This window comes from Jeotgalicoccus psychrophilus DSM 19085, from assembly GCF_000425845.1.
Lineage (GTDB): Bacteria > Bacillota > Bacilli > Staphylococcales > Salinicoccaceae > Jeotgalicoccus > Jeotgalicoccus psychrophilus.
Window position 1 is genome coordinate 123840 of the sequence record NZ_KE384463.1, and the last position, 57671, is coordinate 181510.

A 57671-nucleotide genomic window follows, 5' to 3' on the forward strand; every position below is an offset into this window, starting at 1 on the left:
CGACATTATATGACCGCATTCCGGACAACCTGTCGATGACATCAACACGACGTATTATGCTCCGTATTGCTGAGAAATTGACAATGCAGATTGGCGGAGAAGCAGTCGTTAACGGTGAGAACTTAGGTCAGGTTGCGTCTCAGACACTGACGAGCATGTTTGCGATAAATGAAGTAACAACACTGCCGGTACTGCGTCCGTTACTCACTTTAGAGAAAAACGATATCGTTAAAATGGCGAAAAATATGGGCACATATGAAACATCAATCCTGCCATTTGAGGACTGCTGTACAATATTTAAACCAAAAGCACCGAAGACCAAACCATCATTAGAATCGGTTAAGAAATTTGAGAAAGCTGTAGATTTTGAACCGATGATTGAAAAAGCGATGGAAAATATTGAAGTCTATATGCCATCTAAAAAAGAAGATAGTAAAGAAGAATTCAGCGATCTGCTGTAGAAATATAATTACCTCCGAGAGTTTAACTTTCGGAGGTTTTATTATATAGTCGGAATTAAGTACGGGGGTAAAGTGGAGGGATTTAATGAAAAGCTTAGGGTTTTTATGTCTGCTTGTTGTCATTCTTTTATTTGTGACACTGGCACTTGATTTACATAATTTTGGTCTGCTGACATACGGTCTGGGATTTAGCTTAACAATATTAAGTATATTTTTCTTTAAAGCATCGGTTGAAGCTGGCCAGAAATAGGTGATATATACTGCTATATGAAGTTGATTCACAACGGTGAACCGCCGTTGTGAACCGAGAGTGCTGGAATGACAACAGGGAACCGCCGTTGTGAACCGAGAGCCTTGGAATGACAACGGGGAACCGCCGTTGTGAACCGGGAGGGCTGGAATGACAACAGGGAACCGCCGTTGTGAACCGAGAGTGCTGGAATGACAACAGGGAACCGCCGTTGTGAACCGAGAGTGCTGGAATGACAACAGGGAACCGCCGTTGTGAACCGGGAGCGCTGGAATGACAACAGGGAACCGCCGTTGTCATTCCAAGCGAGAGAACGCCCAAACTCCACCGCAATAACTCCGTATAAATCAAAAAAGTCAGCCCGGACAATCAAATCCCAGGTCTGACTTTAATTTTTCAGCTATACATCCCAGCGCTCGGGCAGCAGTTCGCTCAATGGAAAGAGTCTGTCACCAGGAAGGTGGACAGCGCAGTCATAATTCTTATTATGAATCTGCACGATAAATTCCCGGCACCTGCCGCACGGCGGAAGTATCCGCCCGTCACGGTGCACCGCGATAATTTCTTTTATCCTTGTTTCCCCTGCTGTAACCATCGCTGCGATTGCTGAGTGTTCTGCGCAGAAACCGATTGAGCATGCAACATCGATAGCGACGCCTGTATAGACATTATCGTCTTTAGTAAGCAGGGCGGATGCAACGTATCCTGCTTTGCCATTTCTCGCAAGCTTTCTCGGCCGCAGCGTATTTTTAGCTATTGTCTGCAAATCATATTTTTCTATCATATTAAACTGCCGCCTTTACAGGAAGTTTCTCTGTGCTTTGTGCCAGAATGTATTGTTGTGGAGTCTGATTGTGTTAATTTTTTTATCGCTTAATTTAACACTGACTTTTTCAGTGTTCTGTACGCTTAATGCTTCGTTATCCATACTCATGATTGGATAGTAATCGTCAGATTGATCGATAACGAGAGTGATTGGACGCTCTTTTGATAACAGAAAACTTGTGCCGAGTGTACGGTGGTTATTATTGTTTACACTGCCGAGTTCAGTGACCTGCATCGCATTGACCAGCGGGTCAACGACAGCACCGCCAAGCGACTTGTTATAGCCCGTGGAGCCGGTCGGTGTTGATATCACAATACCGTCACCGTTAAAGTGTTCGAACAGAAAGTCTTCTATGTAAAGATCCATTTTTATCGTGCGGACTAAACTCGAACGCAGCGTAAATTCATTCAGACAGTAGTTTGGCTGATTGTTATTTACCTTTACTTCAATTACAGGATAGCTGCGTGTTTCGAAGTTATTCAATTTAAAGACCTGTCTGATTTCTAATAGATTATGGTAATTAAAATCTACATACATATAGTTTTTCTCTTTAATACCGATGCCGATATACATGCAGTCGTTTCTGAAATCGTTCTTTCTAACCGCCTGTAAGAAGGCGCCGTCTCCTCCGATGGATGCTACAATACTCGCCTCATTACAGTTTTCAACAGTTTTAATTCCGATATCTGCAAAAAGATTTTCGAGATCACTGACAATCTTTTTTGAATTCTTATTGTTTGGTTCAAAGAAATAAATAGTGTTATTTGTCATATTTAACGTACTCCTATATCAAAATAATTCATTTATACATTTAAATTTTCGAATAATATTGGGAAATAAGTAAATTATTGCTAAAATTAATAGTTCTGTATTCTATTAAAAACTCATTAATATGATTAGTTCAAATTATATACTAGTGAGTCATTTTATGCATGACCGAATGCTGAGTATGTCCAAATATGAAAGGGGGGAGTTCTTGAAGAAAGAGATGAAAATAGCGGTGACTGTTTTTCTGATTATCCTTGCGATTGTCCTGGCGGCAGGTATAATTTACTTTGTTTATACAGACTACGGCAAGACCTCGGGGAATGAACAGGCAGAATCATCAGTTGATCCGGACGGCGAGATTCAGCGTCTGTTGGAAACTGATAAAAAAATCGAGTTTGACGACACTGCAAATTCAGAAGGGGAGCCTTCGGAATGGAACTTCTCTGATGATCTTCATAAAATGACACATCAGAAAGTTAAAGCGGAGATTAAATGGGGCAGTTTGGAAATTACAAAAGAGCGTATTAACAACATGCTTACAACGGCAGAGAAATCTGATTATCAGTACAAAGATTTTTACATAGAAACATTATCAGCCTGGCAGCAGGGTGATTTTACGAATGCTGTGCAGGTACATAACGTCATATGGAAATCACAAGACGGGAGTATCGGTATTGCGACCGGTCTTTTAACAGAAAAAGAAGAAATGGAATATAAGGCGAAACATTTTGATTAAAAAAGACATCTCCGGATGTCTTTTTTAATTTCTAATACATGTTAAGCGGTCATAAAGTTGATATAAACAAATCATGCTGCCAGGCGAAACACATACAAAAAAGTGTTATCATAAAACTGACTTTTAAATAGAGGAGGATGTTTCATGAAAAGAATTATCGCGTTAGTTTCAGCAATAGCGCTGGTCATCCTCGGTCTCGGTGCGTCATTTATGACGTCGCTGTGGGCGAGTGACTGGGAAGATATGTTTAATGAATTTTCAGGTGCAAATGAACCGGTGAGTCAGGTGCTTGAAGAAGGGGACGCCGGCAATAAAATTGCTGTTGTAAACTTTGATGGTGTCATTCAGGATACGGGGACTACCGGCAGCGGAATGTTCGCTACAGAAGGCTATGATCACCAAATGACAATTCAGGCCTTAAAAGATATTGCAGCTGAAGATACATACAGTGCAGTACTGCTCAATGTTAACTCGCCGGGCGGCGGTGTCTTCGAAAGTGCGGAGATACATAAATATCTGATGGAAATTAAAGAAAGCGGCAAGACAATTTACAGCTCGATGGGCAACATGGCAGCGTCAGGCGGCTATTATGTTTCAGCACCGGCTGATCAAATCTTTGCTACAGATGAAACAATCACCGGATCAATCGGTGTCATTATGCAGAGCATGAACTACACTGAGCTCGCTGAAAACGTCGGAATTTCCTACGATGTGTATAAGAGCGGTGAAATGAAAGACATGATGTCTGCTTCACGCGAAGCAACTGAAGAAGAGCAGGATTACCTGCAGAGTATCGTCGATACGATGTTCCAGGATTTCGTTGATGTTGTTGCGGACGGACGCGGCATGTCTGAAGAACAGGTAAGAGAACTTGCTGACGGCAGAATTTATCTCGGCGGCGAAGCAATTGAAAACGGTCTTGTTGACCAGCAGGGTTACTTTGACGATGCGCTTGCTGCATTGAAAGAAGAAGTCGGCGGCACTCCGCAAGTAGTGGAAATCGGCGGCGCACAAACAACATCATTCCCGTTCGGCGTTAAAATCCAAAGCGCAATAGAAAGTATTACAGGCGGCGGAGAAGTGAAAATGGTTCAGGAACTGATAAACAACCGTCAGGGTGTAGAGCCGATGTATCTATATGAATAAGGAGGAATTTCGATGGAAGAGAATAATGGAATTGTAAGAAAAGATACCGATTATATCCAGCAGCTGGATTACATGACGCATGCTTCCTTTTTCCCGAGATTCATCAGCTACATTATAGATATTATCGTGCTGTGGGCAGTGGCCCAGCTGACAATCGTACCGATTTTAACGGTGCTTGAAGTCAGGGACGTCTATTTTGGAATTGAAGCATTGTCGATTGAAAACATTTCGACGACGCTGCTGTACTTCATCTACTTTACACTGATGACTTATTTCCTTAAGCAAACATTAGGTAAAATGATTTTAGGTATCAGTGTTATCTCAGCAAAAGGCACGAAACTGACATTCAGCCAAGTGTTCTTCAGAGAAACTGTAGGCAGAGTCATTTCAAATGCACTGCTGTATTTGCCATATCTTGCAGTATTATTTACCGACTCAAAAATCGGACTGCATGACTTTATCGGTGATACGTATGCGGTTAATAATAAATATAAAGAATACGGCGACGTAATTAAGAGCGAAATGCATCCGGATACCGCTCACAAATTACAAGAAAAAGAAGAAATCAGCCACGTGTCGGACCGAACTTTCCAATAAAGCCGATGTTAAGTGTTTGAAGCGGCGACAGTGATATAATATAATCAAGTTAACTAGGGCTATCCTATTCGGATAGTCCATATTTTGTTTAAAGAGGGATATTTAATGGCCAAAACTACGATGGAACAAGTATATGAAGAACTGATTACCAGAATAGATGAGATTGTCAAAAACGATGAAAAACCAAGATTGGAAGCATTAGCAGAAAGTTTGCTGCAAGTAAATGCAGAAGGTTCGATGAGTGACCTTAGAAAAGCGTTCCAGTTTGCTTACCTCTACCAGGTAAAAGAAGAACCTGTACAAAGCAATCACCAGCTGACGCCGGATGCGATCGGTTACTTAGTCGCTCATATTATCGATTTATTTACTGCAGGAAAAGAAACTGAACTGATGGATGTCGGCAGCGGTACAGGACACCTTGCAATGACAGTGAAAGAAATGGTCGACAATGTAAACCTTTCAGGTGTTGAAGTGGACCCGGCACTCGCAGAAATTAATGCAAACTTATGTGAGTTCTTAAAAGTGCCGATGTACATTCACCCGCAAAACGTTATTGAACCGAGCAGGATTCCGTCAGCAGAAATTGCAATCGGAGACTTACCTGTCGGTTATTACCCGCTCCCGGCTGTGGATTACAAAACAGCATTTTCAGAAGGCCAGAGCTACGCTCACCTGCTTATGCTTGAAGCGGGCATGAACTTAGTGAAAGATGACGGCTTAGGTGTGTTTATCGTACCGTCAAATATGCTTGAAGAAAATAACGAGACGATAAAAAAATATATTTCCGAAGATGCGTCATTGCTGATGTTCTTAAACTTACCGGCAACAATCTTTAAAACGGAAAAACAGCGTAAATCAATTATTGTACTGAAAAAAGGATTCTCGCCGCTTGTGAACAACGAAGTGCTGATCGGCGATGTGCCTGATTTTAAAAATGCCGAGAAAATGCAGGAGTTTTTACGTCAGCTGAACGATTGGTATGAACAATACAGCGGAAAGCAGTGATAACACCATGACAAAAATTATTGCGATCAATGCCGGCAGTTCGTCCTTTAAATTTGAACTGTTCAAAATGCCTGAAGAAACTGAAATTGCCCGCGGTTTAGTCGAGAGAATTGGACTCGGCGGCGGGAAATTCACACTCGCCTATAAGGGCGGACGGGAAACGTTTGAAAGAAACTTTAAAGATCATAAAGAAGCAGTTAACGTCATGCTGGAAGCATTGATAGAAAAGAATATTATTAAATCTATGGATGAGATTGAAGGCACCGGGCACCGTGTCGTGCACGGCGGGGAAACATTTACCGAAGCTGTAGTTATCGATGACGAAGTCATCAGAGAAATAGACAAGCTTGCTGAATTTGCGCCGCTTCACAACCCGGCAAACTTAATGGGTATAGAGGCGATGATGGAACTGCTGCCGTCGGTAACTCACGTGGCAGTATTTGATACATCATTCCATCAGACCATGCCGGAAAGCTCGTACTTATACAGTCTGCCTTACAAATATTATAATGACTACCGTATTCGTAAATTCGGCTTTCACGGTACGAGTCATAAATATGTAACCGGCCGTGCGAGTGAATTGTTAAAACGTCCGATTGAAGAATTAAGACTAATCAGTTGCCACCTAGGCAACGGAGCAAGTATCGCTGCAGTTAAAGCCGGCGAATCATTGGATACATCAATGGGCTTTACCCCATTAGCAGGTGTAACGATGGGAACACGATCAGGAAACATCGATCCGTCTCTCATACCGTATATAATGGAGAAAACCGAGAAAAGTGCGGTTGAAGTACTGAACGTGCTGAACAAAGAATCGGGACTGCTCGGAGTCAGCGGATTTTCAAGTGATTTAAGAGACATTACCGATGAAGCGAGAAAAGGCAACAAACGCGCCGAACTTGCGTTAGAAGTATTCAGCTCGAGCATCCATAAATATATGGGCTCTTACGCCGCACGCATGGGCGGGGTTGATGCGATAATTTTCACCGCAGGTGTCGGGGAAAACTCTGCTTTGATTCGTGAGAAGGTTTTAGACAGCCTTGAATTTATGGGCGTTTATCTGGATAAAAAAACCAATAGCGAAACAGTCGGCATTGAAGCGACAATCAGCCATTCGTATTCACCGGTCAAGGTATTAGTCATTCCGACAGACGAAGAGGTTATGATTGCGAGAGAAGTGTTGAGATTGGCGGAGTAGTTTATCAAGAATTCAAATTAAATTTACCACCTTCATCGAAATAGATGGGGGTGTTTTTTATGTTTCAAGTCATAATTGGTGATATAAATTGATGATCGCAATGTTTTTATATATAGTTGATGAAAGTATTTAAAAAATCTGACTATAAAGGGTGGTTGTATGAAAGAATCGCCAGATAAGATAGCCTTGGAAGAATTTTTGAAGGATATTGAAGTGTTGCAAAAAGTTGAAGACGGGGTATCTACTTTTAATGTGTTTGATATTTTAGGAGTGGTGAATAATGAACTCCGTCACAGTAATATGCTGAGATGGTTAATGACACCGTCAGAAGCTCATGGATTAGATGATTTATTCATGAAAAAGTTAATACAAAAAGCTATTGTTAATGACAAAAACTCAAATCAACTCTACGATATGTTGAGTACTTTACTTAATGAATACAGTGACTTAGTCGTTTATAGAGAAAGAAAAAATATAGATATTCTAGCAGTATCTGAAAACAGTAAATTTGTTTTAGCAATTGAAAATAAAATCTGGTCTGTTGAGTCGAAGTACCAGTTGAAAAAATATGAAAAAATAGTAAGTAATGATTATCCAGATTACTCACAGATATTTATATACCTTTCACCGTATGGAACAAAAGCTAAAAATTCAAATGCATGGATAAATATGAGTTACCGGGATGTCATTGATATTTTAAAATTCATTATAGATCATAGAAAAAATAAAATAGATACTTCAATTATAAATTTTATAGAACAATACATAGAAATTTTAAGGAGGAATATTGTGGGAGATTCAGAACTTAAAAAGATATGCGAAGAAATTTATTTTAAACATAAACGGGCATTGGATTTAATATATGAACATAAGCCAGATTTGAGAACTGAAATCTCTGATGAACTAAAGGAATTTATTAAAGGTGAAAAAACCTTAATTCTAGATGATTCAAATAAACATTTCATAAGGTTCACAACAAACAGGCTCGATGAAATTATTCCAAAAATTTCTGATTGGACCAGCTCGAAACGTTTAATGTTATTTGAAATAGATAATTTGAATCCTTTAAAAATAGCACTGGTACTTGGGAAAGGGGATGATCAGGAAAGAAGAGAATTGTATGAAGTAGCAAGAAGAAATGAATTTAAAGGGATAAGTACATTGGAACGACATTTTCCAAGACTGTACTCCTCTCAATTATATGAATATAAAGAATATGAGAATTATGAAGAAACCCTGGATAAAGTAGTTGAACAGATGCAGTTATTCATTTCCATAAAACTCCCTGAGATAGAAAATACGATTATTAATCAGTATAATAAATAAAAGAATTAGAAAGTTGAAGGATCATATACAGCTTTAAAATGAGGAGAATTTTTAATATGAAAATCAGAGCGCTCGAAGAAACGGATTTGGAGTTCGTACATCAGCTGAACAATGAATATTCGATTATGTCGTACTGGTTTGAAGAACCGTATGAATCGTTAAGTGAATTAAAATATTTATATGAAAAACATATGATGGATGCTGACGAGAGAAGATTTGTGATTGAAGACGACGGTATGCTGGCGGGTATTGTTGAACTGGTTGAGATTAATTATATTCACAGAAACTGTGAAATTCAGATCATCGTCAAACCTGAGTTTAACGGTAGAGGCTATGCGAAATTTGCGTTTGCACAGTGTCTTGCGTATGCATTCAACATTCTGAACATGAATAAAGTTTATCTGTACGTCGATACTGAAAATGACAGAGCTGTTCATATTTACAAGAAGAGCGGATTTGAAATAGAGGGCACTTTAAAAGAGCAGTTTTATACTAAAGGTCAATATCAGGATGCCTATCTGATGGGGCTTTTAAAGCGCAATTGGCATCAAGAAGACTAGCAGCTCATTTGAGCTGCTTTTTTAATACTTAAAAATGGGTATATATAGAATATAAACAATTTAGACAGGATGTGGGAATATGCTTGTAGTAATAGACGTCCAAAATGATACGTTTGATAAAAGAGGTACGAACTTTGCCGAGTGGTCCAAAGTTATTGAAGACGGTATTGCGAGGAGAATTGATGAAGCAATAGAGAATAACGAATCCATTATCTATACGAAAAACTTATATCCCGACTTCGAATATGACGAACGTTCCGCGGAATCAATCCATTTTGATGAAGCGATATATCCTAAATTTTACGAACGTCTTGAGGGTTACGGCGACGAATATACAAAAACCTTTTACGGTATCCCGCCGGAACAAGGAAAAAACATTTACGAAAACTATAAAGATGAAGTCGAGACCAATCAGAAAATCGAATTCATCGGTGTCGAAACAAACGTATGCGTCCTCGCGAATATTATGGTAATTCAGAATATCTTCCCGAAAGCTAACATTACGGTGAATAAAAAACTCGTTGCCGCAGCCAGCGACGATCTGCACGATAAAACACTCGAAGTATTGTCGAACATGAATGTATTTATAGCAGAATAGGAGCTTGGGACATATGAGTGTCCTGAGTTCTTATTTATTTTTGACTTTTTAACGGAGTCGGATAACGTTGTGGCTTTGACATGGTCATCCGGGAGGCTTTGGACTACCATGTAGCTTTGACATGGTAACTCGGGAGACTTTGGACTACCATGTAGCTTTGACATGGTAACCCGGGAGGCTTTGGACTACCATGTAGCTATGACATGGTGACCCGGGAGGCTTTGGACTACCATGTAGCTTTGACATGGTAACTCGGGAGACTTTGGACTACCATGTAGCTTTGACATGGTAACTCGGGAGACTTTGGCCTACCATGTAGCTTTGACATGGTAACCCAAAAAGCTTTGGACTACCATGTTCATTCGACAAGGGCATCCAAACCAAAAAATTACCGCCTTATAATAAAAAAAGAGGGCATTCGCAAATGTCCCCCTCAAAAAATACTATATCTTTCTTTCAGCTTTTATCTTCGCAACTCCGTCTCTGACAAGCGGCGCGACTTTTTCACCAAACAGTTCAATAGTCCTAATGACCTGATTGTGAGGCATTGTACCGACAGGTGTTTGAAGTGTAAAACGCTCAACACCCATGTGTTCGTACAAAGCGATAATTTTTCTTGCGACGGTTTCCGGGCTGCCGACGTATAGTGCGCCCTCCGGATCACACATATTATCAAAGGCTTCCCGTGAATATTCTCCCCAGCCGCGTTCGCGTCCGAGCTTCGTCATCGACGTTGAAATTGATGGGAAGAACAAATCGCGTGCTTCACCGTCTGTATCCCAAACAAATCCATGGGAATTCGTTGCGACTTTTAATTTACTTTCATCGTGTCCTGCAGCTGCACCAATCTGCCGGTAAAAGTCAGCGATTCTCGCAAACTGAAACGGGCTGCCGCCGATAATCGCAAGGACTAAAGGCATTCCGAGCTCTGCTGCGCGTTTAGCAGATTGCGGTGTACCGCCGCTCGCTATCCAGATTGGAATTTCATCCTGCACGGGTTTTGGGAATATTTCAGTATTTTCGAGTGCTGGCCTGTGCGTCCCGGACCAGTTAATTTTTCCGCCTTCTTGCAAAGCCAACAGTAAATCCAATTTCTCATTGAACAGGGTATCGTAATCATTTAAATCGTAGCCGAATAACGGAAACGATTCGATAAACGACCCGCGTCCTGCCATAATTTCAGCACGGCCGTTTGAAATTCCATCCAAAGTAGCAAAGCGTTCGTAAACGCGAACCGGATCATCTGAGGACAGCACAGTTACGCCGCTCGACAGACGGATATTTTTAGAAACTGCAGCGCCGGCCGCAAGTACAACATCCGGGGCACTGACCGCATAGTCATTTCTGTGATGTTCACCAATTGAAAACACATCGAGACCAACGCGGTCAGCGGCTGCGATTTCACGTACAAGTTCCTGCAGGCGTTCTGCATGTGATATTGTTTTCCCAGTCTGGGGGTCAAAGACCGCATCACCAAACGTATTAATTCCAAGTTCCATAAGTAACCTCCGAAAGTAAATTTGAATTCAGTGTAGCTGATATAGTAGAAATAAAAAAGTAATGAGCCCGAAGAGCCCATTACTTTTAAAATTAAAACATTCTTTTAACCATTAGCGGTTTTGTTCCATAAAGTCTTCAGTCGCTACCAGCGGTTCAAAATCCGAAGGTAATGTTTCAGTGCGGACGACTAATACGTCACATTTTGCGTTTCTTACAATCGCTTCTGATACCGAACCGATAATGAATCGCTCAACAGCATTCAGACCGGTAGAACCACAGACGATTACGTCCGCGCCAATTTTTTCCACAGCTTTTTTAGGAATAATTGATTTCGGTGAACCATAGTCGATGATTTTCTCTACATGTTCAACACCTTTGTCTAATGCGACTTTCTCATATCCATCAAGGAGCTTCTGAGCAAACTCGTTTGCACGTGCTGAAATTGAACGGTCATACGCTTCAACAGACGCGAAAGAGCGTGTATCGATAACGTTGATAATAGAAAGTTTCGCATTGTTACGTTTCGCAGCTTCGACTGCTTTCTGGAATGCCCACTCTGCTTCATGTGACCCGTCTACTGCAACTAAGATGTTTTGATATTGTAACATTTAAAATCAACTCCATTTCCTTTTCTTACTTATATTATACCACATGTGTGCGCTTCCAAAACTTTAAATATTAAGATAGTTATAGACCAAATTGCGGATTATTGTGATACAATATATTTGTTTGATTAAAGGGGGATTTGGAAATGATTATTGGTATACCGAAGGAAGTAAAAAACAACGAAAACAGAGTAGGTCTGACACCAGGCGGCGTATACGCTTTTGTGCAGGCAGGACATACTGTTCTCGTAGAAACAAACGCAGGCAGCGGTTCGTATTTTGAGGATTCAGCGTACACAGAAATGGGTGCAAAAATCGTCGGTACAGCAGCGGAAGCCTGGGCTGCTGAAATGGTAGTAAAAGTAAAAGAGCCATTGGCTGAAGAATTCGATCTTATTAAGGAAGATTCAATTCTATTTACATATCTGCACCTTGCGCCGGAAGAAGCCCTGACTCAAGTGCTTGTTGATAAAAAAGTAACTGCAATCGCTTATGAAACGATTCAGCTGCCGGACGGTTCACTGCCGCTTCTTGCACCGATGAGTGAAGTAGCAGGACGCATGGCACCACAAGTCGGCGCTCAGCATCTGATGAGCATCAACGGCGGAAAAGGTATCCTTCTTAGCGGTGTACCTGGTGTTGAAAAAGCTAAAGTAACTATCGTCGGCGGGGGAGCTGCGGGTACGAACGCTGCCAAAATGGCACTCGGCCTTGGCGCAGACGTAACAATTTTAGACTTGAACCCTAAACGTTTAAGAGAGCTGGATGACCTGTTCGGCGCGCGCGTGCAGACTTTAATGTCTACGCCGTTAAATATTAAAATGGCTGTTGAAGCAAGTGATTTAGTTATCGGCGCAGTATTAATTCCAGGAGCGAAAGCACCGAAATTAGTATCTGAAGACATGATTAAAAACATGGCGCCGGGATCAGTTATCGTCGATATTGCAATCGATCAGGGCGGTATTTTTGAAACGACTGATAAGATTACAACACACGACGATCCGACATATGTGAAGCACGGCGTTATTCATTACGCAGTCGCAAACATGCCGGGCGCTGTACCGCGTACATCTACAAACGCACTGACAAACGCGACACTTCAGTACGGATTATTGATTGCGAACAACGGCTATAAAGAAGCACTTGTTAAAAACCCTGTAATTGCAGGCGGATTCAATACATTCCAGGGGCACGTCACTTATGAAGCAGTTGCCGAAGCTCAAAACAGAAAATTCGTAAGTATTCACGACTTATTAGTATAGAACGATAAAAAAACAGCCCTCGTGGCTGTTTTTTTGTTTATGCGGCGGTGTTTATCGTGTAGCTGGGCTTGAGTTATGCATCCGCCGAACGTCTATTGCTCAATTACTGCAACTTCAAAAGGTATGCTCTTCTTTAAATCCTTGAGCTGTTCCGGACGAATCAGCGGGATAATCGACAAACGTTTTTTAACGTGCATTTTTAATTTCGCAAGCGGCTGCAGCTGACTAAAGTTTCTTATATCAATATCTCGGAGGTCATACATTACGCCAGAGACATCATGGTCGATAAATATCTCAGCCAGCCGGCTGTGCAGGAAGTAGGGCACTTTCGTAAATGACGGGCCGATAATAAAATGTTTGTTCCGTATTTCACTCGACAGTGTTTCCAGCAGCACGGTATTCACATCGTGGAAATCGCGCGTAAATATCTGGTCGATGATAAAACCGTCGGCCGCACTTTCCTGTCGTATCGTTTCAATCAGAGTATTTTCAATCATGAAGTCGTTCGTTTCATAAAAGTTATTTATCGTTATATATATTTCACTGTCCGGTGTGAGTTCACGCTGCATTTTAGGCAATATTAAGTTCGGTGTATTAAAGTCAGGATATGAAAATAAAACAGCGTCAGATTCCATGTTGAGTGCATGTGTTAAATAAATGTGTTTCATCGTTTTATCTCCTTATATATAAAATGTCGTTTTAATGATTATTAAAAAGTTTTTCAGGGAATAGATAATTATTAATAATTTAAACAGGAGTGGTAATTTTGACTGTAAAATTTCATGGACATGCGGTACTTTCGCTTAATAACAATGATACAGATGTCATCATCGACCCGTTTATTAATGGCAATGATTTAACGGATTTAACAGTAGATAACGTTAAAGCTGATTATATTATACTAACACACGGTCATAATGACCATGTTGGCGATACGATTGAAATTGCTAAAAATAACAATGCTACGGTAATTGCACCGGTGGAGCTGGCAGCTTATATAGAAAGCCAGGGTGTTGAAAAAACTGTCGGCATGAACGTCGGCGGTGAAGGTGAGTACGATTTCGGTAAAGTAAAATTCGTGCATGCCTTCCACACGTCAAGCTACACTGACAATGATGGTGTTACGCATTATACAGGTGAGCCGATGGGCTTAATTTTAACAATCGGCGAGAAGAAAGTTTACGTGACAGGCGACACCGGGCTGTTCGGCGATATGGAACTGATTGCGAAAAGAAACGGACCGATTGATATTTGCTTTATTCCAATCGGCGACCACTTTACGATGGGAATCGACGACGCGGTTTACGCGGTAAACGAACTGATTAAACCGACAGTTGTTGTGCCGGTGCACTTCGATACGTTCCCGCCAATCAAGCAGAATCCTGAGGAGTTTAAAAAGAAAGTTAATACAGTATGCCAAATACTGAAACCGGGTGAAGCAGCGAAGTTCTCATAACACCAATGATGGAAACTCTCTATGATAGAAGAGTTTCCATTTTCTTTTATACACATCAATCATTCGTGCTATGATAAATTTAACGTGAAATATAGAAATTGGGTGAAGACATGTCTAAACATGAAGATATATTAAAATACATAAGAGGACTCCGGGAAGGCAGCAGTCTGTCAGTGAGACAGATTTCAGGCTTTATGGGCGTGTCGCTCGGCACGAGCTACCGCGCGATTAAGCAGGCGGAGCAGGACGGGCTGGTGAAGACAATTGAACGCGTCGGGACTTTCCGTATCGTACAGCGCGAAGTGAAGAGCCACGGAAAAATTATGTTCCGGGAAGTGAACCGCGTTATCCAGGGGACAGTCCTGACCGGTGATAACTACCTCGATAAAGAAATTTCGAGAATTTTAATCGGGGCTATGCAGACAGAAGATCTCGTAAAATATTTGGAGCCGAGCGGTCTCTTAATAGTAGGGAACCGCGAAAGATCCCAGCGTAAAGCACTCGAAAACGGTGTCGGTTTATTAATTACCGGGGGTTTTGGTACCGGTGAAGAGATACTGAAACTTGCCGAAGAAAAACAGCTGCCAGTTATTTCGACAACGCATGATTCCTTTACATGCGCATCGATTATTCACAGAGAAGTATACAGTTTATCGCTGTCGCAAAATATCGTCACGGCAGGCAGTCTGATGGTGAAACAGGGACAGTATACGATTGACATTAATGAACTTGGCACGGAAATTCATCCCGAAGATAAAAATATGATTCTCTTAGACGGCAACCGTTTCGTCGGTGCCATTCGTTCGAAGTTTCTAAAAGAAATGACGAAGGAAAATTATACGACTTATCTGCTGCCGGATTACAGCGCAGAGGAAGATACGACGCTGCTGTCACTAAGACAGATTATGAGCTGGCATCAGCTGAATATTATTCCGGTCGTAGAGTCCGGTGATTACAGAGGCATCGTGCACCGGAGAGAAGTATTTAAAAATATATCTTCACGCAATTTAAAATCCGGCATGTCGACAGATCAGCTGATCGACAGGGAAATTAAAATTGACAGTAACAAAATTAATATCCGGGTGATGCCGTTTATGGCAGATGAATTCGGGTCATTGTCCCAGGCAAACTTTATGCGCCTTGCAGAGCGGCTGATTCTCGTCGTACTGCAGGAAAATGACATCCACAGCTATCATATCGATACGTATAATATTATGAACTTTAAAATTGTTCAGCTCTATCAGGAAATCGAATTGAGCGGTGAAATTATCGACAGAGGCGAGCAGTTTATCCGCCTGGAGATCGTCCTGAACGTTCAGGGCACAGCATATTCAAAAGCGACCTTTATGATTCAGCATTTCAACGAAAAATAAAAAACATCCCGCTGTATATTTTACAGCCGGGATGTTTTTTATATGTATTACTTTTGTTTTTTGCGTTTAGCTTTATTTTCCTTCATCGCTTCAAACTCTTTCCATGCCTGTTCTTCAATCGGCAGATTTCCTTTAAAGTACTTTCTTGCTTTATTGAAGTAAAACACTTGATAGCCGCCTAAAAGAACGAATATACCGCCGATGATATAAGCGACGAGAGTGTGAAACTGAAGCATTGTGTTCAGCCCGAAAACGACAAGGAACAAGCCGAGCCAGATTCTCGCAATACTATTATAATACGCGCTTCTCACATCGCGGATTGTCCGTATCTTTCTAACTTTGAATACAACAAAAAGTATGAAAGTGGCGACAATCGCTGTGACGAGAAATGACACGGCAAACGTGAATAAGAATTCCATACGTTACAACTCCAATCTCTTATGTAGTATAATTGATTGATGAATGTAAGTAAATTAATATTGAGGAGTTTCGCCATTGTTTAATAAATTAACCGGACATCTGAACGACTTAAAAACGTATGCTTTTGACGTATTGAAACTAATAGAATCACATGATGAGATTGTTATCCTGAGACACCAGAAACCAGATCCCGACGCTTACGGCGCACAGCTCGGACTCCGCGCTTATTTACAAAATAAATATCCCGGCAAAAGTATTAAGGCACTCGGGATGGGCGAGCCGTCACTCAGCTTTTTAGGGGAGATGGATTCACTCTCAACGATTGAACGTCCGCTCGTAATCGTTGTGGATACAGGCAATCAGGAACGCATCGACGGGTCACTCGATTATGCAGAAAAAATTGTTAAAATCGACCATCACCCGAACGTTGAATTGTACGGAGACGTGTCAATTGTTGAAACTGAAGTATCGTCAGCAAGTGAACTGATTTATCTTTTAATTGATATATGGGACAGCTCGGCGATGAATGATGAGGCGGCAACCTTATTCTATATGGGAATTGTTGGAGATACCGGCAGATTTTTATATAACAATACGAGTACTTTAACTCACGCAGTCGCTTCAAAATTAAAAGAATTTAACTTTGATGCAGCAGCTTTAAATAATCAGATGCATAAATCATCGATGAATAAATTTAAATACAAAGGCTATTTAATTAATAATGCAGTATTTACGGATTCAGGCATCGCATATGTTTATGTGCCGAAAGCAATTATGGAAGAATATCATTTAAGTGTCAGCGAAGCGGGGCTTGACGTAAATATATTCAGAGAAATTGAAGATGTAAAAGTGTGGTTTATCGCGCTGGAAGGCGACGGTGAAATCCGCGTCCGTTTACGTTCAAAAGAAGTGGTTATTAACGACGTCGCAGCGATGTTTGACGGCGGCGGGCATCCATTAGCTTCAGGCGTCCGTGTAAAAGATATGGACATGCTGGATGAACTGCTCGTGAAAATTGAAGAAAAACTGTAAGAGTAGGTGTTTCAATGCTTAATTTAAATGTGCACAGTTCATTTGATTTTTTAAATTCAAATATTACATTGGAGCGGTTGTGTGAAAAGCTGACGGCGGACAGCCAGCGTGCAGTTGCGGTAACCGATTTAAACCGCATGCATGCAGTCTACCGGCTGATGGAGCTCGCACCGAAATACGATATTAAACCGGTGCCCGGCATGGAAATTATTGTCGAAGACGGCATGAACGGCGTGCCGCTTGTACTCCTTGCTAAAAATCAGCAGGGCTATCTCGAGCTTGTACGGACAAGTGCAATGCTATCTTACAGAAGTTTGACGAGAACCTCTCTTAAATTTGTGCAGGATAATATTAAAAACTGCATCGCTGTCGGTAAAACATCAGATGCACCGGCAATTCTCGGTGAACTGAATATCGCTGAAGAAGATAAATATACAGCGCACGACGTCGATAGCGATTATAAGAAAGTATTTATAAAAGCGGCGCATTACGTAAACGCTGACGAACGCGGTTCTTTAAAAGTGCTGAATGCGATACGCGATAATCAGAAGCTCAGTATCGACAGCGTGCAGAATCTGTACGGGGATGCATGTATTCAGACTGCTGATATGGTTCCCGCTGATGCACAGATGTATTTAAAAAATAATGAAGATATTATTAATAAGTGCAATGTGCCGATACCATCCGTTCAGCATACACTGCCGAAGTTTAATAATCCAAAAGGCACAAGCTCAAAAGATTATTTATGGCAGCTGCTGCTGGAAAAGTTCCAGCAGAGAGAACCTCAGGCTGGGCAGGATAAATACATGGAACGTCTGGAATATGAATACGGCATTATTACGAGCATGGGCTTTGAAGATTATTTTTTAATCGTTGCCGATCTAGTAAACTATGCCAAATCGAACGGTATCTACGTCGGGCCGGGCAGGGGGTCGTCCAGTGCGAGCTTAGTATCGTACATGCTGAATATTACCGAAGTCGATCCGCTCGAATACAATTTGCTGTTTGAGCGTTTCTTAAATCCGGAACGTGTCAATATGCCGGATATCGATATCGACTTTGAAGATTCGAGACGGGACGAAGTCGTTGCCTATTTAATTAAACAGTACGGTGATATGCAGGTCGCGAACATTATTACATACGGAACGCTGAGCGCCAAAATGGCTGCGCGCGACGTTGGGCGTGTCTTCGGTTTTTCAGACGATGAGCTGAAGCTGCTGTCGAACTTAGTTCCGGATGAGCCGAATGCATCGCTTAAAGATGCATTCACGAGCAAGCGTTTTAACACGCTTTTAGAAGCAGACGACAAGTATAAAACGTTTATGGATATTACTTTGAAAATTGAAGGGCTGCCGAGACATACGTCAACACACGCAGCAGGACTCCTGTTAAGCAGCGAAACGCTCACGAACAGCGTGCCGGTTATTTTCTCAGAAGGGCACGTCATGAGCCAATGGCCCATGAAAGATGTTGAAGCGGCGGGTCTTTTGAAAATAGATTTACTGGGTTTAAAAAACCTCTCTTTAATCCGCTATATGGTGCAGAGCATCCGCCGGACAGAAAAAAGCTTTTCACTGGATGATATTAAAGAAGATAAAAGAGTGTATAAAATGCTTTCAAAAGGACTCACGCTCGGTATCTTTCAGCTCGAATCTGCAGGGATTAGGCGGGTCATTGAAAACTTTAAACCCGAAAGTCTGAAAGATCTGGCTGCAGTGCTGGCATTGTACCGTCCAGGTCCGATGAAAGAAATTGATAACTTTATATACAGAAAAGAACATCCCGAAACAATCGAATATCCGCATGAAGACCTCAGAGGAATTCTAAAAGAAACATTCGGCGTTATCGTCTATCAGGAACAAATTATGCAGATTGCAGGTAAAATTGCCGGATTCAGTTACGGGGAAGCGGATATTCTAAGACGCGCCATGGGGAAAAAAGACCGTGCTGCACTGACTAACGAACGGGAACATTTTATCAGCGGTGCTGTAAAAAGAAATTACACTGCAGCGCTCGCTGAAAACATCTTCGATTTGATTATGGAATTTGCCGACTACGGTTTCGTTAAGAGCCACGCAGTCGCCTACGGCAAAGTTGCTTATACGATGGCTTATATGAAACTCCATTACCCCGAACATTTTTATGCGGTTATTTTAACGCACCACCGCAGCAATGATGAAAAAATCAGCCAGCTCTTAAATGAATTAAAAATGATGCGCATTCCTTTGCATCCGCCGAACATTAATAAATCATTTTGGCAGAATTCAGAGGGAGAAGGTATTCTGCTCGGCTTTTCAATGGTAAGCGGAATATCAAGACCGCTGTTCGAGGCGATCATTACAGCGCGGAAGCACGACGGTCCCTTTAAAGATATATACGACCTTGTATCGCGCACCGACTTTAAATTTAATGAAAAAATCTTAAGGAAACTAATTATCTCAGGTGCACTGGATGAATTTGAAGAGAACAGAAAAACGCTGCTGCAGACGCTGCCGGATATTTTGTCGGCGGGGGGAGACGGTTACCATCACGACTCGTTTTTAAGTTCGCTCGGATTTAATCTTAAAAAAGAATACCGGTATGCTTCAGAAATGGACGGTGCTGAGAAAATTGAAGGCGAGAAAGAAGCGCTCGGATTTTATATTTCAGCGCATCCTGTGCTGTTAAAACATGAGGAACATGAGTTTATTCCGTTTTCGCTGATTCATCACAAGCGTAAATACGGCACATATCTGCTTTATATCGAAGATCACCGCACGATTAAAGTGAAGAAGACCGGGCAGAATATGGCTTTTCTTACATTGACGGACGGTCATTCAAATATTGACGGTGTATTATTTGCAAAAGAGTATTTTAAATATCACCCTATGTTAAAAGAATCGATTGTCGCAGCTGAAGCTACGCTCGGTGAACGCCAGGGCAAACCGCAGCTCGTTATCGACAGATTGTTTCCGGTTGAGGAGTATGTCCGGACTTATATCGAAAAGACGAAGAAGATATATATTAGAGATGTTGAGCCGGAAGAAATTTCAGAACTCCTTGCTGACAGCGGTGTGCCGATTCACGATTTCACTACACAAAAACTCGCCGGGTATATAAAAATCAGCAATATAGAAACATTAATTTCGAAAATACATTTCGAAAATATTCGTTTAATTGTGTAAATCTATTGTAAATTAAAAAATAAAATGATAATATACCGTGGTATGACCACTAATAGGAGGAACTGATTTGTCTTTAAAAAGCGATGCATTAGAACTGCACAAAGTTAACCAAGGAAAGCTTTCCGTAAATTCAAAAGTAGCATTAAAAGATAAAGAGGCGCTCAGCCTTGCATACTCACCAGGAGTAGCTGAGCCATGTAAAGAGATCTATGAAGATGAAAGAAAAATATTTGATTATACGATTAAAGGTAATACTGTAGGTGTTGTCACTGATGGTTCGGCAGTACTCGGACTTGGTAATATCGGTGCAGCAGCAAGTCTGCCTGTTATGGAAGGTAAAAGTGCACTGCTGAAAAGCTTTGCAGGTGTGGATTCATTCCCGATCGCTTTAAAAACAAATGACGTCGATGAAATCGTCAATACAGTCAAACTGATGACTCCTGTTTTCGGCGGAATTAATCTAGAGGATATTTCAGCGCCGAGATGTTTTGAAATCGAAGAAAGACTTAAAAAGGAAACTGATGTTCCTGTCTTTCACGACGACCAGCACGGGACGGCAATCGTTACCCTCGCTGGTTTAATCAACGCGGTAAAATTAACCGGCAAGTCATTTTCCACCGTTAAAGTTGTGCTGAACGGCGCAGGTGCTGCAGGAGTGGCAATTGTTAAACTGCTTCACAGTTTCGGTGTGAAGGATATGATTATGTGTGATTCAAGAGGTGCGATTTATGAAGGCCGCGGGACGGGCATGAATGCGATTAAAGATGAAGTCGCGAAATTTACGAATATCGATAATATCGAGGGTAAACTCGAGGATGTGCTTACAGGTGCTGATGTGTTTATCGGTGTATCGGTTGAAAATGCTGTGACTGCGGACATGGTCCGTTCGATGAACACAGATCCGATTATTTTCGCTATGGCAAACCCGACACCGGAAATTATGCCGGATGTTGCAATTGCAGCCGGTGCCAAAGTAGTAGGCACAGGGCGCAGCGACTTCCCGAACCAGGTGAACAACGTACTTGCGTTTCCGGGAATTTTCAGAGGTGCTTTAGACGTTCAGTCGACGCATATCAATGAAGAAATGAAAAAAGCAGCAGTTCTTGCGATTGCCGAAATCGTTACTGATAAAGAGCTGAGTGCGGATTATGTTATTCCAGACGCCTTCCACCCGGAAGTAGCGCCGACAGTAGCAGAACGCGTCGCAGAAGCGGCAATGAACACAGGCGTGTCACGCAAAAAAGTAGAACCCGGCTACGTTTACAATAGAACGAAAAAACTAATTAGCGAATTGAACTGATAGTCATGGAAAATAAAAAAGGTCTTCAGACGATACTTGAAGGAATTAATAAAATTATCGAGGATCAGAATATTGGCATCGGCGAGAAAATTCCGAGTGAACGCTACTTAAAAGAACGACTGAATGTGAGCCGTCAGAGTGTTAGAGAAGCGCTCCGGGCACTTGAGCTTATTGGTGTTATATACGTAAAGCGCGGTGAGGGAACTTACCTTGCGGATATAGACAGCCACCAGCTCTACACTTTAATAGCGAAATATCTGCTCCGTACGGACAGACAATATGAAGAGTTAATTGAACTAATGCATATGATAGATTATTATTATGAGCATAAATCCAACGGTACAGAGACTGTTGATAATAGTAATAATCAAGTCGTGCAGAGAATTTATAAGCTGCTTAAAAAATATGCTGACGGTTACGAGCATTAACTTCGATGGGGTGTAAAAATGTTAAAAGATATATTTTTTAAACTGAACAAAAAAGCAAGTGATGAAAAAGCGGACGGCAGCACTGAAAAACAGGAAACGATTATGACGAAGTGTCCAAGCTGTAAAAAGATACTTTACTCAAAGGACCTGCACAAACGTTTGAATGTCTGCTCAAATTGTGACCATCACCTGCCGATTATAAGCACGGATCGTATGGATGCACTGCTTGATATCGACAGCGGCACAGAACTGTTCTCAAATATTACGTCGGTTAACCCGCTGAATTTCCCGAATTATGAAGAGAAACTTGCTTCGGATAAAGAAAAAACGGGACTGGAAGAAGCGTTAATCGTCTCTCATGGTAAAATTATGGGCAATGAAGCAGTCGTTGCGATTATGGATCCGCGTTTTCGTATGGGAAGTATGGGTTCTGCACTTGGTGAAAAGCTGGCGCGCAGTTTTAAGTATGCAACAGAACACAGATTGCCTGTCATCGTCTTCACAGCAAGCGGAGGCGCTCGTATGCAGGAAGGGATTTTATCGTTAATGCAAATGGCGAAAGTCAGCGTGGCAATCGAAAGGCATAATAAAGCAGGGCTCTTGTACATTGCCTATATGACTAACCCGACGACGGGCGGAGTTTCCGCATCATTTGCGTCAGTCGGCGATATTAACTTAGCGGAAAAAGGCGCGTTAATCGGTTTTGCCGGACGACGTGTTATTGAAGAAACGATTAAGGAAAAACTGCCGGACGATTTCCAGACGGCGGAGTTTTTACTCAAGCACGGGCAGCTTGATGAAGTCGTCAACAGAGTGAACATGAAACGCTATCTTGGCACGATTTTAAAGATGCATAAAGAGGTTGTGTAATTATGGTATTTGAATTTGAAAAACCAATTGTTGAACTGGAAAACAAAATTAAAGAGCTTGAAAAATATGCCCATAAAAACAAGCTGGATCTGACGACGGAAATCAGCTTTTTGGAGAGAAAAGTGAAGGATAAAAAAGCAGAAGTATACTCACAGCTCACACCGTGGCAGCGCGTAGAAATTGCACGCTACATAAAGCGTCCGACTTCAAAAGAATACATTGCAGCTTTATTTGATGAATTTATCGAGTTTAAAGGTGACCGTGCTTACGCGGATGATAATGCAATTATCGGTGGTATCGCGATGTTCAGAGGCCGTCCTGTCACAGTTATCGGCAACCAGCGCGGTATGGATACGAAAGATAATATCGCCCGCAACTTCGGTATGGCGCATCCCGACGGCTACCGTAAAGCACTCCGTCTGATGAAACAGGCGGAGAAATTTAAACGCCCGGTAATTTGTTTTATCGACACTAAAGGTGCGTATCCCGGTAAAGCTGCTGAAGAACGCGGACAAAGCGAATCAATCGCCCGCAATCTGGTTGAAATGGCTGGACTGACTGTACCGGTAATCAGCATTGTTATCGGTGAAGGCGGCTCAGGCGGTGCACTTGCCTTAGGTGTTTGCAACAAATTGTATATGCTTGAAAATGCAACGTACTCGGTCATTTCACCGGAAGGTGCAGCGAGTATTCTATTTAAAGATGCTTCGCTGAAAGAAATCGCAGCGGAATCGTTAAAAATTACTGCAGCGGACTTATTTGAACTTGGAGTCAGCGATGGCACGATTAAAGAACCGGCCGGCGGTGCCCACCACGATAAAACATTCGTGTTCAATGAAACGGATCAGGTACTGCAAAATGCACTAGCAGAATTAGTGCCGATGGACGGCGATAAGCTTGTTGATCAGCGCTATGACAAGTACATGGCGATCGGCCAGTTTAGTGAATAATATTATATAAAATTTTTAAGCGCACTTGCCCGTATGGAGGCGGGTGCGATTTTTACTTTACTGAGCCAAAGAGAGCCCTTCCTTGGACGGTATCAGAACGGCAGTCAAATACTTATATTTCCCTGTCAAATAGATAGACCGTGAAAGCATAATTATGCTATGTTTAAATGGACTAATAGGTGGGTGATGGACATGAGGAAGATTGCGGTTTTAACAAGCGGCGGCGATGCGCCCGGCATGAATGCTGCGATACGTGCGGTTGTGCGTAAAGCGGTTCATGATGATATGGAAGTTTATGGTGTGAATCACGGTTTTAACGGACTGATTAATAATGATATTTACAAAATGGATGTCGGTGATGTCGGTGATATTATTCACCGGGGCGGTACGTTTTTATATTCTGCACGCTGCGAAGAGTTTAAGACACTTAAAGGCAGACAAAAAGCGGCGGATAATTTAACAGCACTCGGTATTGAAGGGCTTGTAGTTATCGGCGGTGACGGTACGTATATGGGCGCCTCTGAACTTGGCAAGCTCGGCATTAAAACGGTCGGTGTGCCGGCGACAATTGATAACGATATTGCCGGCACCGATGTAACAATCGGCTACGACACTGCATTAAATACCATCGTGGATATGATCGACAGAATCCGTGACACGGCGACAAGTCACGAGCGGACGTTTATCATAGAAGTAATGGGCAGGGATTCAGGTGAGCTTGCGTTAAATGCAGGGCTTGCTGCTGGTGCAGAAACAATTTTTATTCCGGAACGGGATACGAAGATGGAAGATGTTGCCGGGCGTATTCAGGCCGGGCTTGACCGCGGCAAGAAACATTCTCTGATTGTCGTTGCCGAAGGGGTCATGTCTGCAGAATATTGTAGCACTGAACTGGCAAAGTATATTAATATAGAAACTAGGATCAGTGTTCTTGGACATATTCAGCGCGGTGGCAAACCGAGCGCTTCTGACAGAGTGATCGGCTCGAGGCTTGGTGCGTATGCAGTCAGTCTGCTGCAGCACGATCAATCGGGTGTCGGTGCAGGTATTTCCAAAAATGAACTCACAGCCACAGATTTTACGTACGTACAAGTACACGATAAACAATATGACAACAGTATTTATCTGCTTTCAAAAGAGCTTTCAATTTAGGAGGAAAAGAAGAATGAGAAATACAAAGATTGTATGTACAATTGGACCGGCTTCAGAATCTGAAGAGGTATTGGAAAAAGTAATTATGGCGGGTATGAACGTTGCGCGTTTAAACTTTTCACATGGTGACCACGCGGAGCATCAGGCGCGTATCGACACGATTAGAAAAGTTGCGAAGCGTTTAGATAAAACAGTCGGAATTCTTTTAGATACTAAAGGACCGGAAATCAGAACTCACTCTATGGAAAACGGCCAGGTTGAACTTGTCCGCGGACAGCAGATTGAAGTGTCGATGACAGAAGTTCTTGGAAACTCAGAACGTTTCTCTGTATCTTATGAAGGGTTAATCGACGACGTTGTGCCTGGAGACTTTATTCTTCTTGATGACGGTCTGGTTGAACTTGAAATCAGCGAACTGAACAAAGAGACGGGCATCATTACAACGACAGTTAAAAATAACGGTCTCTTAAAAAATAAAAAAGGTGTTAACGTACCGGGTGTCAGCGTTAAACTTCCGGGCTTAACTGATAAAGATAAGTCGGATGTGAAATTCGGCATCGAGCAGGGTGTGGACTTTATCGCAGCAAGTTTTGTGAGACGTGCACAGGATGTGCTTGAAATTAGAGAACTCCTTGAAACTCACGACGGTGAATATATTAAAATCATTCCTAAAATTGAAAACCAGGAAGGAATCGACAATATCGATGAAATCCTGAAAATTTCTGACGGCCTGATGGTTGCGCGCGGTGACCTTGGCGTTGAAATCGCACCGGAAACAGTGCCGATGATACAGAAAGAACTGATAAGAAAATGTAATCTGCTTGGTAAGCCTGTTATTACCGCAACACAGATGCTTGATTCAATGCAGACGAACCCTAGATGTACACGTGCTGAAGCTAGTGATGTGGCCAATGCAATTTACGACGGTTCGGACGCGGTAATGCTGAGCGGTGAAACAGCTGCAGGTGCATATCCGGTTGAAGCGGTACTGACAATGGCTAAAATCGCAGTGTCGGCTGAAGAAGCTCAGGATTATAAAAAGCTATTATCTGACAGAACGAAATCAACACAGACAAATATGGTTACAGCAATTGGTGTATCTGTTGCACATACAGCGCTTAACTTAAGCTGTAAAGCAATCGTTGCGGCAACTGAAAGCGGACATACAGCGAGAATGATCGCGAAATACCGTCCACATGCAAATATTGTAGCGGTTACACCTTACGGACATGTTGCACGCCAGCTGAACTTAGTATGGGGTGTAAACCCGATCGTTAAAGCAGCGGAAAAAGATACGGATGATCTGTTAAATACTTCAGTTATGGCAACGCTTGAAAAAGGCTACGCTAACGAAGGCGACTTAATTATTATTACTGCAGGTGTGCCGGCAGGCCGTGCGGGAACGACTAACTTAATGAAACTTCACGTTGTTGGAGATACGCTGATCAAAGCTCAGGGTATCGGCGATAAAAGTGCGGTAGGCGAAGTTGTTACTGCGAGAAATTATAATGAGCTTGCAGAAAAAGATACAACTGACAAGATTGTCGTGGTCCAGTCGGTCGACGCATTAATGACTCCGCTGTTAATTAAAGCGGCAGGATTAATTACAGTTGAAGGCGGACTGACAAGTCAGGGTGCAATCGTTGGATTGAACTTGGAACTGCCGACAATTGTCGGTGCGACAGAAGCGCTTGAAGTGCTGAAAGACAACATGCTCGTAACAATCGACAGTGAGCAGAGTGTAGTCTACAGCGGACACGCGCATGTGCTATAAAGATTAGAGGTGTATTAGATGAAAAGAACGCTCGCTGCATTATTCGGAAGTATATTAATTTTATCAGCATGTTCAGGCGGGGAAGAAGAACAGCCTGTTGAAGAGAGCACGTCAGAAGAAACTGCAGACCAGGCAGCCGATGAAAATGCTGAAGAAAATACAGAAGAAACAGCCCAGAACAGCTATATAACATCAGCAGAATTAATACAGAATGCGGTTGAAAACAGTGACGGCATTACGAGCTACGAAGCTCGGCAGTCATTTAATATCACAATGCCTGACGAAGAAAGTACGATACGTACGATTATGACTTACGGCGGACAAAATGAATTTAAACTGTCGGTTAATAACAACGGTGACATCGTTACACACTACGTCGTCGAAGGCGATCATTTTATGTACTCCGGCAACGAAGTTATCGATACTGAGGAAACAATGGAAATTGAGGGCAGCGATTATCAGACGATTGTCGCCTCGCTTGAAAACTATCCGGAAGGCGAAGTCAGCGAGCTCGAAGAAGGATATGCACTGACGATTAACGTGACGGACATGTCCGGCTTCAGTAATTTATTAGACGAAGAAACGCTCATGGCAGTTGAAGCGGCAGAAAGTATTAATGGCACGATGCAGCTTTACTTTGATGCGGAATATAAGTTTACCGGCAGCGAACTGACAGCGGATCTTGTTGATGAAGGCGAAAACATTACTATCCATTCGACAGTCGATTACACGAACATCGATAACGTTGATATGATTGAAAAACCGCACAATATGACGGAATAAAATTGTGAATTTGCCCCCGGGGCTGCAGCAAGCTGCGGTTTCGGGGGTTTTTAATATTTTTGGCGTTTATGTTGTGTAAGATAGTTCGGCTGACAACGGCGAGGTGGAGTTATGCTCAGCAAAGCACACGCTTTGTTATAATTAATTTATACTTATGATATAATATAAGTTAATTAACTGATTCTTATTACACGGCGAAAAATCAGTTAATTCATAGCTGAATACAGCAGCATCATGGGTTGTACTCATATTATGTATTCTTATTCACAAAGAACACCAGCAGGTAAGGGTAAACATAATTGTGACAATTTTGTTATACTTGATTTAAAGATTCTGTTACATATTTAGGAGGGGTATTTATGACTGGAAACAGCGGTTTAGAAGGTGTTGTAATTGGTGAATCAAGAATCAGTTCAATTATCGGCACACAGCTGACGTATTGCGGTTATGAAATTGATGATTTAGCAGAAAATGCTGAATTTGAAGAAGTAGTTTATTTATTATGGCACGATCATTTACCAAACAAAGAGGAACTGAAAGCTTTCAGAAAAGAGTTATATGACCATGCATTTTTAACAGAAGATGCGAAAGGTTTCTACAAAACTTTTGTAGATAAATCTGTACATCCTATGAGTGCACTGCGTACTGCAGTATCATTGCTTGCACACACGGATGAGCAGGCTGAAGATCAGTCTGAAGAAGCGACCCTGCGTAAAGGTATTCGCATTCAGGCAAAAATTCCTTCAATCGTCGCGGCAATTGCACGCACACGTGAAGGTAAAGAAGTAATCGACCCGAATCCGGAGTACGGTTACGCGAAAAACTTCCTGTACATGCTTAACGGCGAGGAGCCGACTGATGTTCAGGTTGAAGCGATGAATACGGCACTTGTGCTTCATGCTGATCACGAAATTAACGCATCAACATTTGCTGCACGTGTTATCGTAGCGACATTATCGGATGTATATTCGGGAGTTACTGGAGCGATTGGTGCACTTAAAGGACCGCTTCACGGCGGAGCGAATGAAAAAGTTATGGCAATGCTTGAAGAAATCGGTACTCTTGATAATGTTGACAGCTACATTCAGAAAAAATTCGACAACAAAGAGAAGATTATGGGCATCGGACACAGAGTTTATAAAGAAGGGGACCCGCGTGCGAAGTATCTTGAAGATATGGCACGCCGTCTGACTGAGGAGAACGGTCAGCCTGAACTTTATGAAATGTCTGTGAAAATCGCGAAGATTATTGAAGAAGAGAAAGGCTTACTGCCTAACGTCGATTTCTTCAGTGCATCTGTTTACCATTCACTTGGTATCGCTCATGATTTATTCACGCCGATTTTTGCAGTCAGCAGAGCGTCCGGCTGGATTGCACATATTTTCGAACAGTACGAAAATAACAGACTGATCAGACCGCGTGCGGAGTACAACGGCCGTACGAACATGAAATACGAACCAATTGAAAATAGATAATTTAAAAAATCAACGGGGGTTTTACTAATGGCAGGAGAAAAAATTCAAACTAAAAATGGTGTACTGAACGTACCAAATAATCCGGTTATTCCTTATATTGAAGGAGACGGAATTGGTGCTGATATTTGGGCAGCAGCGAGCAAAGTTATCGATGCGGCTGTAGAAAAAGCTTACAATGGTGAGAAGAAAATTGACTGGCTTGAAGTATACGCAGGACAAAAAGCATTCGATAAAACAGGCGAATGGCTTCCTAAGGATACTCTCGATAAGATCGAAGAGTATCTGATCGCAATTAAAGGACCGTTAACGACTCCAATCGGCGGCGGCTTCCGTTCATTAAACGTGGCACTTCGTCAGGAATTGGATTTATTCGCATGCTTACGTCCTGTAAGACACTACACAGGTGTGCCTTCACCGGTTAAACATCCTGAGCACTGCGATATGCAGATTTTCAGAGAAAACACTGAAGACATCTACGCTGGAATCGAATTTAACGAAGGAACGCCTGAAGTTAAAAAAGTAATCGACTTCCTGCAGGATGAAATGGACGTTAAAAACATCCGTTTCCCAGAGTCTTCCTCAATCGCTATTAAACCTGTATCTAAAGAAGGAACTGAACGTTTAGTGCGCTCTGCAATCAACTATGCAATCGAGCACAGCAAACCATCAGTTACTTTAGTACACAAAGGTAACATCATGAAATTCACTGAAGGCGGATTTAAGAAGTGGGGCTATGAGTTAGCTCGTAATGAATTCGGCGACAAAACTTTCACATGGGCTGAATATGATGAAATCGTTGAGCGTGATGGTAAAGAGAAAGCTGATGCAGCACAGGATAAAGCAGTTGCTGACGGCAAGATCATTATCAAAGACTCTATTGCAGATATCTTCCTGCAGCAGATCCTTACACGTCCTAAAGAGTTCGACGTTGTTGCAACGATGAACTTAAACGGTGACTACATCAGTGATGCACTTGCAGCACAAGTTGGCGGAATCGGTATTGCACCTGGAGCAAACATTAACTACGAAACTGGACACGCTATTTTTGAAGCAACACACGGTACAGCGCCTAAATACGCTGGACAGGATAAAGTGAACCCTTCATCATTATTACTGTCAGGTGTGTTAATGCTTGAACACTTAGGATGGCAGGAAGCTGCTGACCTGGTTAACCAGTCTATTGAAAACACAATAGCTAAAAAAATCGTCACGTATGACTTCGCTCGTCTGATGGACGGCGCTACAGAAGTGAAATGTTCTGAGTTCGGCGATGCATTAATCGAAAATATGCAATAATTCAGATTGTAAAATCTGCAACTAAATATTATAATAGTAAAAGTCGCTCAATTTGAGCGGCTTTTAATTTTGATACATATTGGAGGACGTATAAGCTGTGGACGAGATTAAAAAGAAACAAGGATTTTTTCAAAAGTTTTTAGACTTTGTAGAATGGCTGGGTAACAAACTGCCGCACCCGGTTACGCTTTTTGCTATTTTGGCGGTACTTACTTTAGTTTTATCATCAATTTTCGGAATACTTGGAATTTCAGTCACACATCCAGGTGAAGGTAACGAAGAAGTTGCAGTTAAAAACTTATTAAATGCCGAAGGTATTAGTTATATATTCGAAAGTATGACGGATAACTTCATCAACTTCGCACCGCTTGGCGTTGTACTTTTAACAATGCTCGGTATTGGAGTAGCGGAGCGTTCCGGTTTAATCGGCGCTGCTTTGAAGGCTTTTGTACTTTCGATTCCAAAAAACCTGATTACTGCAGGTCTTGTATTTGCAGGGATTATGTCATCGGTTGCATCCGATGCTGGTTATGTAGTATTACCACCGCTTGGTGCACTTCTGTACTTAGCACTTGGCAGACACCCGCTTGCGGGTCTGGCTGCAGCATTCGCCGGTGTCTCTGCAGGGTTCTCTGCGAACTTACTGCTGAGCGGAACGGACGTAATGCTTGCTGAACTGACAGCAGCGGGCGCAGCGTTAATCGACCCTGCATATGCAGATTCAATTAACGTGGCAATGAACTGGTACTTCATCGCAGTCAGTGTATTCCTGCTGACTTTTGTCGGCTGGTTCGTATCTGCTAAAATTGTTGAACCCCGTTTAGGTTCATTCAAAATGTCGAAGGAACAGGAAGAAGATTTATCAGGTGAAGATGTCGATGGAATTCAGACACTTCAGCCTGTCGAAAAGAAAGGTCTTATCTGGGCTCTAATCTCGGTTATTATTGGTTTGGTACTTGCAGCACTCTTAGTAGTACTGCCGAACTCGCCGATGCGGGGATCCGATGAAATTGGATCTTACATGGATACGATAGTTCAGTCGCCGTTCATGAGTTCACTTGTACCGATTATTGCGATTTTATTCTTTATCCCGGGTGTTGTTTACGGTATCGTAACGAAATCAATTAAAAACGATAAAGATGTCGCAGGACAAATGACTGACACGATGGCATCTATGGGAATGTTTATCGTCTTAGCATTCGCAGCAGGACAGTTCGTAGCTTACTTTACCGAGTCTAATCTCGGTCTTGTGATCGGGGTTTACGGTGCCGAGCTCTTAGACAGTCTGAGCTTGACCGGAGTACCGCTGTTGATCGGCTTTATGCTTGTGACTGCATTGATTAATCTGTTCATCGGCAGTGCGAGTGCCAAGTGGGCATTGATGGCACCGATTTTCGTGCCGATTCTAATGCAGCTTGGATACTCTCCGGAACTGACGACTATGGCTTACCGTGTAGCGGATTCAAGTACGAATATTATTACACCGCTCATGACTTATTTTGCAATCATCATTGCATTCGCACAGAAATACGATAAAAATATCGGTATCGGTACGCTGATTTCAGTTATGCTGCCGTACTCTATTTTCTTCTTTGTTTTCTGGGCAGTAATGCTTGTTGTCTGGACTCTTCTTGGAATTCCATTAGGTCCGGATTCACCAGTTTATTATTAAAGTGTTAAACACCTGACTTCTGATGAAGTCAGGTGTTTTTTTATGTGGAAGAGCTCTCGGTTAACAACGGCGTTCCCGTGTTGTAAATCGAACACGCCTTTATACCAAAAGCCTTTTTTTATTGGCTAATATTCACTGGAACTGTATAATTTAAAGTAAGAATGTATGACTAACTAAGGAGAGTATTATGGCTAAGTTAATTCTCATGGATGGAAACAGTATCGCTTTCCGAGCGTTTTACGGACTGCCTCTGTTAACGAATCAGAGCGGGCTTCACACGAATGCAATTTTCGGTTATGCGAGACTGCTTGAAAAAGTAATAAAAGAAGAACAGCCCGATTATTTTTTAGTGGCGTTTGACGCAGGTAAATCCACGTTCAGACATAAACAGTACACGGAATATAAAGGCGGCAGACAAAAGACCCCGCCGGAGCTCGGCGAACAGTTTGCACCGATCAGAAAATTAATCGATGCATACGGTATTAAACGTTTCGAGCACGAAGACTACGAAGCTGATGATATTATCGGGACGTGGACGAAGCTTGCTGACGAAGAGAAGTTTGAAACAATCGTTATTACAGGCGATAAAGACTTAACGCAGCTCGCTTCAGAATATACGAAAGTATATATTACGAAAAAAGGTGTCTCTGATATTGAAGTGTACACACCCGAACACGTCGCGGAAGTTTACGACGGTTTAGTGCCGATGCAGATTATCGACCTTAAAGGTCTGATGGGCGATAAGTCGGATAATATTCCCGGTGTTCCCGGTGTCGGTGAAAAAACTGCAGTTAAACTATTAAAAGAGTACAGCAGTGTGGAAAATGTTCTCGATAATATAGAGAACATCGGCGGTAAGAAATTAAAAGAAAACTTAACGAATAATAAAGATATTGCTTTAATGAGTAAAGATCTCGCAACAATTTACCGCGATATGACATTCGATTTTGAACTCGAAGAGCTTAAATTTAAGAACGAAGATTCAGCAGTGAAATACGAATTGTTTAAAGAGCTTGAATTTAACTCGCTTTTAGGAAACATGGAAGCAGCTGAAGTAGAAGAAGTGGCATCATTTACAGCTGAACCTACGGACAGTTTAAATGACTTCGGTGACGAGATCAGCATTTATCTTGAAGTTCACGATGACAATTATTTAAAAGCACAGCCTGAATATATCGGTATTGCGGATGCGGATTCTGTTTTAGTAAAAGCTGCGTCTGAATTTGATGCCGATGAGCTCAGCCAGTTTTTAAATACACGCGAGTCTGTAACGACTTACGATTTAAAACGTCAGGTGGCTTTGTTGAATCATCTGAATGTAGAGTTCGATAACTTCACAGAAGACATTATGCTCGGCAGCTTCTTATTAAATCCGTCGAAGAAAATTATCGATGTGGCGGAAACTGCTGCTTTATTCAACGTGTCGATTAACAGCGACGATTTCCATTACGGCAAAGGGCGCAGCAAGAAAGACCCGGATGCTGGTGAAACGAAAGATTTCGTTGCCGATAAAGTCCAGGCGATTGAAAAAGTCAGAGAGCCAATGTCAGCTGAGCTTAAGGCTGATGAAATGTATGACTTATGGCAGGACCTTGAAATTCCATTATCAAAAGTACTCGTACAGATGGAACTTAAAGGCATTAAGATTAAAACCGAACGTCTAAAAGAGATGGAAACAGAATTAAGCGGGCGTCTGCAAGATATCGAAGAAAAAATCTACGGACTTGCCGGGGAAGAATTTAATATTAATTCTCCGAAACAGCTCGGGGTAATTTTATTTGAAAAACTTGAACTGCCTGCAATTAAAAAAACGAAGACGGGCTATTCAACAGCAGTCGATGTTTTAGAGCAGCTCGCGGATAAGCATGAAATTATCGAACATATTTTAACTTACCGTACAATCAGCAAGCTCCAGTCGACATACGTCATCGGACTGCAGGGTGAAGTCACTGAAGATTCCCGTATTCATACACGCTTTAATCAGACGCTCGCACAGACGGGACGTTTATCGAGTGTGGAACCGAACCTGCAAAATATTCCTATCCGTCTTGAAGAAGGCCGTAAAATCCGTCAAGCATTCGTGCCGTCAAAAGAAGGTAATGTACTGCTCGGACTCGACTATTCACAAATCGAACTGCGTGTCTTAGCGGCGATTACGAAAGACGACTCGATGATGGAAGCATTTACGAATGATATCGATATTCACACAAAAACGGCGATGGAAGTGTACGGCGTCGAATTGGATGAAGTCACTTCATTAATGCGCCGTAACGCAAAAGCGGTTAACTTCGGTATCGTTTATGGCATCAGTGATTATGGACTGAGCCAGAACTTAGGCATTACGCGTAAAGAAGCGGGGCAGTTTATCGACACATATCTAGAATCGTTTAAAGAAGTGAAGCAGTTTATGCACGACATTGTGCAGGACGCTAAACGCGACGGTTACGTAACGACTATGCTGCACCGCCGCCGCTATGTGCCGGACGTGAACAGCAGAAACTTTAACGCACGTTCTTTTGCAGAACGTACAGCGATGAACTCGCCGATTCAGGGGAGTGCTGCGGATATTATTAAACTTGCGATGGTGAAGTATGCCAAGAGCGAAGAAGCACAGAAATTTAATGCAGAATTATTATTACAAATCCACGATGAGCTGATCTTTGATATTCCAGAGAATGAAGTAGAAGCCTTTATTCCGGTGATCAAAGATATTATGGAAAATGCTATAGACATCGACGTACCGCTGAAGGTAGATGCGGGGTACGGTACGGATTGGTATGAAGTGAAGTAGGTGGAATAGATGCCGGAATTACCGGAAGTCGAACTCGTTAAGCGGGAACTCACGCCCGTAATCAATTTAAAAATTACGGATGTCTTGTTGTCGGAACATATTTATAACGGGCATAAAAGCAATAAACGTACGATAGTAAAAGACGATCTTGAAACATTTAAAGAGATTGTGACCGGCAAAACGATTACGCATATCGGACGCCGCGGAAAATATTTATATTTTTTAATTAACGATGAGTACAAAACTACACACTTAGTGAGCCATTTAGGCATGTCGGGGGCCTACTTTATCGTGTCGGATTTTGAAGATATTAAAGAACTTAATTTTAAGAAGCACTGGCAGGTTATTTTCTCATTAGATAACGGTCAGAAGCTTGTCTATTCGGATATCCGCCGCTTCGGCGAAATGCATACGCATGACAGTCTGTCGGACTTTCCGCCGTTTGCTCGCATGGCGCCGGAGTATACGGATGCGCTCGGTTTTGATCATTTCATGCAAATGCTGCGCACGAAGAAATACGCAGAGAAGCCGATTAAAGTGGCGATTATGGACGGTGAAGTGATTCCGGGTGTCGGCAATATATACGCGGTTGAAAGCTTGTATCTGTCACACATTCTGCCGACCAGGAAAGTGAAAAATGTATCCGATAAACGGCTTCGTGAACTGTTCGACCGGATCACAGAAGTATTTGAGCTGTCATTATCCAGAGGCGGCTCAACGATTTCCGATTACCGGAGCGTAACCGGCGGCAAGGGTGAAATGCAAAACAGCTTTAGTGTGTATCAGCGGAAAGAATGTCCGCTCGGGCATCCGCTGACGACCCAAGTGATTAGTACGCGCAATACATTTTATTGCACAACATGTCAGAGGTGACCAAGTCTATGTATAAAATAATCGGATTAACAGGCGGTATCGCCAGCGGTAAAACGACGGTGAGCGACTATTTAAAAGAGCGGGGCTATACTGTGCTCGACGCAGATGCATACTCCCGTAAGACGACGGCGAAAAATGGTCCGGCGATTCCGGCGATTAAACAAGCTTTCGGCGATGATATTGTCAATGCCGACGGTGGTCTCGACCGGAAGAAACTGGGCGGTATTATTTTTAATGATGCCGATAAACGCCGCCAACTGAATGGAATTGTACATCCGCTAATCAGAGATATGATGAACAGTGATGAGCAGAAGTTTATCAAAAAAGGGCACGTGTTCTTAGATATTCCGCTGCTGTTTGAAAACGGCTTGAATGAACGCTGTGATTTTGTTGTTACAGTGTTCGTCGACCGTGATACTCAGATTAAACGTTTGACTGCAAGAAACGACTTAACTGTCGAAGAAGCAGAAGCACGGATTAACAGCCAGATGCCGCTGACAGAAAAAGTGCGCAAGAGTGAATACCGGCTCGATAATAACGGAAATCTTGAAGCGTTATATGAACAAATCGACAGATTTACTGAAGAGTTGGAAAGTATGTGAAACCGTGTTCAATGATTACTATAGTTGTGGTATAATATTTATGAAAATGAACTTTCAAAAGGAGCTCTAGTCATGAAAAAAGTTGCCATTAATGGTTTAGGTAGAATTGGAAGAATGGTGTTTCGAATTGTCTCAGAATCAAAAGAACTTGATCTTGTGGCAGTCAACGTAACATCACCTGCGAAAACAATCGCACATTTAATTAATTATGATACTACGCACGGTACATGGGACAAAAAAGTTGAGGTTAAAGGGGACAACATTGTAGTCGACGGTAAAGAAATTACTGTTACAAGTGACCGCAACCCTGCAAACTTACCATGGGCAGACCTCGGAGTCGATGTAGTTATCGAAGCAACAGGTGTGTTTAACCACGGTGATAAAGCCCAGGCTCATATTGACGCCGGTGCTAAAAAAGTATTATTAACAGGACCGTCATCGGGCGGAAATGTGCAGACATTAGTTCGCGGCGTTAACTGTGCAACATTAGACACGTCATCATACGATGTATTCTCAAACGCATCATGTACGACAAACTGTCTTGCACCTGTAGCGAAAGTATTGAACGATGAGTTCGGAATTAAAAATGGTCTTGTAACGACTGTACATGCGTACACGAACGACCAGATGAACCTCGACAACCCGCACAAAGATTTACGCCGTGCGCGCTCAGCTGCAGAAAATATTATTCCAACTTCAACAGGTGCTGCAAAAGCAACAGCTTTAGTACTTCCTGAACTTGAAGGCAAACTGGATGGTATGGCACTTCGCGTACCAGTTTCAAACGTATCATTAGTAGACTTAGTTGTAGATCTTGAAAAAGATGTAACTAAAGAAGAAGTTAATGAAGCGTTCAAGAAATACGAAGCTGACGCAATGAAAGGTATTTTAGGCGTAAGCGATGCACCATTAGTTTCAAGCGACTACAATACAGATCCACGCAGTTCAATCGTTGATGCAGACCTGACAATGGTTATGGCTGACAACAAAGTTAAAGTACTGTCATGGTACGACAACGAGTGGGGTTACTCTGTAAGATGTGTTGAATTAGCTGAAATGATCGCTAAAGATATTTAACAATAAAGTCACAGGAGGGTAGTTGATGCTATCCTCTTTTTTGCTACAATAAAAGTAATAATATGAACGAAGGAGTGCTGGTATGAAATTAGTAAATAACGACGGACAGAACACAGACCTGATTATCGAAGGCGAAACAGCCACATTTAAAGGAGAAGAATACGATATTCTTATCCATGACGGAGAAATCTCTGTTGCAGGACATATTGCAACGAATAACTTTATCGTAAAAGAAGAATATATTGAAGAAATGGTTGAGAGATTTAAAAGCCGTAAAGGCAACGTCGACCAGTACAACGGTTTTGCAGGCTTCATGCTCATTAAAAAAGAGAAGAAAATGTCAGTGCTGACAGGATGGGATTCAATCAAAGACTTCACAGCATGGGTGGAATCGGAAGCATTCCAAAACTCTCACGTTAAAAAAGAACAGCGCGTGAAATCACAAGGCAGCGATTACTTAGAAGCAATGCCTGTACGTGAAAGCTTCAGCGTCGAAGGATAAAGTTTTCTCTTCATAAGCAGTTGTGTCACCTCTGTTGGGGCTGGCGTGGCTGTTTTTATTTTGGATTGAACTTTTAAAAATCGACGATGACGGTATCGGGTGTTTATCCCGTCACTGTGACTTCGACGATGACGGGATTTGGTGTCTATCCCGTCACTGTGACTTCAACGATGACGGGATTTGGTGTCTACCCCGTCACTGTGACTTCGACGATGACGGTATCGGGTGTCTACCCCGTCACTGTGACTTCAACGATGAGGGGATGAAGTGTTTACCCCGTCACTGTCACTTCAACGATGACGGGATGAGGTGTTTATCCCGTCACTGTGACTTCGACGATGACGGGATTGGATGTCTACCCCGTCACTGTGACTTCAACGATGACGGGATTTGGTGTCTACCCCGTCACTGTGACTTCAACGATGACGGGATTTGGTGTCTACCCCGTCACAGCGACAATCTGCTTTCTTTTTTTATGTTTAGTGCTTTCGGTGTTATAATAATTGAAACTAATCTATTATTAACGAGGTGAACATCACATGAGATGTCCAAAGTGTCAGCATACGAATTCGAAAGTTGTGGATTCGCGTCATGCAGATGAGATGAATGCGATTCGCAGACGCCGGGAATGCGATGATTGTCAAACGCGTTTTACGACGTTTGAGCGTATTGAATTGTCACCCCTTGTCGTTATAAAAAAAGATGGGACACGTGAAGTATTCGACAGATCGAAAGTACTGGACGGTCTGTTAAAAGCATGTGAAAAACGGACGATTCCTTATGATGAAATTGAAAAGCGCGCGGATAATGTTGAAGCGGCCTTACGAAATTTAAACAAGGCTGAAATTACTTCCAATGATATTGGCGAGTCTGTTATGCATGAATTAATTACTCTCGATCAGGTGGCTTACGTGCGTTTCGCATCGGTGTACAGAGAGTTTAAAGATATCGATCAGCTGATGGATATCCTCCAAAATTTAGAAAAAGGTAAGGCTTAACATGAAATTTAATGAACGTTTAAAACCGAATACAGAGTTTATCGTTTACCAGCCGGGGACTCTTGCAAACGATGATTACGAAGTCTTAAATGCATTGTATTTACCGGTGATCGGCACAGAGGCCTTTAGTATTTACTTGTATTTATTTGAGTCGACGAAGGTCCACGATACGCTTGCGGTGCGTTTTCACCGTGAGCTCATGGATGAGCTGTCGATTAATTTGTCGAATTTTGAAGCGTCGCTCGATAAGCTGGAAGCGATTGGCCTCGTCAGAACCTATGTGTCGAACAAGGCGCACGATGATTTGTTTGTCTACAGACTGCTGCAGCCGCTGACGCCGGAAATGTATTTCAAAGATCCGATGCTGTCGATGTATTTATATTCACAGGTCGGATCGGCTAAATTTAACGATAAAAAAGAGCGTCTGATCTATCCGGAACTGCCGGCGGATATTACCGAGGTGACGAAGAAATTTACCGAGGTATTTTATCATTCGAGAGACGCTAAATTCCATACGCCGGACGATCACTTTAAACAAGATGATGTGTCCCGGGGGCCGGCGATTGATCTCGATGATTTCGATTTCGAAGTGCTGTTCACCCATTTAAAAGGCACGCGCATCGATAAGCAGTTTTTCTCAAAAGAAGTGAGAAGGCTCGTCGTACAGCTGAGCCAGCTGTTTAAACTGAACGCGTATGATATAAAACAAATTCTGCTTCAGTCGACGAGTCCGCAGTTCGGAATCGATAAAGAACGTTTGAAAACTGAAGCACGCAAGTACTATCAAAAGGAATACGGCGAAGTCATTCCAAGCTTTACGACGGCAGAAGAAGCGCTGAAGCCGTCGAGCGATGAAACGTATTTAGAAAGTCTCGATAAAGTCAGTCCGCTCGACAGAATTAACGATCTTAGAAGTTATAAACCGTCGGAGAATGATTTAAAAGTCGTGACGGAGCTAATTGTGAAAACCGGTCTTGAAAACGGAGTTATCAACGTGCTCCTGGAATATGCGATTCAGATGAAAGACGGTGATCTGCCGCTCAGATACGTCATGACTATCGCGGAAAATTGGGGTAAAGAAGGTTACCGCACAGCAGGCGAGGCGTACCAGTCGATTATGGAATTCCGTGAAGCTCAGGAAGAAAAACGCCAAAAACGCCAGTTTAAATATGCAGGTCCGGGCGAAGAACAGCCGGCTTGGCTGAAAGAAAAAACGACAGCGAAAAAACAGCCTGAAAAACCTGCTGCTGACAAGAGAGATGCTAAGAAGAAAAATAATGAACCGATGAAAACACTGAAAGACGATGAAGATTTCAGTAAACTTATAAATAAATTTAGAGAAAATTAGGTGAGGCGATGGAACCGTTAAGCAGTTTCGTTAAAAATTCTGAGAGGATTACAGAGAATAACGAACGTATTTATAACGAGATTATTAATCATCCGAAGATGAAGGCGTTCATGGATGCGCATGAAGGTGAAGTTACCCGCTCCATGATTCAAAACGATTTGATGATTTTAAAACATTATATTAATCAGCCGACAGAATGTGAATCGGCAGGGGAGGGCAAATGCCTGAGTCACCCGGACGGTTTTATTATTAACCTTGAAATACGCCAGGGTCGTTTTAATATGATTTATTCAAAATGCCCGGTTAAAGCAAAACACGAGGAATTCATTAAACGTGAAAGCCTGATTCAGAGTTTTCATATTCCGCGCGATGTGCGTGAAGCGACATTCGATACGATTTTCCTAAACGATGATCGCCGGGATGTTTTAAAAAATGCGATTGAAAAAGCTGATAAAATTGCGCGCGGCGAAGGTTTCCGCGGACTTTATATACATGGTGAATTCGGTATCGGTAAATCATATATACTCGGCTGTATAGCAAACGAGCTGAAAGAAAAGTCGATTTCATCGATGATGATTTACGTGCCTGAAATACTGCGCGATTTAAAATCCGGCTTTAACGACGGCACGACAAACGAGCGCTACGATGCTATCCGCAGCGCAGAAGTGCTGATACTGGATGATCTCGGAGCGGAAGATGTCACTGCTTGGAGCAGAGACGAAGTGATTACGAGTATTTTAAACTACCGTATGGTCGAACAGCTGCCGACGTTTATCAGTTCAAACTTTGCGATTAATGAATTAAAAGGCCGCTACAGCTACACGAAAACGAATGGCAAAGAAGAGACGAAAGCACTCCGCATGATCGAGAGAATTCGTGCATTGTGTGAAGAAGTTGAGCTCTCAGGCGACAATTTAAGAAACACATAGCTTGATTTTGACAGGGTCATCGTGTACTATATAGCTATATTTCATTAATAATCCAAGGACAATACAATTTTTAAAATGTTTATCAAAGAGAGTGCATGACCTGCTGAGACATGCATATAAACCGCGAATTGTTACTGCCTGAACACGGATGCTTTCTTAATCGAAAGCCGGGTGGACCGTTATCTCCAAGCTGAGACACGGGACATTTCTGTGTAAATCAGGGTGGTACCGCGGTAAAAGTCGCCCCTATTTTCTTAATAGGGACGGCTTTTTTTATTTTTTAAAACTAAATTGGAAACTGAGAGGATGTTTAGCATGGTTGAAAAAATCGAAGTAAGATTCCCCGACGGGAACGTAAAAGAGTTTGATTTCGGTGTAACACCGGAAGAAATTGCCTTTTCAATCAGCCCAGGGCTGAAGAAAGCGGCACTTGCTGCTAAAGTGGACGGCGAATATTACGATTTAACTCGTCCGTTGGAAACAAACAGCGAAGTGGAATTAATTACGAATAAGAGTGAAGAAGGCATTGAAATTCTGCGTCACTCGACTGCGCATTTAATGGCACAAGCGCTGAAACGTCTTTACGGCAACGTTCATTTCGGTGTAGGTCCGGTCATTGAAGAAGGATTCTACTACGACTTTGACATTGATGAAAACATCTCGTCAGAAGATTTCCCTAAAATAGAAAAAGAAATGAAACGCATCGTCGATGAAAACATTGCGATTGAACGCAGAGTCTTGTCACGCGACGAAGCGAAAGAACTCTTCTCGGACGATCCTTATAAACAGGAATTAATCGAAGCAATTCCAGCTGATGAGCAGGTTACTGTATACTCACAGGGCGAATTTACTGATCTCTGCCGCGGTGTACACGTACCGAGAACTGCGAAGATCAAAGTGTTTAAACTGTTATCGACTGCCGGCGCATACTGGCGCGGGAATTCCGACAACAAAATGCTGCAGCGTATATACGGTACAGCATTCTTCGATAAAAAAGAACTGGCTGCTTATATGACATTATTAGAAGAACGCCGCGAGCGTGACCACCGCAAGATCGGTAAAGAGATGAAACTGTTTGAAAACAATCAGCTGATCGGTGCAGGTCTGCCGCTATGGCTGCCGAACGGTGCAACAATCCGCCGCGAAATCGAACGTTATATAGTAGATAAAGAAATTTCACTCGGTTATAACCACGTGTATACACCAATTATGGCGAACACAAATCTTTACAAAACAAGCGGACACTGGGAACACTATCAGGACGATATGTTCCCGCCGATGGACGTCGGCAACGAAGAACTGGTACTTCGTCCGATGAACTGCCCGCACCACATGATGATTTACAAAAACGAACGGCACTCATACCGTGAACTGCCGATTCGTATCGCAGAACTCGGCATGATGCACCGCTACGAAGCCAGCGGTGCGGTAAGCGGACTCCAGCGCGTGCGCGGCATGGTCTTAAACGATGCGCACGTATTCGTCCGTCCGGATCAGATTAAAGAAGAATTTATCCGTGTAGTGGAATTGATTCAGGAAGTGTACAAAGACTTCGGTCTGAGCGACTATTCATTCCGTCTCAGCTACCGTGATCCTGAAGATAAAGAAAAATACTTCGACGATGATGAAATGTGGCAGCGCGCTGAAAGCATGCTGAAAGAAGCCGTTGATGAAATGGGACTTCAGTATGAAGAAGTGGAAGGCGAAGCAGCATTCTACGGACCGAAACTTGATGTGCAGGTTAAAACTGCGCTCGGCAAAGAGGAAACTTTATCGACTGTACAGCTCGACTTCCTGTTACCTGAACGCTTTGACTTAACTTATATCGGCAAAGACGGCGAAGAACACCGTCCGGTCGTTATTCACCGCGGCGTAGTGTCAACGATGGAACGTTTCGTTGCCTTCTTAACTGAAGAATACAAAGGTAACTTCCCATTATGGCTCGCACCGCAGCAGGTGGAAATCATTCCGGTTAACGTTGACCTGCACTACGATTATGCCCGTGAAATTCACGACGAAATGAAGAGTCAGGGACTCCGCGTGCATATCGACGACCGCAATGAGAAGATGGGGTATAAGATCCGCGAAGCTCAAATGAATAAAATCAAGTATCAGATCGTAGTGGGCGATAAAGAAAAAGATGAGTCGCTCGTTAACGTGCGTAAGTACGGTGAAGAGAAACAGGAGAGCTTTGACAAAGAAGAATTCCTTTATCAGTTAATCGATGAGATCAGATTAAAAAAATAAGTTTGACACAACTGATTTAGTGCTGTATAGTATTAAGAGTTGAAACAAACGGACAAGTTGAAGCTCCCGCTTCACACCCGCAAATGATTTTTTGTGACCGGGTAAATTGGGAAATGCAGACTCAGTAACTATTGTGCCTGCAAATTCTAAGGCGGGTGCAGTAATGCATTCGCCTTTTTTTGTTCGTTAAATATTCTTGGAGGTGCTAAACATAGCTAAAGATCAAACATTGATCAATAATCGTATTCGCGCAAAAGAAGTTCGTTTAATCGGAGAAGATGGTTCACAGTTAGGTATTAAAGCAACGAGAGATGCAATCGAGCTGGCAGAAAATGCTAACTTGGATGTAGTGCTTGTTGCACCAAACGCAAAACCGCCTGTTGCACGTATTATGGATTACGGTAAGTTCAAGTACGAGCAGCAGAAGAAAGACAAAGAAGCTCGTAAGAAACAAAAGGTTATTAACCTTAAAGAGATTCGTTTGTCACCGACAATCGAAGATCATGACTTTAACACTAAGTTAGGCCATGCAAAGAAATTCCTTGCTAAAGAAGACAAGGTTAAAGTCTCTATTCGCTTTAAAGGCCGTGCAATTACGCACAAAGAAATCGGACGTAAGGTACTTGAGCGTTTTGCTGAAGCACTTAAAGAAGATGGCCAGATTGAACAGAGACCGAAGATGGAAGGACGTTCCATGTTCTTAATCGTAGCACCATTTGCAGACAACAAATAAAAATTAATCGGAGGACTTTATCATGCCAAAAATGAAAACGCATAAAGGTTATGCTAAACGAGTTAAAAAAACTGGTACAGGCAAATTCAAACGCTCACAAGCGTTCACTAGCCACTTATTCGCTAACAAAACAACTAAACAAAAACGCCAATTAAGAGGATCAGCTTTAGTTCATAAATCAGATGCAAGAAGATTAGTTCACTTATTAGCTAAATCTGCTAAATAATATAAAAGGAGGAGTTAGAAATGGCTCGCGTAAAAAATGGATTAGTATCTCGTAAGAGACGTAAAAAAGTATTAAAACAAGCAAAAGGTTATTTTGGTGCTAAGAGCACTTTATATAGAACAGCTAAACAAGCTGTAATGAAATCAGGTCAGTACGCATACCGTGACCGTAAGCAGAAAAAACGTGAATTCCGTAAATTATGGATCTCACGTATCAACGCTGCAGCACGTCAGCACGACATCAGCTACAGCCGTCTTATGAATGGTCTTAAAATCGCAGAAATCGATATCAACAGAAAAATGCTTTCTGAAATTGCTATCGCTGACGAAGCGGCTTTCGGTCAAATCGTAGAACAAGCTAAAAAAGCTTTAGCTAAATAATATATTTTTAAAAGAGGGCACCCATAAAGTTGGGTGCTTTTTTTGTATGTGATTTTTTGGAAATATTTGTAATATATTATTGTTTTGTTAAATAATTAAAATAACTTGTACGATAAAAAAATAAATCGCCGATTTTCCGTATATATAGTATAAGAGCGTATTTTATATTGAGGAGGAAGATCATGATACTGTTTGACAGATTTGTCGGTATGGAATTAGCATACTATCGTGCCTTGAACAGGCGTGTACTATTATCCGGTAAAGATGCAAAAAATTTGTCGGCCCAGGAAAAAGGTTATGCCGGTGAGTGTACATACGACCGGATATTTGATGAAGTGGGGCACGGCTTTGTATTCGTATTCCGTGATGTATATTTGGGGATTGAGGGCCGCGCTGCGCAGTACGATAGTTTGATTGTCAGCGATGACGGGATAGTCGTTAACGAAATTAAAAACTACTCCGGTAATTACCGGTATGACAAAGGAACATGGTACATAGGTAAGTCTCCGGTATCTGATGATGCACTGTCGCAGCTCCGGCGGGCGGTTGGTAAATTAGTTAAGCTCCGTTATCAGGTGCGTGGCAAATTTAATATCTCCGGTAAAGTCATTTTTCCGAATATCGAATTTCGTTTGCAGAGCAATGACGACGAGCTGTGGGATAACGTTGTGATGCGGTCCGGCCTGCGAAGCTATTTAATGCAATTTCAAAATATGAACGCAGGCCGAGTTGCCGAAGACATCGCCGAGCTGATCCGGAGTCACATCGTACCGAATACCTATTTCGATAAATGTGCCGATTTTAGTGCGGTACGTAAAGGGTTATACTGCAGCGAGTGCGGCGGTTTTGAGCTGGAGAATCGAAAATATCATCTAGTCTGCGAATCGTGCGGCTCCAGGGAAACGAAAGAAACTCATATCATTCGTGCCATCAGTGATTATAAAGCACTGTTTTTAAATGAGAGATTGACTAACAAGCGATTTATGGAATTCATAGGGTATAAGGTGAGTGAAAAAACTGTCTTTAGAATGTTAAATAAGTATTGTGAGCAGCATTTGAAAGGACCAGCCACTCACTATACTTTTAAATATAAGAGTTTTGATGATGCATGTGAAAATAATGACCGTTCGTGGAGATATAAAGATTATATTGATGGCTTAGTAAGGGATTGATAGAAATTAATAGTTTTTTTAGCCTGTCCCGTCATTGTGCCTTCGACGATGACGAGATAGGCAGGTTATCCCGTCATTGTGCTTTCCACGATGACGAGATAGGCGGTTTATCCCGTCACTGTGCCTTCTACGATGACGAGATAGGCGGTTTATCCCGTCACTGTGCCTTCTACGATGACGAGATAAGGCGGTTTATCCCGTCATTGTCCCTTCGACGATGACGAGATAGGCGGGTTATCCCGTCACTGTGCCACACATAACGACGGCGCATTAAATCCCTTCCCAAATTTTAACTATAATAATTCAATCTCCGTTGCCCGCCCCTCCGTTTACCGCTACAATATTCATAAAGGAGCGTGTGCACAATGATTCCTCAATCAGAAATTGTAATTATGGCGGCTGTAGGGGTTTTATCAATTTTACTGCCGTTTATTTTTATGTTCATCCTCAGGAAAAAATTTAAAATCAGATGGCTGCCGTTCATTCTGGGTATCGGTGTATTTTTAGTTTTTGCCTTAATCCTCGAACAGATTCTGCACGTAATCGTGCTGAGCCCGCAACCCGACGGCACAATCGCATTAATTTCATCCTCACCGTGGCTATACGTCCTCTACGGAATTTTCGCAGCGGGTATTTTCGAAGAGACGGGGAGATTATTCGCATTCCTACTCACAAAAAAGCATTATCGTGATGTCGATAGCGCGGTATCGTATGGTATCGGGCACGGCGGTTTCGAGGCTGCCGCGGTCGTTGGTCTCGGGATGCTGAACGGCATTATTCTTGCTGTGATGATAAATTCCGGTTCTGACGCAATCAGCGCACTGCCGGTCGCAGCAGAAGATTTAGTCGTGAGCCAGCCGTGGTACATGTACTTAATCGCGATTATGGAGCGAGTTATTGCGATGAGTCTGCATATCGCCTTGTCGGTTATCGTCTTCTCAGCTGTAATGATGAAAGGGAAGTGGTGGCTGTATCCGCTGGCGATTCTTCTTCATGCACTCGCTAACACGGCGGCAGCGATGATGCAGGCGGGACTGCTCACTAATATTTATTTAATGTATGCAGGGTTAATCATTATGGCTGCGATTACAATCTTCATAGCGGTAAGATTGGTGAAAGATTACAGAACAAATATTTATTCGCTGTAGGATAAAACTGGACACCCGGCAGAACGGTTTTCACATCAAATAATAATATACTGATAATTCAGCCTTATCCATTTAATGGATAAGGTTTTTTTACAGCTCTCAGCCTTTACGCCCCAACGGTTTGAGGAGATAATGTTGATATATCAATGTTGTAAGCGGTAACAATTTTATAAAAAGTTATAGACAATGATTAGTAAATAGACTATATTTGAGTGGTAATTTCTTATTATAGAAAGAAAACAAAGGGGAATCATTTAATGGAGACAGTTGTAACGTTTTTTAACGACATCGTCTGGAGTGCGGCACTCGTCATACTTCTCGTTGTCACAGGATTGTACTTCTCAATTCGCATGAGATTGTTCCAGGTGCGATACATAGTCGACATGGTCCGTTTAATGTTGAGGGGTGGAAAATCAGAAGAGGGGATTTCCAGTTTCCAGGCCATTGCCGTATCACTGGCAGGCCGTGTCGGAACAGGTAACATCGTCGGGGTGGCTACCGCAATCTTTATCGGGGGTCCAGGTGCAGTATTCTGGATGTGGCTGATTGCCTTCCTTGGTGCAGGTAGTGCGTTTGTAGAGTCAACGCTGGCACAGATTTACAAACAGAAAGAAGACGGTCAGTACCGCGGGGGGCCGGCGTACTACATCGAAAAGGGGATCGGTGGAACGTTTGGTAAATACTATGCATTGCTGTTCGCAGTAGTAACAATACTTGCCTGCGGACTTTTACTTCCGGGCATTCAGTCCAACTCAATTTCAAGTGCAGCAACAAATGCATTTCCGTTTATTGAATCATGGATGATCGGTCTTTTCTTAATCATCATTTTAGCAGTAGTAATTTTCGGTGGAATCCGCTCGATTGCCAACGTTGCAACAGCAGCTGTTCCATTTATGGCAATTGCGTACATCATCGTTGCAGTAATTATCGTAATTATGAATATTTCAGAAGTACCGGCTTTAATCAGCTTAATCTTCAGAAGTGCGTTCGGTCTTGAACAGCAGTTCGCAGGTACGGTTGGTGCAATGATTATGATCGGTGTTAAACGCGGATTGTACTCAAACGAAGCAGGTCAGGGTACTGGCCCTCACGCAGCAGGTGCTGCGGAAGTTTCACACCCGGCTAAACAAGGTTTAGTTCAGGCGTTCTCAGTATATATCGATACTTTATTCGTATGTACAGCAACGGCACTGATGATTTTAATAACAGGTATGTATAACGTGTCTGACGGCGACGGCGGACTCATTGTCGATAACGGTGTATATCAGACTAACGTAAACGGCGACAGAGATGTCAGCGGTACGGTAGTATTTACACAGGCTGGTATTGACAAAGCATTCCACAGTATGGAAAGCTTCCAGGAAGGCTTTATCGGATTCGGTTCATACTTCATCGCATTTGCGCTCTTGTTCTTCTGTTATACGACCATGCTCGCGTATTACTATATAGCAGAGACCAATCTGGTCTACATGCTGAAAGGCAGAATGCCGTGGCTGAAATATGTGCTCGGTATCGTATTAATCGGTTCAGCATTCTACGGTACGGTTTCTACAGCTGGCCTTGCATGGCAGATGGGTGACCTCGGTGTAGGACTGATGGCGTGGATTAACGTTATCGCGATTCTTATCCTGCAAAAACCGGCACTCAAAGCGTTCCGGGATTACGAACGACAGTACAAACTTCAAAAACAGGGTAAAATTGACGAAATCGTTTATACACCTGATCCTGAAGACTTTAAAGATCACAACTTCTGGGTGGATGAATATCCAAGAAGAGATGACCCGGATTACACGTATCCGGATAGAAACTAATTACTAAAGAGCACTCTCCTCAAGGAGGGTGCTTTCTTATGCAGTATATATATTTCGAAAGCTGAAATACTTTATGGTAAAATTGAGACACAACAACTTTAAAAGGGGATTTTTAAATGGATAAACAACTTGAAATGTTAAAAGACTTAACAGATGTCAATGGTATTGCAGGGTTTGAAAATGCAGTAAAACATAAAGTGAAAAACTACCTTGAGCCCTTAAGCGATGAAATTATTGAAGATAATTTAGGCGGCGTATTCGGCAAGAAGGCTGCTAAAGATAGCAGTAAAACGATTCTAATCGCAGGGCACCTGGATGAAATCGGCTTTATGGTAACTGAAATTGACGATAACGGCTTTCTTAAATTTACGCCGGTCGGCGGCTGGTGGAATCAGGTAATGCTGTCTCAGCGCATGAACATTACGACAGGTGAAGGCAGTGTAATTACAGGGGTCATCGGTTCTAAACCGCCGCACGTATTATCGCCGGAAGAGCGTAAAAAACCTGTTGATATTAAAAATATGTTTATCGATATCGGTGTTGCTTCAAAAGATGAAGCACTTGAAGCAGGCGTGATGCTCGGTGATATGGTAACACCTGCATCTGAGTTTGAAGAGATGACGAATAAGAATTACCTGCTTGCAAAAGCATGGGATAACCGTTTTGGCGTGGCATTGTCAATCGAAGTCATGAAGAATCTTGCACAAGAAAATATAAATATTAACCTGGTAAGCGGTGCAACAGTGCAGGAAGAAGTAGGTCTGCGCGGCGCTAAAGTGGCGGCGAATAAAGTAAAACCGGACTTAGCAATCGCAGTAGACGTTGGTCTCGGCATGGATACACCGGGAATGAAATCTTCAAACGGTACAGGCGATCTTGGTAAAGGGCCGCTCGTTATTTTACTTGATGGTTCAAATATCGGACATGTGCCGTTCAGAAAACATATATTAGAAGTTGCCAAAGATAAAGATATCCCTGTACAATTACAAGTGATTCCAGGCGGAGGCACAGATGCAGGTTCATTCCACGTATCAAACGACGGTGTACCGTCGGTAGCAATCGGCGTACCGGTGCGCTACATGCATTCGAATGTGTCAATTATGCATAAGGAAGACTACAACAATGCAGTTAAACTCGTAACGGAAGTAATCAAATCATTAAACGACGATAAGGTGGACGAAATCATTTGGTAAAAGAAGTTATTGCTTCAAAAGATAACACGCGCATTAAAAATTACCGTAAGCTCCATACGGCAAAAGGGCGCAAAAAGACAAATCAGTTTTTAATCGAAGGTGTTCATTTAGTTGAAGAGGCGATTAATTATAACCAGCCGGTCGAGACGATTATTATCGAAGACGGGTTCAAGCACGATTTAAATATCGATAAATTTAAAACGCTGTACGTTTCCCGAGACGTGATGAAATCTTTATCGACATTGGATACACCGCCCGGCATTGCGGCGATAGTAGATCAGCAAAAGCAGGGAAAGATTGATTTTCAAAGAGTACTGCTGCTGGAAGACATTCAGGATCCAGGCAACCTCGGCACACTTATCCGCACTGCGGATGCGTTCGGCTTTAAAACAGTGCTGATCACGCCGAAGAGTGCAGATCCGTACAATCCGAAAGTTTTGCGCAGTGCCCAGGGGAGTCATTTCCACCTGAACATTTTACAGCGTGAAGCAGCGGAAGCTGTCGCAAGCTTTAAAGGAATTAAAATTGGTACATCGTTGAATGATGCAGTCTATATTGATGATTTCAATAAGCCAAAAGGCGATATTATGCTTGTCCTCGGTAACGAAGGCCAGGGACTGACTGATGAAACGCTGCAGCTGATGGATATTAATGCGAAGATTAATATGCCCGGGTCAAGTGAAAGTTTAAACGTTGCAATCGCCGGTGCCATCATGATGCATCATTTTAAATCTTGATTTTAAGCGCAGTTGGGCTATAATGGATGTAACAATATTATAAATCTGCTTCGGTTGAAGTTAGGAATAAATGATTATTATGACCAGTCACAGAGAACATTAATAGCAGCTGAAAATTAATGTATGGTTTTAATCAGTGTTCACCTGATTGATGAAGTAATACGGGCTTGCGTCACCATATAGACGCGGTAAGTGTCTGCATATGCAGAAAATTAGGTGGTACCACGGAACTCCGTCCTTTTATTTAGGACGGAGTTTTTTTGTTTTTAATAATATACTTTAAAAATATGAGGAGTGACGGGCATGACACAGGTGATGGAAACAATGCAGCTTGAATTTAACGATAAATTAAGCGGAATCGATAACAGTAAAGCACTCGCTGATTTACGTGTTGAATATTTAGGTAAAAAAGGTAAAGTAACAGGTTTAATGAAAGAGATGAAAAACCTGTCAAACGAAGAGCGTCCGGCTTACGGCCAAAAAGTTAACGTGCTGCGTAACGACATCGAGTCGAAACTCAGTGAACTTGAAGCGGAACTGTCTAAAAGAGCGCTTGAAGCAAAACTTGCTGAAGAAACAATTGACGTAACATTACCGGGACGCACGCTTGAAATCGGCGGGTCGAATCCGATTGACCGTATCGTTGAAAATATCGAAGATTTCTTTATCGGCCTCGGCTACGAAATTAAAGAAGGTTACGAAGTTGAGCAGGACTACTATAATTTTGAAGCGCTGAACTTACCGAAATCACACCCGGCACGCGATATGCAGGACAGCTTCTACATTTCTGAAGATATTCTCTTACGTACGCACACATCACCGGTTCAGGCGCGTACGCTTGAAGCTCAAAAAGGCGAAGGTCCGGTTAAAATTATTTGCCCTGGTAAAGTTTACCGCCGCGACAGCGATGACGCGACGCATTCACACCAGTTCACCCAGATCGAAGGACTTGTAGTCGATAAAAACATTCACCTCAGTGACTTAAAAGGCACGCTCGAATTATTTGCGAAAGAAATTTTCGGCAACGACAGAGAAGTTCGTTTACGCCCGAGTTATTTCCCTTTCACTGAGCCGAGTGTTGAAGTCGATATTTCATGCTTTAAATGTAAAGGGTCAGGCTGTAACGTTTGTAAGCAGACAGGCTGGATTGAAATTTTAGGTGCCGGCATGGTACATCCGAACGTACTTGAAATGGCAGGCTTTGATTCTGAAGAATATTCAGGATTTGCATTCGGAATGGGGCCGGACCGTGTGGCAATGCTGAAATACGGCATTGAAGATATCCGTCATTTATATACGAACGATTTAAGATTTATCGATCAATTTATTCCGACAGAAGATGGAGGCGAACAGAATGAGAGTATCTAGAGAATGGTTAGAAACGTTTATCGATATTAATGTGCCGACCGGTGAACTTGCTGAAAGCATTACACGCGGCGGGATTGAAGTGGATGACATTATCGATTACACAGCGGATATTAAAAAACTGGTTGTCGGCTATGTGAAGTCGGTTAAGCCGCATCCTGAAGCAGACCGTTTAAACTTGTGCGAAGTGGATACCGGCGAAGAAACAACGCAGATCGTCTGTGGTGCACCGAACGTTAAAGCAGACAGCTACGTTATCGTCTCTAAAGTCGGCGGGAGACTGCCAGGCGGAATTAAAATTAAACGCGCGAAACTTCGCGGTGAAGTATCGGAAGGCATGATTTGTTCGCTGGAAGAAATCGGCGTAAAAGAAGAATATGTGCCGGCTGAATATCAGGGCGGAATTTTCATGTTTAACTCAAAACCGGCTCCAGGTACTGCTGCGCTTGAAGCTTTATATTTAGATGATCAGGTGCTCGAGTTCGACTTAACACCAAACCGTAAAGATGCCTTATCGATGATCGGTGCAGCATATGAAACGCGCGCCTTATTCGGCGGTGAAGTTGCAGTGCCGGATACATCTGTTAAAGAAATTGACGATGTAGTTACAGTCGCAGTTGAAAATGAAGACAGTGAAGCGGTGCCGTTTTACGCTGTCAGAGAAGTCAGAGATTTAACAATCAAACCGGCACCGTTATGGATGCAAATTCGTTTAATTAAAGCAGGCATCCGTCCGATAAACAACGTCGTTGATATTTCGAACTACGTGTTAATGGAATACGGTCAGCCGCTCCATATGTTCGACCGCGATAAAATCGGCTCGGACAAAATTGTGACGCGTTCCGCTAAAGCAGATGAGAAGTTCACGACGCTCGACGGCAAGGAACGCACGCTGACGCTTGATGATATCGTTATTACAAACGGCGAAGTGCCAATCGCATTAGCTGGTGTAATGGGCGGTCAGGATTCTGAAGTAACCGGGCAGACGGTAAATGTTGTAATTGAATCTGCATTATTTGAACCGGTTAGAATCCGCAAAACGAGCAGCCGTTTAAACTTGCGCAGTGAAGCATCACAGCGTTTTGAAAAAGGGGTCTCACACGAATTTATTTTACCTGCGGTAAACCGCGCAGCATATTTATTAGAAAAATATGCAGGCGGCAAGACGCTAAACGGCATTGCATCCGAAGGTCAGCTTAATTTAGAGCCGGGTGTCATTCAGACATCTGTGGACTTTATCAACAATCGTCTCGGTACTGACTTAACAGTAGCTGAAATTCTCGGCACACTGCAGAAACTTGGATTAGGCGCTGAAGAAAAAGACGGTTCGATCGACGTCATTATTCCGTCACGCCGCGATGACCTGAAAATTCCTGAGGATATTTCTGAAGAAGTGGCTCGCATATTCGGCTACGACAATATTCCTTCGACATTGCCGGAATATTCGACGATTACGCCGGGCCGTTTATCGGATGAACAGCAGGAAGTGCGCGTAATTAAGCGCCAGCTGAATGCACAAGGCTTCAGCCAGGCGATAAACTACGCGTTAACGAGCAAAAAACGCATCGGTGAATTCACGACGCTGACAGATTCACTTAAATTATTAATGCCGATGAGTGAGGACCGCGCAGTGCTGAGAACGTCACTCGTGCCGCACTTAGTGGATAACGCGACGTACAACGTGAACCGCCAGCAGAAAAACGTGTCACTGTTTGAAATCGGTAAAATATTTGTGACTAACGGGCAGGATAAACTGCCGGATGAAGTAGAAATGCTCGCTGGAATCGTTACAGGCGAACAGCATAAAACAGCATGGACAAACACTTTTGTGCCGTCAGATTTCTATACGGTAAAAGGTGTGCTCGAATCACTGTTTACGAAACTCGGTCTTCTTGACCGCGTGACTTATAAACAATCGTCGGCACACGGCGAACTTCACCCCGGACGGACAGCTGAAGTTTATCTTGACGATAAAGCGATCGGTTTCGCAGGCGAAGTGCACCCGCAATATGCTGCAGACCATGACCTTGGCCAGACGGCAGTATTTGAAATTAACTTGGCAGAAGTACTGCGCGTTAAAACGGGCAGTATTCTGTATGAATTCCTGCCGAAATATCCGTCGATGTCACGCGATATCGCACTTGAAGTTGCGAGCGACGTAAACGTGTCTGAAATTATCGCGGTGATTCGTGAAGCAGCGCCGAAATATTTAACAGACGTATACCCGTTTGATGTGTACGAAGGTGAACACATCGCAGACGGCAAAAAATCTGTTGCGCTTCACTTAACTTATTTAAACAGAGAAAAAACGTTGACAGATAAAGACATCGAAGCACTTCACACACCAGTTGAAGAAGCATTAATCGCAGCAGGCTATGCAGTCAGAGGATAAAATTAATATATGAGCAGAGACGAAATTTGTCTCTGCTTTTTTTGGTTTGTTTTGATTGGGTGGGCGCTGAATAATGAATATATAAGACATGAGCAAGGTCAGTTGGAAAATACGTATCCTGCTCATTATGAAGGGGAAAATGAGCAAGGTCGCATCGAAAAAGGCAATCCTGCTCATAAACAGGATGAAAATGAGCAAGGTCGCATCGAAAAAGGCAATCCTGCTCATAAACAGGATGAAAATGAGCAAGGTCTCTTCGAAAAAGAAAATCCTGCTCATTATAAAGGGCAAAATGAGCAAGGTCGCATCGAAAAAAGCAATCCTGCTCATTATAAAGGGCAAAATGAGCAAGGTCGCATCGAAAAAAGCAATCCTGCTCATTATGAAGGGAAAAATGAGCAAGGTCGCATCGAAAAAGGCAATCCTGCTCATCGAAGGGGGCAGATTACGAAAATAGTGGCAATTTGTCTTATAAACGGTGACAAGCCCCCCAAAATCCGCTGACTTATCACCTGCCACCACCAAAAAATCTCAGAATCCTCAACAAGCTCAAAAACAGCAACATTTTAATTGCTTGTATTAACATTCGTGGATAAGTATAATAAAATATTGAAATAGATAAATGTGTGAGAAATTTTATCGATATGGGGGCAATGTAATATGAGCGGGAAAAAGACACGCATTGCTGTAAAAATATATAATGAATATTACACGCTGGTGGGTAATGATAACGAGGATCATCTGAGACAAGTGGCGGAGGCGGTCGACAGTAATATTACGGCGATTGCTGCAAAGAGTCCGGGTCTCGATACGACGAGAAAAGCGGTGCTTACCGCTTGTAATATCATGGATGATTATATAAAGTTAAAAGAAAAATACGAGGCGCTGGAAAAAGAAAACAGCGCGCTTAAAAAAGGGAACTAGCTTATGACTTTAATACTTTTAATTATACTTTTAATCGGACTGATTGCCGGTTACCGGCGCGGGATTATATTACAGTTCCTGCATTTGATCGGTACAATATCGGCTCTCGTTATTGCTTCATTAAATTATGAAGCGCTCGGCAGCAGGTTTTATTTAGTGATGCCGTATCCATCGACTGCACAGCTGAATCCAAATGCAGTGCTGGGCGATGTTGGAAATCTTGAATATGCATATTATTATATGTTTGCTTTCTTTCTTATTTTTATCATCAGTAAAATTGTTATTCAGATTATCGTCAGTGGATTTGATTATCTGCAGCAGGTCACAACAGGCGGCTTGGTTACAAGTATCGGTGGTACAGTGCTCGGCTTAATCGAGATTGTCTACGTACTTGTGGTTATACTATTTTTCACAGCGACGATTCCTTACGCACCGGTTCAAGAAGCACTGGCGGAATCAGGCATTGCCACATTTATAATGGAACACACATTTATAATATCGGAAAAATTAATAGAATGGATACAAGTAGGGTCATAGAGATATGGCTCTTTTTTTGGAGGCAGACATGAATAAAAAAGATGTAATCAGACTGCTTGAGAAAATCGCAGTATATATGGAATTAAATTTAGAGAATCCTTTTAAAGTATCCGCATACCGTAAAGCGGCAGCGGCTTTGGAAACGGATGGGAGAACACTCGATGAAATCCCCGATTTCAGTGAACTCAAAGGAATCGGTAAAGGCACGAACGAAGTTATCGCAGAATTTGTCAAAACAGGAGAGTCCACAGTCCTTAAAGAACTTGAGGATAAAGTCCCCAGCGGCTTAATCCGCATGCTGAAACTGCCGACGCTCGGCCCGAAGAAGATTGCTAAAATTCACGACGCACTCGGCATCAGTACGCTCGAAGATTTAAAAGCAGCGTGTGAAGAACAGAAAGTCAGCGCTCTTTCAGGCTTCGGCAAGAAAACAGAAGAGAACATATTAAAATCAATTGAAACGGTATTAAACAGACCGGAGCGCTATCCAATTTCACGTATATTAAAATTCAAAAAAATCATCACCGATGTTATCGACATTATCCCGGGCGTTGAACGTTACGACATGACGGGCAGCGGCCGCCGGACGAAGGAAACATCTCGAGATCTGGATTTTATCGTCAAAGTGGAAGATTACGAACTCTTCACGGAAACGATGGTCAATCAGAGTTTCGTGACGGATGTCGTCGCCAGAGGCGATAAAAAACTCTCAGTAGAAATCGAGCATGATTTCGATGAAATTAACGTCGATTTCAGATTTGTAAACGGCGAAGAATATATTTCAACGCTGCAGCATTTTACCGGTTCAAAAGATCATAACGTGAAGATGCGCCAGATCGCCAAAGCACGCGGTGAAAAAATTAGCGAATATGGCGTTGAAACACCGGACGGCGTAAAAACGTTTGACTCGGAAGCAGCATTTTACAACTACTTCGAGCTGCCGTACATTCCGCCGTCCATGCGTGAAACGGGTAAAGAGACAGACATCGATGTCGCACAAATCGTTAAGCCCGAAGACATTAAAGGCGATCTTCATATGCACACGGTGTACAGTGACGGGGCATACAGCGTGCGTGATATGGTGGAAACCGCACGCACGATAGGCTACGATTATATTGTTATTACCGACCACTCGAAAAATTTGCGTGTTGCTAACGGCTTAAGCGATGAACGTCTTCTTGAGCAGCTTGCAGAAATCAGAGCAATTAATGCAGAATACGACGACATTGACGTCTACAGCGGAACTGAAATGGATATTTTAGCTGACGGCACGCTGGATTATTCAGATGAAATTCTCGAACAGCTGGATTACGTCATTGCTGCGATTCATTCGAGCTTCCAGCAGTCGGAAGAAGAAATTATGCACCGCTTAAAATCAGCTATGGATAATCCGTACGTCCGCCACATTGCGCACCCGACGGGACGCTTAATCGGCGTCCGAGACGGGTATCAGGTTAATATGGATGAATTGTTCCGTTATGCCAAAGAGACGAACACAATATTAGAAATTAACGCCAATCCTCAGCGGCTCGATCTATCGAGCGATGTGATTACGAATAGAGACGTCATGTTTACGGTAAACACCGATGCGCACCATACCGACCACTTTGATTTTATGAAATATGGTGTGGCGACGCTGCAAAAAGCATTCGTCAAAAAATCACAGGTACTAAACACGTTAACAAGAGCAGAATTTAAAGCAT

The 57671-nt window shown here is 42.5% G+C and carries 56 protein-coding genes (2 of these 56 cut by a window edge); 50 read left to right on the forward strand and 6 right to left on the reverse strand.

What is annotated here, in order from left to right:
- Together thiI and H625_RS13630 are read left to right on the forward strand one after the other, a co-directional pair.
- A protein-coding gene (gene thiI, locus H625_RS0109420) for a tRNA uracil 4-sulfurtransferase ThiI (protein WP_026859682.1) crosses the window boundary here: on the forward strand, positions 1-461 show its 3' portion. 742 nt of this gene lie to the left of the window's left edge; the window shows 461 of its 1203 coding nt (coding positions 743-1203); the start codon falls outside the window, past its left edge; it ends in the stop codon at positions 459-461.
- Between the two features lie 85 nt (positions 462-546).
- Complete coding sequence (locus H625_RS13630) at positions 547-711, forward strand: hypothetical protein (RefSeq protein ID WP_156897217.1); 165 nt, start codon at positions 547-549, stop codon at positions 709-711.
- Positions 712-1111: 400 nt separating this feature from the next.
- On the opposite strand, the gene H625_RS0109430 is transcribed toward H625_RS13630, so the two are convergent.
- Together H625_RS0109430 and H625_RS0109435 are read right to left on the reverse strand one after the other, a co-directional pair.
- A complete protein-coding gene (locus H625_RS0109430) occupies positions 1112-1495 on the reverse strand; it encodes a cytidine deaminase family protein (protein WP_084135816.1) in 384 nt (127 codons plus the stop codon).
- Positions 1496-1510: 15 nt separating this feature from the next.
- Complete coding sequence (locus H625_RS0109435; protein WP_026859684.1) at positions 1511-2308, reverse strand: NAD kinase; 798 nt, start codon at positions 2306-2308, stop codon at positions 1511-1513.
- Between the two features lie 205 nt (positions 2309-2513).
- Between H625_RS0109435 and H625_RS13280 the strand changes: the two genes are divergently transcribed.
- The 8 genes from H625_RS13280 to H625_RS0109475 all read left to right on the forward strand — a co-directional run bounded on the left by H625_RS13280 (position 2514) and on the right by H625_RS0109475 (position 9471).
- Positions 2514-3041: a DUF6241 domain-containing protein gene (locus H625_RS13280; protein ID WP_051239046.1), complete on the forward strand. Its 528-nt coding sequence runs from the start codon at positions 2514-2516 to the stop codon at positions 3039-3041.
- Positions 3042-3185: 144 nt separating this feature from the next.
- Positions 3186-4187, forward strand: coding sequence for a signal peptide peptidase SppA (gene sppA / locus H625_RS0109445; RefSeq protein WP_026859685.1), 1002 nt, complete (start codon positions 3186-3188; stop codon positions 4185-4187).
- A 12-nt stretch (positions 4188-4199) separates the two neighbouring features.
- Positions 4200-4784: an RDD family protein gene (locus H625_RS12945; protein WP_035785700.1), complete on the forward strand. Its 585-nt coding sequence runs from the start codon at positions 4200-4202 to the stop codon at positions 4782-4784.
- A gap of 105 nt (positions 4785-4889) precedes the next feature.
- The gene (locus H625_RS0109455) at positions 4890-5789 is read left to right on the forward strand and encodes a class I SAM-dependent methyltransferase (protein WP_026859686.1); all 900 of its coding nucleotides are present in this window, start codon (positions 4890-4892) and stop codon (positions 5787-5789) included.
- Between the two features lie 7 nt (positions 5790-5796).
- Positions 5797-6987, forward strand: a complete 1191-nt coding sequence (locus H625_RS0109460; protein WP_026859687.1) for an acetate kinase — start codon at positions 5797-5799, stop codon at positions 6985-6987.
- 159 nt (positions 6988-7146) lie between these two features.
- A complete protein-coding gene (locus H625_RS0109465; protein WP_026859688.1) occupies positions 7147-8313 on the forward strand; it encodes a PDDEXK-like family protein in 1167 nt (388 codons plus the stop codon).
- Positions 8314-8369: 56 nt separating this feature from the next.
- Positions 8370-8873, forward strand: coding sequence for a GNAT family N-acetyltransferase (locus H625_RS0109470; RefSeq protein ID WP_026859689.1), 504 nt, complete (start codon positions 8370-8372; stop codon positions 8871-8873).
- 79 nt (positions 8874-8952) lie between these two features.
- A complete protein-coding gene (locus H625_RS0109475; protein WP_026859690.1) occupies positions 8953-9471 on the forward strand; it encodes an isochorismatase family protein in 519 nt (172 codons plus the stop codon).
- 443 nt (positions 9472-9914) lie between these two features.
- On the opposite strand, the gene H625_RS0109480 is transcribed toward H625_RS0109475, so the two are convergent.
- Both H625_RS0109480 and H625_RS0109485 read right to left on the reverse strand, forming a co-directional pair.
- Positions 9915-10970: an LLM class flavin-dependent oxidoreductase gene (locus tag H625_RS0109480; protein ID WP_026859691.1), complete on the reverse strand. Its 1056-nt coding sequence runs from the start codon at positions 10968-10970 to the stop codon at positions 9915-9917.
- A gap of 111 nt (positions 10971-11081) precedes the next feature.
- Positions 11082-11579: a universal stress protein gene (locus tag H625_RS0109485; protein WP_026859692.1), complete on the reverse strand. Its 498-nt coding sequence runs from the start codon at positions 11577-11579 to the stop codon at positions 11082-11084.
- Positions 11580-11722: 143 nt separating this feature from the next.
- Here H625_RS0109485 and ald point away from each other — a divergent pair, with 143 nt between their 5' ends.
- On the forward strand, positions 11723-12838 hold the full coding sequence (gene ald, locus H625_RS0109490) for an alanine dehydrogenase (protein ID WP_026859693.1): 1116 nt from the start codon (positions 11723-11725) through the stop codon (positions 12836-12838).
- 92 nt (positions 12839-12930) lie between these two features.
- Here ald and H625_RS0109495 read toward each other — a convergent pair whose 3' ends face one another.
- Positions 12931-13506 (reverse strand): hypothetical protein, encoded by a 576-nt coding sequence (locus H625_RS0109495; protein WP_026859694.1) that lies wholly within the window; start codon positions 13504-13506, stop codon positions 12931-12933.
- A gap of 98 nt (positions 13507-13604) precedes the next feature.
- Here H625_RS0109495 and H625_RS0109500 point away from each other — a divergent pair, with 98 nt between their 5' ends.
- Both H625_RS0109500 and H625_RS0109505 read left to right on the forward strand, forming a co-directional pair.
- Positions 13605-14294, forward strand: a complete 690-nt coding sequence (locus tag H625_RS0109500) for a metal-dependent hydrolase (protein ID WP_026859695.1) — start codon at positions 13605-13607, stop codon at positions 14292-14294.
- A gap of 110 nt (positions 14295-14404) precedes the next feature.
- Entirely contained in the window at positions 14405-15667 is a 1263-nt protein-coding gene (locus tag H625_RS0109505) for a DRTGG domain-containing protein (RefSeq protein WP_026859696.1), read from the forward strand.
- A gap of 47 nt (positions 15668-15714) precedes the next feature.
- Here the strand turns inward: H625_RS0109505 and H625_RS12950 are convergent, their stop codons facing one another.
- Positions 15715-16086, reverse strand: coding sequence for a YtpI family protein (locus H625_RS12950; protein WP_051239047.1), 372 nt, complete (start codon positions 16084-16086; stop codon positions 15715-15717).
- A gap of 76 nt (positions 16087-16162) precedes the next feature.
- Between H625_RS12950 and H625_RS0109515 the strand changes: the two genes are divergently transcribed.
- From H625_RS0109515 to polX, 37 genes are all read left to right on the forward strand, one after another.
- Complete coding sequence (locus H625_RS0109515) at positions 16163-17119, forward strand: DHH family phosphoesterase (protein ID WP_051239048.1); 957 nt, start codon at positions 16163-16165, stop codon at positions 17117-17119.
- Positions 17120-17133: 14 nt separating this feature from the next.
- Positions 17134-20283 (forward strand): DNA polymerase III subunit alpha, encoded by a 3150-nt coding sequence (locus tag H625_RS0109520; RefSeq protein ID WP_026859698.1) that lies wholly within the window; start codon positions 17134-17136, stop codon positions 20281-20283.
- Between the two features lie 67 nt (positions 20284-20350).
- Entirely contained in the window at positions 20351-21583 is a 1233-nt protein-coding gene (gene ystJ / locus H625_RS0109525) for an NADP-dependent malic enzyme (RefSeq protein WP_026859699.1), read from the forward strand.
- A 5-nt stretch (positions 21584-21588) separates the two neighbouring features.
- Positions 21589-22011 carry a FadR/GntR family transcriptional regulator gene (locus tag H625_RS0109530; RefSeq protein ID WP_026859700.1) on the forward strand — a complete coding sequence of 141 codons (423 nt, stop codon included), beginning with the start codon at positions 21589-21591 and terminating at the stop codon, positions 22009-22011.
- Positions 22012-22029: 18 nt separating this feature from the next.
- Positions 22030-22881 carry an acetyl-CoA carboxylase, carboxyltransferase subunit beta gene (accD, locus tag H625_RS0109535; RefSeq protein WP_026859701.1) on the forward strand — a complete coding sequence of 284 codons (852 nt, stop codon included), beginning with the start codon at positions 22030-22032 and terminating at the stop codon, positions 22879-22881.
- 2 nt (positions 22882-22883) lie between these two features.
- Entirely contained in the window at positions 22884-23831 is a 948-nt protein-coding gene (locus tag H625_RS0109540; protein WP_026859702.1) for an acetyl-CoA carboxylase carboxyltransferase subunit alpha, read from the forward strand.
- A gap of 192 nt (positions 23832-24023) precedes the next feature.
- Entirely contained in the window at positions 24024-24983 is a 960-nt protein-coding gene (gene pfkA, locus H625_RS0109545) for a 6-phosphofructokinase (protein WP_026859703.1), read from the forward strand.
- A gap of 13 nt (positions 24984-24996) precedes the next feature.
- On the forward strand, positions 24997-26757 hold the full coding sequence (pyk, locus tag H625_RS0109550; RefSeq protein ID WP_026859704.1) for a pyruvate kinase: 1761 nt from the start codon (positions 24997-24999) through the stop codon (positions 26755-26757).
- Between the two features lie 18 nt (positions 26758-26775).
- A complete protein-coding gene (locus H625_RS0109555; protein ID WP_026859705.1) occupies positions 26776-27540 on the forward strand; it encodes a hypothetical protein in 765 nt (254 codons plus the stop codon).
- Between the two features lie 359 nt (positions 27541-27899).
- Positions 27900-29015, forward strand: coding sequence for a citrate synthase (locus tag H625_RS0109560; protein WP_026859706.1), 1116 nt, complete (start codon positions 27900-27902; stop codon positions 29013-29015).
- A 27-nt stretch (positions 29016-29042) separates the two neighbouring features.
- The gene (gene icd, locus H625_RS0109565; protein WP_026859707.1) at positions 29043-30311 is read left to right on the forward strand and encodes an NADP-dependent isocitrate dehydrogenase; all 1269 of its coding nucleotides are present in this window, start codon (positions 29043-29045) and stop codon (positions 30309-30311) included.
- Positions 30312-30408: 97 nt separating this feature from the next.
- Complete coding sequence (locus tag H625_RS0109570; protein WP_026859708.1) at positions 30409-31983, forward strand: AbgT family transporter; 1575 nt, start codon at positions 30409-30411, stop codon at positions 31981-31983.
- A 187-nt stretch (positions 31984-32170) separates the two neighbouring features.
- Positions 32171-34774: a DNA polymerase I gene (gene polA / locus H625_RS0109575; RefSeq protein ID WP_026859709.1), complete on the forward strand. Its 2604-nt coding sequence runs from the start codon at positions 32171-32173 to the stop codon at positions 34772-34774.
- A 9-nt stretch (positions 34775-34783) separates the two neighbouring features.
- Positions 34784-35647 (forward strand): bifunctional DNA-formamidopyrimidine glycosylase/DNA-(apurinic or apyrimidinic site) lyase, encoded by an 864-nt coding sequence (gene mutM / locus H625_RS0109580; protein WP_026859710.1) that lies wholly within the window; start codon positions 34784-34786, stop codon positions 35645-35647.
- Between the two features lie 8 nt (positions 35648-35655).
- Complete coding sequence (gene coaE / locus H625_RS0109585; protein WP_026859711.1) at positions 35656-36249, forward strand: dephospho-CoA kinase; 594 nt, start codon at positions 35656-35658, stop codon at positions 36247-36249.
- 72 nt (positions 36250-36321) lie between these two features.
- On the forward strand, positions 36322-37326 hold the full coding sequence (gene gap, locus H625_RS0109590; protein ID WP_026859712.1) for a type I glyceraldehyde-3-phosphate dehydrogenase: 1005 nt from the start codon (positions 36322-36324) through the stop codon (positions 37324-37326).
- Positions 37327-37408: 82 nt separating this feature from the next.
- Positions 37409-37828 carry an antibiotic biosynthesis monooxygenase family protein gene (locus H625_RS13285; RefSeq protein WP_051239049.1) on the forward strand — a complete coding sequence of 140 codons (420 nt, stop codon included), beginning with the start codon at positions 37409-37411 and terminating at the stop codon, positions 37826-37828.
- 86 nt (positions 37829-37914) lie between these two features.
- Complete coding sequence (locus tag H625_RS13635; protein ID WP_169516130.1) at positions 37915-38094, forward strand: hypothetical protein; 180 nt, start codon at positions 37915-37917, stop codon at positions 38092-38094.
- Between the two features lie 72 nt (positions 38095-38166).
- Positions 38167-38328 carry a hypothetical protein gene (locus H625_RS13770; protein ID WP_169516131.1) on the forward strand — a complete coding sequence of 54 codons (162 nt, stop codon included), beginning with the start codon at positions 38167-38169 and terminating at the stop codon, positions 38326-38328.
- Positions 38329-38367: 39 nt separating this feature from the next.
- A complete protein-coding gene (gene nrdR / locus H625_RS0109600; RefSeq protein WP_026859713.1) occupies positions 38368-38826 on the forward strand; it encodes a transcriptional regulator NrdR in 459 nt (152 codons plus the stop codon).
- A gap of 1 nt (position 38827) precedes the next feature.
- The gene (locus H625_RS0109605) at positions 38828-40174 is read left to right on the forward strand and encodes a replication initiation and membrane attachment family protein (RefSeq protein WP_026859714.1); all 1347 of its coding nucleotides are present in this window, start codon (positions 38828-38830) and stop codon (positions 40172-40174) included.
- A gap of 8 nt (positions 40175-40182) precedes the next feature.
- Complete coding sequence (dnaI, locus tag H625_RS0109610; protein WP_026859715.1) at positions 40183-41103, forward strand: primosomal protein DnaI; 921 nt, start codon at positions 40183-40185, stop codon at positions 41101-41103.
- 315 nt (positions 41104-41418) lie between these two features.
- A complete protein-coding gene (gene thrS / locus H625_RS0109615; RefSeq protein WP_035785704.1) occupies positions 41419-43350 on the forward strand; it encodes a threonine--tRNA ligase in 1932 nt (643 codons plus the stop codon).
- A gap of 202 nt (positions 43351-43552) precedes the next feature.
- Complete coding sequence (gene infC / locus H625_RS0109620) at positions 43553-44083, forward strand: translation initiation factor IF-3 (protein ID WP_169516136.1); 531 nt, start codon at positions 43553-43555, stop codon at positions 44081-44083.
- Positions 44084-44105: 22 nt separating this feature from the next.
- Positions 44106-44309 carry a 50S ribosomal protein L35 gene (rpmI, locus tag H625_RS0109625; protein WP_026859718.1) on the forward strand — a complete coding sequence of 68 codons (204 nt, stop codon included), beginning with the start codon at positions 44106-44108 and terminating at the stop codon, positions 44307-44309.
- A 20-nt stretch (positions 44310-44329) separates the two neighbouring features.
- Complete coding sequence (gene rplT / locus H625_RS0109630; RefSeq protein WP_026859719.1) at positions 44330-44689, forward strand: 50S ribosomal protein L20; 360 nt, start codon at positions 44330-44332, stop codon at positions 44687-44689.
- A gap of 182 nt (positions 44690-44871) precedes the next feature.
- Positions 44872-45861, forward strand: a complete 990-nt coding sequence (locus H625_RS0109635) for a nuclease-related domain-containing protein (RefSeq protein ID WP_026859720.1) — start codon at positions 44872-44874, stop codon at positions 45859-45861.
- Positions 45862-46226: 365 nt separating this feature from the next.
- Positions 46227-47009, forward strand: a complete 783-nt coding sequence (locus H625_RS0109640) for a YhfC family intramembrane metalloprotease (RefSeq protein WP_026859721.1) — start codon at positions 46227-46229, stop codon at positions 47007-47009.
- A gap of 257 nt (positions 47010-47266) precedes the next feature.
- Positions 47267-48820: an alanine/glycine:cation symporter family protein gene (locus tag H625_RS12960; protein WP_035785707.1), complete on the forward strand. Its 1554-nt coding sequence runs from the start codon at positions 47267-47269 to the stop codon at positions 48818-48820.
- 116 nt (positions 48821-48936) lie between these two features.
- Positions 48937-50013: a M42 family metallopeptidase gene (locus H625_RS0109650; RefSeq protein ID WP_026859722.1), complete on the forward strand. Its 1077-nt coding sequence runs from the start codon at positions 48937-48939 to the stop codon at positions 50011-50013.
- Entirely contained in the window at positions 50007-50750 is a 744-nt protein-coding gene (locus H625_RS0109655) for a TrmH family RNA methyltransferase (RefSeq protein WP_026859723.1), read from the forward strand. Before H625_RS0109650 ends, H625_RS0109655 begins: the two co-directional genes overlap by 7 nt.
- A 303-nt stretch (positions 50751-51053) precedes the next feature.
- The gene (gene pheS, locus H625_RS0109660) at positions 51054-52118 is read left to right on the forward strand and encodes a phenylalanine--tRNA ligase subunit alpha (RefSeq protein WP_026859724.1); all 1065 of its coding nucleotides are present in this window, start codon (positions 51054-51056) and stop codon (positions 52116-52118) included.
- On the forward strand, positions 52105-54507 hold the full coding sequence (gene pheT / locus H625_RS0109665) for a phenylalanine--tRNA ligase subunit beta (RefSeq protein ID WP_026859725.1): 2403 nt from the start codon (positions 52105-52107) through the stop codon (positions 54505-54507). Before pheS ends, pheT begins: the two co-directional genes overlap by 14 nt.
- Positions 54508-54516: 9 nt before the next feature.
- On the forward strand, positions 54517-55011 hold the full coding sequence (locus H625_RS0109670) for a hypothetical protein (protein WP_026859726.1): 495 nt from the start codon (positions 54517-54519) through the stop codon (positions 55009-55011).
- Between the two features lie 156 nt (positions 55012-55167).
- Positions 55168-55431, forward strand: a complete 264-nt coding sequence (gene zapA / locus H625_RS0109675) for a cell division protein ZapA (RefSeq protein WP_026859727.1) — start codon at positions 55168-55170, stop codon at positions 55429-55431.
- A 3-nt stretch (positions 55432-55434) separates the two neighbouring features.
- Positions 55435-55968: a CvpA family protein gene (locus H625_RS0109680; protein WP_026859728.1), complete on the forward strand. Its 534-nt coding sequence runs from the start codon at positions 55435-55437 to the stop codon at positions 55966-55968.
- Positions 55969-55996: 28 nt separating this feature from the next.
- Positions 55997-57671 carry the 5' portion of a DNA polymerase/3'-5' exonuclease PolX gene (polX, locus tag H625_RS0109685; protein ID WP_026859729.1) on the forward strand. It continues 38 nt past the right edge of the window, so the window shows 1675 of its 1713 coding nt (coding positions 1-1675); the start codon lies at positions 55997-55999; its stop codon lies off the right edge, out of view.

Excerpts from the sequence above, each read along its gene's own strand:
- H625_RS13630 (WP_156897217.1), top strand. The coding sequence starts at position 547 with ATGAAAAGCTTAGGGTTTTTATGTCTGCTTGTTGTCATTCTTTTATTT.
- H625_RS0109430 (WP_084135816.1), bottom strand. The coding sequence starts at position 1,495 with ATGATAGAAAAATATGATTTGCAGACAATAGCTAAAAATACGCTGCGG.
- H625_RS0109435 (WP_026859684.1), bottom strand. The coding sequence starts at position 2,308 with ATGACAAATAACACTATTTATTTCTTTGAACCAAACAATAAGAATTCA.
- sppA (WP_026859685.1), top strand. The coding sequence starts at position 3,186 with ATGAAAAGAATTATCGCGTTAGTTTCAGCAATAGCGCTGGTCATCCTC.
- H625_RS12945 (WP_035785700.1), top strand. The coding sequence starts at position 4,200 with ATGGAAGAGAATAATGGAATTGTAAGAAAAGATACCGATTATATCCAG.
- H625_RS0109455 (WP_026859686.1), top strand. The coding sequence starts at position 4,890 with ATGGCCAAAACTACGATGGAACAAGTATATGAAGAACTGATTACCAGA.
- H625_RS0109460 (WP_026859687.1), top strand. The coding sequence starts at position 5,797 with ATGACAAAAATTATTGCGATCAATGCCGGCAGTTCGTCCTTTAAATTT.
- H625_RS0109465 (WP_026859688.1), top strand. The coding sequence starts at position 7,147 with ATGAAAGAATCGCCAGATAAGATAGCCTTGGAAGAATTTTTGAAGGAT.
- H625_RS0109470 (WP_026859689.1), top strand. The coding sequence starts at position 8,370 with ATGAAAATCAGAGCGCTCGAAGAAACGGATTTGGAGTTCGTACATCAG.
- H625_RS0109475 (WP_026859690.1), top strand. The coding sequence starts at position 8,953 with ATGCTTGTAGTAATAGACGTCCAAAATGATACGTTTGATAAAAGAGGT.
- H625_RS0109480 (WP_026859691.1), bottom strand. The coding sequence starts at position 10,970 with ATGGAACTTGGAATTAATACGTTTGGTGATGCGGTCTTTGACCCCCAG.
- H625_RS0109485 (WP_026859692.1), bottom strand. The coding sequence starts at position 11,579 with ATGTTACAATATCAAAACATCTTAGTTGCAGTAGACGGGTCACATGAA.
- ald (WP_026859693.1), top strand. The coding sequence starts at position 11,723 with ATGATTATTGGTATACCGAAGGAAGTAAAAAACAACGAAAACAGAGTA.
- H625_RS0109495 (WP_026859694.1), bottom strand. The coding sequence starts at position 13,506 with ATGAAACACATTTATTTAACACATGCACTCAACATGGAATCTGACGCT.
- H625_RS0109505 (WP_026859696.1), top strand. The coding sequence starts at position 14,405 with ATGTCTAAACATGAAGATATATTAAAATACATAAGAGGACTCCGGGAA.
- H625_RS12950 (WP_051239047.1), bottom strand. The coding sequence starts at position 16,086 with ATGGAATTCTTATTCACGTTTGCCGTGTCATTTCTCGTCACAGCGATT.
- H625_RS0109520 (WP_026859698.1), top strand. The coding sequence starts at position 17,134 with ATGCTTAATTTAAATGTGCACAGTTCATTTGATTTTTTAAATTCAAAT.
- H625_RS0109530 (WP_026859700.1), top strand. The coding sequence starts at position 21,589 with ATGGAAAATAAAAAAGGTCTTCAGACGATACTTGAAGGAATTAATAAA.
- accD (WP_026859701.1), top strand. The coding sequence starts at position 22,030 with ATGTTAAAAGATATATTTTTTAAACTGAACAAAAAAGCAAGTGATGAA.
- H625_RS0109540 (WP_026859702.1), top strand. The coding sequence starts at position 22,884 with ATGGTATTTGAATTTGAAAAACCAATTGTTGAACTGGAAAACAAAATT.
- pfkA (WP_026859703.1), top strand. The coding sequence starts at position 24,024 with ATGAGGAAGATTGCGGTTTTAACAAGCGGCGGCGATGCGCCCGGCATG.
- pyk (WP_026859704.1), top strand. The coding sequence starts at position 24,997 with ATGAGAAATACAAAGATTGTATGTACAATTGGACCGGCTTCAGAATCT.
- H625_RS0109555 (WP_026859705.1), top strand. The coding sequence starts at position 26,776 with ATGAAAAGAACGCTCGCTGCATTATTCGGAAGTATATTAATTTTATCA.
- H625_RS0109560 (WP_026859706.1), top strand. The coding sequence starts at position 27,900 with ATGACTGGAAACAGCGGTTTAGAAGGTGTTGTAATTGGTGAATCAAGA.
- icd (WP_026859707.1), top strand. The coding sequence starts at position 29,043 with ATGGCAGGAGAAAAAATTCAAACTAAAAATGGTGTACTGAACGTACCA.
- polA (WP_026859709.1), top strand. The coding sequence starts at position 32,171 with ATGGCTAAGTTAATTCTCATGGATGGAAACAGTATCGCTTTCCGAGCG.
- mutM (WP_026859710.1), top strand. The coding sequence starts at position 34,784 with ATGCCGGAATTACCGGAAGTCGAACTCGTTAAGCGGGAACTCACGCCC.
- coaE (WP_026859711.1), top strand. The coding sequence starts at position 35,656 with ATGTATAAAATAATCGGATTAACAGGCGGTATCGCCAGCGGTAAAACG.
- gap (WP_026859712.1), top strand. The coding sequence starts at position 36,322 with ATGAAAAAAGTTGCCATTAATGGTTTAGGTAGAATTGGAAGAATGGTG.
- H625_RS13285 (WP_051239049.1), top strand. The coding sequence starts at position 37,409 with ATGAAATTAGTAAATAACGACGGACAGAACACAGACCTGATTATCGAA.
- H625_RS13635 (WP_169516130.1), top strand. The coding sequence starts at position 37,915 with ATGACGGTATCGGGTGTTTATCCCGTCACTGTGACTTCGACGATGACG.
- H625_RS13770 (WP_169516131.1), top strand. The coding sequence starts at position 38,167 with ATGACGGGATTGGATGTCTACCCCGTCACTGTGACTTCAACGATGACG.
- nrdR (WP_026859713.1), top strand. The coding sequence starts at position 38,368 with ATGAGATGTCCAAAGTGTCAGCATACGAATTCGAAAGTTGTGGATTCG.
- H625_RS0109605 (WP_026859714.1), top strand. The coding sequence starts at position 38,828 with ATGAAATTTAATGAACGTTTAAAACCGAATACAGAGTTTATCGTTTAC.
- dnaI (WP_026859715.1), top strand. The coding sequence starts at position 40,183 with ATGGAACCGTTAAGCAGTTTCGTTAAAAATTCTGAGAGGATTACAGAG.
- thrS (WP_035785704.1), top strand. The coding sequence starts at position 41,419 with ATGGTTGAAAAAATCGAAGTAAGATTCCCCGACGGGAACGTAAAAGAG.
- rpmI (WP_026859718.1), top strand. The coding sequence starts at position 44,106 with ATGCCAAAAATGAAAACGCATAAAGGTTATGCTAAACGAGTTAAAAAA.
- rplT (WP_026859719.1), top strand. The coding sequence starts at position 44,330 with ATGGCTCGCGTAAAAAATGGATTAGTATCTCGTAAGAGACGTAAAAAA.
- H625_RS0109635 (WP_026859720.1), top strand. The coding sequence starts at position 44,872 with ATGATACTGTTTGACAGATTTGTCGGTATGGAATTAGCATACTATCGT.
- H625_RS0109640 (WP_026859721.1), top strand. The coding sequence starts at position 46,227 with ATGATTCCTCAATCAGAAATTGTAATTATGGCGGCTGTAGGGGTTTTA.
- H625_RS12960 (WP_035785707.1), top strand. The coding sequence starts at position 47,267 with ATGGAGACAGTTGTAACGTTTTTTAACGACATCGTCTGGAGTGCGGCA.
- H625_RS0109650 (WP_026859722.1), top strand. The coding sequence starts at position 48,937 with ATGGATAAACAACTTGAAATGTTAAAAGACTTAACAGATGTCAATGGT.
- pheS (WP_026859724.1), top strand. The coding sequence starts at position 51,054 with ATGACACAGGTGATGGAAACAATGCAGCTTGAATTTAACGATAAATTA.
- pheT (WP_026859725.1), top strand. The coding sequence starts at position 52,105 with ATGAGAGTATCTAGAGAATGGTTAGAAACGTTTATCGATATTAATGTG.
- H625_RS0109670 (WP_026859726.1), top strand. The coding sequence starts at position 54,517 with ATGAGCAGAGACGAAATTTGTCTCTGCTTTTTTTGGTTTGTTTTGATT.
- zapA (WP_026859727.1), top strand. The coding sequence starts at position 55,168 with ATGAGCGGGAAAAAGACACGCATTGCTGTAAAAATATATAATGAATAT.
- H625_RS0109680 (WP_026859728.1), top strand. The coding sequence starts at position 55,435 with ATGACTTTAATACTTTTAATTATACTTTTAATCGGACTGATTGCCGGT.